This window comes from Pontibacter sp. SGAir0037 (assembly GCF_005491705.1).
Taxonomy (GTDB): Bacteria; Bacteroidota; Bacteroidia; order Cytophagales; family Hymenobacteraceae; genus Pontibacter.
The window spans coordinates 2537300-2594970 of sequence record NZ_CP028092.1 but is presented as its reverse complement, the minus strand read 5'-3'; the positions used below and the strand labels follow the sequence as shown (position 1 = coordinate 2594970).

Here is a 57671-nt window from a genome sequence, read left to right as displayed (position 1 = left end):
AGATTACGCGCACCTGCCTGGCCCACGGCTGGATAGAGCGCGACCCTTTCCTGCACTACAAGGCTAAGGTAAAGCCAGTAGAACGGGTGTTTCTTTCAGAGGAGGAGTTGGAGAAGATAGCAGCAAAAGAGTTAGTGACAGAGCGGCTTTCGCAGGTGCGGGACATCTTCCTCTTCAGTTGTTATACCGGCCTGGCTTACGCCGACGTACAGCAGCTGAAAAGAAGTGACATCGGCAAAGGCGTGGACGGAGAGCAATGGGTGTTCAAGCAGCGTCAGAAAACCGACACCCCCTCCCGCATTCCGCTGCTACCGGCGGCCCTGGCTATACTGGAGCGTTACCGGCAGCACCCGCAGTGCCTCTACAAGGACCGGCTCCTGCCCGTGCTCAGCAATCAGAAGATGAACGCCTACCTCAGGGAAATTATGGACGTGTGCGGTATTACCAAGCCTGTTACTTTCCACACCGCCCGCCACACCTTTGCCACCACCGTCACGCTGCTTAACGGTGTACCGATGGAGAGCGTCTCGAAGATGCTCGGCCACACCTCCATCAAGACTACCCAGCACTATGCTAAGGTGCTCGACCAGAAGGTGAGTGAGGACATGGGGATGCTGAAAAGTAAGTTTAGAAGTGTTCCGGCAGAAGAGAATATGTGCTGTACTAAATCCTTTGAGGTAAAGGGACTGACCTTTATTTCTACAACAAGAATTCATCAAAAATAGTATATTTGTATAGGGACTTTCTGAATAATGTCCCCTGCTATTAAAAAGAAAACATGCGTATACAGGCTGTAGTCCGAAAGGGTCCGATGAAAGAGATAGACGAGTACGAAGACCTGCTCTACTGGCTCAGTCGTGCGCCCAAAGAACGGATAGAAGCGGTTACTTTTATCATCTCTCAATACCTCAAGCCAGGCCAGCGGCTAGACCGCTCTGCTGTCGTTAAAAAAAGACTCTCCCGATGATATTGGCAAGGGATTTCGAGGAATTCATAGCCCTCTTGAACAAGCATGGGGTGGAATACCTGGTGGTGGGTGGCTATGCACTCGCCTTCCACGGGCGTCCGCGGCACACCGGTGACCTGGACATCTGGATCGGTGTATCGGAGGAGAACGCGCAGCGAATGCTCCAGGCGCTTCATGACTTTGGCTTGTCATCCCTTGGGTTTGAAGAGGAAGACTTCCTCAAGGAGGGCTATGTCACCCAGATAGGCTATCCTCCCCTGCGTATCGATATCCTCAACACCATTGATGGTGTCAGTTTCCAGGATGCCTACTCCAACAGAGAGCAGGTTGACCTGGATGGGCTGCAGGTACCTTATATCGGGTTACGCGAGTTTATTCAAAATAAGGAAGCAGTCGGCAGGGCGCGCGACCTGAGTGATATCAAGGAATTACAGCCAAAACCCAAACAAAAAAGAAACAGAGGGCGGAAAATTTAACCCAGACTTACTGATTTCAATTTTTTTAGTCATTTCAATTTCTTTCTTCATAAGCAAAAAGGAACTACAATAGGTATCCTTGATCTGCTAAGGAGAGGTAAAACTTTACCATCGCATTGCTACAGTCACTACCATTACTACCATGCTGTTGGAATGCGATGGTAGTAATGGTAGTGTTCTCCTGGATGAAAGATTCTGAAAATGTTTTAGATGTTTGATGGTATGGGTAACTTCTCCTGTTTGCTTTAATTGTGGAATGTTATGTTGCTTTTGAAAAAGAAAAGAAGCCGAGTTCCGAGGCGATCTTCAGGAGGCTCTGACCAGGGGGTGGAGCCTTTTTTGTTTACAAAAATACATCTTGCTTCTCGCTTCTCGCACCAAACCGCGAGATACCTCACTTATTAGAATCAGAAATCTATCTTACACTATGAACATTCAGGAGCAATCCAGGAAGAACATAATTGACTCTTAAAATCCATTGTGATATATTTGTTCTATAGCATTTGCAGCCAAACTGAAGCAAAGAAGTGGTGCGTAATTCGGTGAGTCGGGAAACAAAAACCACCTAAATAATTGATAATCAAAAGCTAATAAAGGAATTGCGATTCCCCTACGGACTACCAAGGGGGAAAAGTTAGTTTCACAGCTGCTTTTCCCCCTTTCCTTTTGCCTCATTTTCTGCGTTATCTCTGCGGCAAGGCCGAAAAAGGTGTTCACCCTGGTGGTTCGATAAGCCTCCTTTTCCCGGTCATATTGCACACCTTCGGGAAACACCAGTGCCTGCAGCCTTCTTCTCTGTGAAGAGTCCCCCTTAGCCCATTTGGATGAGAGACTTAGCATCATTTTTAGCCCGTTTCCCAGCAGCATCTTGTGGTTCGATAAAGGACCCGATAGTTTTTCCAGGTTCACTTCTATTTCCCGCATCTCTGCCTTCAGTTCAGCACCGAACTTTGCGTAGATTTCCTTTTCGATCTCCCCGTAGGCGTACCTTCTTTCGAGCGTGTCTTTTTTCTTCTGCAGCTCAGAGCACTGCAGCTGCAGCCGCTTCTCCTCCTGCTCGTGGTCCTGGCTCAGCTTCTTGAACACCTGCGACATCATCTCCTGCACCTGCGGCGGCGGCACGGGGTCGATCTGGTACTCTTTGAGCAGCCCCTGGTAGAGCTCGTGCATTTTGCCCACGTTCCTGTTGAGGCAGCAGCCCTTGGTGTTGCACTTGTAGTAGTGGATGCCCTTCTTCTTCATCTCGTAACCTGTCAGCGGCTTTGAGCAGGACCCGCACCGGATGTGGTGTCTCAAGGGCAGCTGTTTGTAGACTTCCCTGAAAGTTGGCCATTTAAAAGTTGAGTAAATGTTTAACTTTAGATGGAATGAAAAAGACACGCTTTACAGAATCACAGATCATCAAGGCCATCAAAGAGCACGAGAACGGCCGCAACGCCCAGGACCTTTGCCGGGAGCTGGGCATCACCTCCTCGGCCTTCTACAAGTGGCGCCAGCGCTACGGCGGCCTGGAGGTAAAGGAGCTCAAGCGAATGAAAGAGCTGGAGGAGGAGAACGCCCGACTCAAGAAAATGTTTGCAGAGCTCTCGCTGGTGCACCACGCCCTCAAGGACGCGGTAGAAAAAAAGCTTTAGAGCCTGACGAGAAGAAGGCGCTGGTGGGGTTTATGGTGGAGGAGCACGGGGTGAGCGTTCGTCAGGCTTGCAAGGCAGCAGGCCTTCCTAGAAGCAGCTATCAGTACAGTCCGGTGGAAAGAGACGACAACCTGGTGGAAGAAGAGCTACGGCTGCTGGTGGAGAAGCACCCTTCGATTGGCTTCTGGAAATGCTTCCACCGCATTAGGAGGAGAGGCCACGGGTGGAACCACAAACGCGTCTACAGGGTCTACAGCCAACTGAGATTAAACATCCGCAGAAGGCACAAAAAACGACTGCCGGCCCGTGTCAAGCAAGCTTTGTTCCAGCCCGAGAAGATCAACCAGGTCTGGTCGGTGGACTTTATGAGTGACAGCCTCTGGGACGGCCGCAAGTTCCGCCTGCTCAACATCGACGACGACTTTAACCGGGAGCTCCTCACCATGGAGGCGGACCTCTCCATACCAGCCCTACGCCTGATCAGGGTGCTGGAGTACCTCAAGGAGTTCAGGGGGCTGCCCGAGATGATCCGGGTGGACAACGGGCCGGAGTTCATCTCCCGCAAACTCGAAGACTGGTGCAAGGAGAACAAGGTGAGGCTGGTGTTTATTCAGCCAGGGAAACCGACCCAGAACGCCTACATCGAGCGCTGCAACGGCAGCATCAGGAGAGAGCTGCTCAACGCTTACGTGTTCCGGACCCTTTCGGAGGTGCGCCAGAAAGCGGAGGAATGGATGGAGGACTATAATCACCACCGCCCGCACCAGGCGCTAAATTTCAGAACACCTGCGGAATTGTTGGAGGAAATTGTAACTTGAAAAACCAACTTTACAATGGCCTAAAATCTGGGGAAGCTTACACATTGCCACCGTGTCCAAGAATCACTCTCTCGCTTGTTCTGTGGTAAATTGCAAAGCTTTTATTCTCGTTAATAAATGCAATTTCGTTTGCTGGGGCACAGCTTGTAAAAGCAATTATACTAGCTGCTATAAATACCAGTACTTCCTTTTTCATAATTATTAATCAACCACAACGTGTTCGTGCAGCTGATGAACGAGGCGAAGCCGAAGTATAAAAGCTGCACCTTGTGTGCGCCCAGTATGGGCACCTGGTACTGAAGGTATCAAATTATTCCAGAGGGTGCAAGTCCCTTACAGGCGAGTTGGTGAAGCCTGTTAGCAAGCCGCAAGCTGGTTCGTCGTGAGGCGTGCAGTGAAGAAAGCGGGACTGCAAAATCCGGTACTGACGGACAGAAACTGCATAAGAGGCAGGGAGTCGTGGGTAAGCAAGCACATCTTTGTAAAGCCCCTGACCAACAAGCGACTTTGTGTAGATGCAGCAGGAATCGGAGGAAGGAATGTGCTCTTACCTGGGGAGGTCTCCCTCTGTCGTGAACACAGGGAGAAGTCAGCAGAGGCCATAGTAGGTAGAGGTAACGAGCCGGGAAGCACCCGGAGGTCTCACAAGCTACCGAAGGGCCGAACGTTAAGTTGCTCTTAATTCGGCAAGGAGGCTCAGCCAGCCTTGCCTTAAGCGGGGCAGAGATTACAGTAAAAGTAGTAAAGATGATAGAGAAGGTACTCCACCGGGGCAACATGCTCAAGGCATACACGCACGTGCTGGCCAACAAAGGTTCGGCCGGTGTGGACGGTATGCCGGTAGAGAAGCTGGCTACGCACCTGAAACAAAACAGGGACGCCATCGCTACCGACATCTGCAACGGCAGGTACCTGCCTCCACCCATCCTAGGGGTAGCCATACCCAAGAGCAACGGTAAGAATCGCCTGCTGGGCATTCCCACCGTCACCGACCGCGTACTGCAACAGGCCGTTAATCAGGTGATAGCACCGCTCTTTGAGCTTGATTTTACCCAGCACAGCTACGGCTTCCGCCCCAACCGCAATGCCCACCAGGCCCTGCAGCAGGCACACAGGCACATCCACGAGGGCTATCAGCACATCGTGGACATCGACCTGCAGAACTTCTTCGATGAAGTGGATCATTGCCTGCTGCTGCAACTGCTTTACCGGAAGGTAAAATGCCCCCTCGCCCTACGCCTCATCCGCAAATGGCTCCGGGCCCCCATCCTTATCAACGGGAGACTGGTCAAACGTCGGAAGGGCGTGCCGCAGGGAAGCCCGCTCTCACCGCTGCTCTCCAATATCATGCTCCACGAGCTGGATAAGGAACTGGAGCGGCAGGGGCTGCGCTACGTGCGCTATGCCGACGACTTCAGCGTCTACACCAAAAGTGAAGATGAAGCTCGAAAAGTAGGCAACGCTGTATTCCTCTTCCTGCGGAACAGGCTCAAGCTGCCTATCAACAGGGAGAAGAGCGGCATCAGGCGGCCAGTAGACTTTCAGATTCTGGGTCACGGATTCGTGCCCACCTATAAGAAGGGAGATAAGGGCAAATACCAGCTGGTAGTGGCAAAGAAGGGATGGGAAAGGTTAAAGCAAAAGCTAAAGAGCATCACCCGCAAAACAACGCCCTGCTCTTTTGAGCAGCGTGTCCGGGAACTGAAAGAGGCGCAGCGAGGCTGGGTCCACTACTTCCGTTTGGCAAGTATACAGGGCAAACTCAAAGAGGTCGACAGCTGGATACGAAACAGGCTCAGGCACTGCATCTGGCATGACTGGAAACGACCGGACCGGAAAAGGAAGAACCTGATTCGGCTGGGCGTTCCCAAGTGGCAGGCGTATGCCTGGAGCAGGACCAGGAAAGGAGGATGGGCAGTAGCTCAAAGTCCAATCCTGATAACGACGGTAACGGTGAAACGGCTTGTCCGCAGGGGGTATGAATCAATGCTTGACTACTACAAGAAAGTAGCTCCACAGCTTAACGAACCGCTGTATGCGAGAACCGCTTGTACAGTGGTGGTGTGTCACGAACGAAGGACGCTTTTAGTGTCCTTTGGTGCTGTGCAAATGATGAGGGCAGGCCCCTCGGAGCCGGTAGTCAGGTGCAGGCTCCAAACCGCCTTGTGCGGCTTTGCTTAAAAGGCATGGTCGTGAGCGACAAGGAAAAGTTACCGGAAAGGTAGCAGGTAGGTGTTAAGGAGACGAACGCAAGTGAACTGCTGAAGAAGTGTCGTTAGCGAATAAGTGATGTCAAAACCGGGAGTCACCACTGTCCCGGGATAAGCATGAGGGCAACCTGGCTACTGCTCATGCGGCATCCGGCATTAAGGCAGCGTGACCTTAACACAGGCATTTGCACGGAACGTGAGAACGTGTCGTCCTGATGAGAAGGGAGAAGCTCAAGTGGCAGACCCACAAGAGTAAGAGTACCGAGGCAGGGCACGCGGGCGGAACATCCCGTAGTAGCGTGGAAGTCCCTGTAATGGGGATGGAGCCAAGGGGATGTATTATCCGGTTTTTATCACAAAGAAAACTGCAGGTAAGCCTGCAGGAGGTACTGACATGATTAAGACAAAACCATTTACCATCTCAAAGCACATCGTGCACCAGGCTTACCTGCGTGTAAAACAAAACGGAGGTAGCGCAGGTGTGGATGGGCTAAACCTCGAGGAGTTCGACCAGGACAGCAGAAATCACCTTTACCGGTTATGGAACCGAATGAGCTCGGGAAGCTATATGCCCGCACCCGTCTTACTGGTGGAAATTCCCAAGAGCGGCGGGGGCACCCGTCCACTAGGAATACCCACTGTTACGGATCGTATTGCCCAGATGGTAGTCACCATGACATTGGCACCAGTACTGGAGCCTGTGTTCCATGACGACTCCTATGGGTACAGGCCGGGCAAAAGCGCACTGGAAGCGGTGGGCAAAGCCAGGCAGCGGTGCTGGCGGCAGGACTGGGTTCTGGACCTGGACATCAAAGGCTTCTTCGACAGCATCCCGCACGAGTTGCTCCTAAAAGCAGTGCGCAGGCACACAGACTGCAAATGGGTGCTGCTCTACATCGAGCGGTGGCTCAAAACACCTGTGCAGCAAAGAAACGGCATAACCACAGAAAGGACAAAGGGCACTCCGCAGGGAGCAGTCATCAGTCCGCTGCTGGCCAACCTGTTTCTGCACTACTGCATGGACGAGTGGCTGCGGATAAAGTATCCCGGTTGCCCGTTCGAGCGCTACGCAGACGACTGTGTGATACACTGCAGCACCGAGCAGCAGGCGATAGCGCTTAAAGAAGCACTGGCAGAAAGGCTAAAGGCATGTGGCTTGGAGATGCACCCGGAGAAGACCAAAATTGTTTACTGCAGGGACGAGGACCGACGCAAAAGTTACCCGAACATGTCTTTTGAATTTCTGGGCTATACATTCAGAAGCAGGAAGTCACGGAATAAGCAGGGTAAATATTTTATCGGATTCTTACCGGCAGTTGGCGATAAAGCCAGGAAGGCAATCCGGGAAAGGATAAGGGCATGGAAGTTGACCAGCAGAAGCGGCAGCAGCCTGACAAGGCTGGCCGAGGAAATCAACCCAGTTCTGAAAGGCTGGATTAACTACTACGGACACTTCTACAAATCGGAACTCTATGAGGTATTGAGATATTTGAACCTTGTACTCAAGAGCTGGGCCAGGCAGAAGTATAAGAAACTGCAGGGCCATAAAATCAGAGCAAGCGATTGGCTGGGGAAGGTGGCTAAGGCCATTCCGAACCTGTTTGCGCACTGGCAGCTGGGAGTAAGGCCGTGAAGGTTGGATAATAGGAGCCGTGTAAGGCGAGAGTCTTACGCACGGTTCTGTGAGGGCGTAAGGGGGAGGTTCCCTTGCGCTACTCGACTGAGAGCCTCACCGTGAGTAATTTTGCTCACGGCGGGCTACTCGATTGGGCAATGGATTATTTAGTGCTTCAGCTATATTACATTTTAGCAGCCGCAGTAGCCGACAAATTTTTGTTCAAGTTTATACTTGCCTTTGATAATAGTGAGCACTCCTTTCACATCTGATGTTTCTTCCATTTCTGCGCTCTCAACAGTCTCTGTATTTTTCATTCTAATTTCTAATGAGTCATTAGCATAAATAGTAGAGCCATTACTCTCTCCCTTATAGTCTAATTTTTGCACTTCACCATTGAGCCTTATCATAGCTATATCGCCAGCATCTCTATAAATGTAAATTCCTGTTTTCTTATCTTGTTCAGATAAGTAGAGAGTACAGCCGCAACCAATAAATTCATCTGGGATTGTGTTAAATGTCTCCAACTTCAGACCGTTAATTGGAGAGTCTATTTATGCACTTACTTTTTAATTTCTACAGGAGGTACTTCTTCAGCTTCCATTTGAGTAGTTGTTAAGGAAACTGATTCCTTTTCAACTTTTACTTCCTTATTAGAGCAGGAGAATATAGCAAGGGTTAACAATAGGAGTATTGCCTGCTTCATAAATTTCTCTTTAAAAATTTTATTCTATACTTACATCTTTTGCCCAACTATAGTATAGACGTCATTATGACGGTTATCTGCATTATGTGCGTAAGTGGCAAAGCCTCAATAAAAGGGTTCTCTTTTTGGCTCTTCACTCCTCTTGCTGCATCCATAGTATATTCTTTAGCTAATATAGGTAGAATTTAAAGATTGTCAAGCGGACTCACAATACTTTCCATGCCGTGGCTGGTGATGTGGGTGTAGACCTCGGTGGTCTTGCTGCTTCTGTGACCTAGTAAGGACTGGATGTAACGCAGGTTGGTACCCTGCTCAAGCAAGTGTGTGGCAAAAGAATGGCGCAGCGTGTGCGGGGTGGCCTTTACCTGAACCCCTGACTTTTTCAGCGCAGCCCGGAACACGTTCCTGGTACTCTCCACTGAGTACTGCCCGCCCGTCTGCCCCTCAAACAGCCAAAGCTTCGGCCTGTATGCCTTGTAGTACGCCCTCAGGCTCTCCAGCAGCTTCCTGGAGAGCAGCGTGGTGCGGTCCTTCTTGCCCTTACCGCCACGGATCAGCAGCAGATTCCTGCCAGACTGCACATCGGTAACTTTCAAATTGATTATCTCCCCGATCCGTAGGCCGCCCGCATAGAGCAGCTGCAGCAGGCAGCGGTGCTTCAGGTTGTCGGTGGACGAGAGGATCTTCTGCACTTCCTGCTTGCTGAGGACCGTGGGCAGCCTGTCCGGCTTCTCGGGACGCTCCACCTGGCTCAGGTCCAGGGTGTGGCGCCCGAGCACCCGCTGGAAGTAGAACTTGATTGCATTGATGCTCTGGTTCACAAAGGAATAGGAGTAGGAGCCGCACTGCACCATCTGCCGGTGGTACTGGTTTATCTCCTCCGAGGCAAAGGCATTGATCACGTCCAGGCCCTGTACGCGGTGACCATTAAAGAAGCGCAGCAAAAGGGAGTGGTACGTGCGGATGGTGCTCATGGAGTAGTTGAGCAGTTGCAGCTTCTCCAGGTAGGGCATAGGGCAGGTGATGTAACCGGCACCCTTCCAGTATGTCTGTTCCCATAGCCTGCGCATCACTGACATGTCACTCACCTTCAGCGTGCTGCACAGCCATACCACGGCCAAGCCCTGCAGCTCGTCCAGCAGTTTGTGCATTTCCGCTGCCCGTGTACCCAGCGCGAAGCACTTCGCCTCCGCCAGCCACTCGCAGCTTCTCCCGACCTGCAATCTCCTGTAAATAACTTCGCTGTATTGAAAGGACACCTGAATCAGCTCCCTGTCTCCGCAGAGTAGGGGCTGCAGACGCACCACCGGCAACTCGGGCTGCTTCTGCAGGGGTTCCGACTGCTCGCCCCTCCCCCTTACCACGGCTCCAAATGCCGGACGCAGCCGCTTGGGCCGGTTCAGGTAGCGAGTATCTACCAGTGCCAGCCCCTGGAAGCTCTGATGCAGCTGCTCGATTGCCTGCGGCGTTTTGTGCGTCACGTAGCACTTATAGGTCTTACTGAACTTCACAAAGGCGCTCTCCTTCAGCCGCTTGCTGATGGCAGGATGGTGCTTGTGCCAGATGCGGATAAACTGCTTTCCCTCGTGCTCCAGGGAGTTGAGAAATAAAACAGGCGCAGAGGCGGATAAATGGTGCATAGGAATATGATTATTAGTCCAAATATACCCGCTTCCAAACCACTTGCCGTAAAATACGCGTATAGGTCCGTAACTAAACGGATGATCCGGATAGAATCGCATATAATCAGTTAAAGCCATGGGAACAACAACAAAAGCATGCGGGCACTGCGGGGGAAGCTTAAGCGGCCGGGCAGACAAGAAGTTCTGCTCCGACCAGTGCCGGGCAAGGGCCGGCAACCAGCGTAAGCTGGAAGATGAGGGAGAGCAGCTCATGCGGCAGATCAACCTCACACTGCGCAAGAATCGCCACATCCTGCACCGGGTGAGCCCTGAGGGTAAGACTACGCTGCGGCGCGAGGTACTGCTTCAGGCAGGCTTTGACTTTCGCCACTTCACCCACCTCTACCGCACCAAGAGCGGTAGCACTTACCACTTCTGCTACGACTATGGCTACCTGCTGCTCGATGAGGAGAAGGTGCTGATCGTCAACTGGCAACAGTATATGGAGAAAAGATAAAGCATTGTGAAGCGCAGAGACCGTTATTGTAATATAAGGCTAGAACAGCCTACTAACCGGCCCTCCCATTCACTTGCAAAATTCACTTAACAGGAGAAGATCTCTGTGGATAAGGTTCGATGATTCACTCCTATGGTCTACTACAGCAAAAAAACTGCTCCACGTTAAATGGAGCAGCTTTTTTGGTTCGACAAAAACAATGCAATTCCTCTTTGGTTAAATTTAAACTCATTAGGACTTCTTATTTTTAGAGTTAAGCTCTCCAAGTAGAAGACATTTATTATCCTTTAACTACTCTGATTAGTACCAGTTGCTAATTATTAAAACAGCAAACAAGTAGCAGCCACTTAAAGTCACCACAGTCATATACCCCCTCAGCAGTCTGCTCTTCAAGGTCCTCCAGCGCAACACCAGCAGAACAAGGGTGACGATGGAAAAGAAAATGAAGAGGTATCTGCCAAGCGTCCATAAAAGCGATAGCTCGTTAATAGGCACTCCTTTAGTGATATTATCTATAAATTGGGGAATAGTCCAAAGGCTCAGCAGTAGGGCAAGTGTGGCCAAAGCTGATGAAAATCTAAGAAGGTATGCGCTTAGCTCTTTATTCCCCCTTAGAAATAGTATTAAGGTTGAAACTAGGGCAAATACAAAAGAGCTAACCATGATGAGCAGGCTTAGGAGAAGCAAAGCAATCGGAGCCCATGCCTCAAATGCACTAATCTTTTCGTAGTACATGGAGTCCTCCACAATCACCGGCTGGTTCTTCTCATCAATTAGGAACATGATCCTTGGGTCCTTAGCCCATTCATTGGTAAATAGTAAGCGGCTGCTGTCTGCAGCTTTCCAGGTCACGGAGCCGCCAAGAAGAAAATTCACCTTCAACGCAGCCTGGTCCTTCTCCAGCTTGAACGTATTCTGCAGGCTCTGGAAGTAACCCAAGTATAGATCGGGACTGCTTTTAAGACGATAGTATCCAAGGAAGGGGTTAACAGCAGACAGCTGTAATGGATAGGTGACTTGAGCCACTGGCTTGTCAAGGCCCTGTGTCAGGAACTTAGCTATCAAGTCTGTTGCATTGCGGTGAAAATCTGGGTTGAAGGTGTTTATGCTGAAGGCAAAGCCGAGTCCCAACTCCCGATTATACAGGAAGTTTGAAAGGTAGCCCGCTATAGATCCAGCATGTCCTCTGAAAACCGTTCCGTTTACTTCCCTGCTCTCGTTTCCGTAGGCATAGGTGTTCTGAAGCCCATTTCTGGCAGAGAGGTAAGTGTGAGGCGTTTGTGAATCGTTCAGTAACTGCTCTGACAGGAACTGTCCTTTAGGTGTTTTCCAATCGTGCAGATAGGCTTGTAGCGCACGGGCAAAATCCGTAGCACTGGCATTGAGGGAGCCGTAGCCGGGATTATACTGCGGATGGTGCGGGACCACCTGAAAACGGTTGCCATCCCAGTTGTAGCCTTTGCTGTAGGTATCTGACGGATCAACCGCCAGACTTACGTTAGCACGAGGCATAGACAAAGGAGAGAATACCTTCTCCTGCATGTATTCCTGAAAAGATTTACCAGTGATCTTCTCAATTACATAAACGAGTATGGCGTAGTTAACGGCGGAATAGGAGTGCCTATTTCCTGGCTTCCATTTGGCCTCCATTTGATTTTGGAACACTTTAAGAGTTTCCAGACTGCTCATTTGTTTCCGCTCAAAGTTGGATTCTACCATAGGAGATTTGTCGCTAAAACCTGTGCTATGCTCCATGAGTTGCGCAATGGATATGGGGTGAGTTTCCTCCCACTTGTTTCTAAAGGGGATCTCAGGGGCAAGGTCCTTAAGGCGGGAATTAAGCTGTAGTTTGCCTTCTTCCACAAGGTTTAAAACACCGAGAGCGGTGAACACCTTGGTGATGGATGCTTGTCTAAAAAGATGCTGCTCTGTTGCGAATACTTTATTTTCTACATCAGCATAGCCCAGGCCACCTGCATAGAGAACGGAATCACGGGTAACTAGTGTCAGCGCCATTCCTGCCACATGCTGCCTTTTCATTTCTCCTTCCAGCAGAGACTTTAACTCGTTCAAGGTCTTAGGCATTGGCGCTTCCTGGCAGAAGGCGCTCGGGATGTAGAGGCAGTTAATCAGGTAAAAGAATAGGAGAATAGATTTTCTGCAGGTCGTCATATTTAGTCTTTTCAATGAGAAATATTTTGACCTGAAGATGCTGAACGCTTTCCATCTTTGCGTTCGGATGTATCCAAAAGAACATATTTCAGGCGTTTCGTGCCTGTTGCTGTTCGCGCGACTGTTTTACAAATTCTGTTGGAGACTGCCCCGTCTGTTTTTTGAAAGCTGTATTGAAAGTGGTTTTTGAGTTGAAGCCTGACTTAAAGGCTATCCCAAGCATGTTAAGCTGCTCTAGCTGCGCGGAAGACAGCAGGCGTTTTGCCTCCGCCACCCTGTGCCTATTTACGAAGGCGTAGAAGTTTTCCCCGTACGCCTCGTTTATCAGATAGGAGAGTTCATGTGCAGACACTCCTACCTGTTGGGCTAACATAGGCAAACTAAGTTCGTTTTCAAGGAAAGCCTTGTCATATATCATCACCTGTTCTAGCTTCACTTTAAGCGAGCTCACCATACTTTCGGAGAGCCTTTGCTGCTTCTGGTTCTTGTCGGAACTATTTAACCCAATGATAGGCTCCAACTCAGCAAGCTGCGCTGGAGCAAAAGCGAAAATCTCCTTTTGGCGAAGGGAGAAGTAGGCCAGGCAGTAGAGTCCTACTAGATATAATAAGGGAGTATACCTGTACAGTACCGTGATGTTGAAGAATGCCAAGTTAAACCAAACCAGTACCACGGCCACCAAGGCTAGGAGAAAATTTTTCATCCAAGAAAGATCAACTGCCTCGGTGGCGGAGGTTACCTTTTCAATATTACGCTGGTGTTGCCCTAATCTTCTGAAAGAGAGGAAAAGGTAAACTAGAGTCTGCAGAGGAAGGATGAGCAGAAGAGCCTGCAGGAAAAGACTTTGGATCAACTCATTTTCAAACTGAAAATTCTCTTCTTTCCCAATATTAATCAGCTGGAACAAAAACAAAACTGCAAAAGGCGTAAAGTGCCAAAGGTCCCTTGGCTTGAACCTTTTGGAGGGTGTGGTGAAGAAGAGTATGCTTAGGTATAGAATAGGGGCAGAAAAGAGCCGAACAACTTCAATGAAAGCAAAAGATACTGGGTACTGTATATGAAGGCTCAGGTTGAAGAGGAAAATCTCGAGCATAGCACATGCAAAGGTAGCAACGAAAAAGGCGAGCCATTTGTTAGCAACGGTGTTACTACCAACAGGATGGTTGAACAGCAGAAAGGCAAGCAGGAACGCGCCGCCGCAGGTTAAACCTATTAGTAAAGGGTTGTCCATGGTATACAGATATTGTTTCTTCAGGAGGAAGTATGGTGCCATACCCCGAGGTTCCGTACTTCCTACTGTTTCTCAATATACAACTATTTTCAAATCGCCAGTAGGGTAGAACATTTCGCCGCTTTAGAATAGTCAAAGCGCTTAATCTTCAAGATCTACTGCAAGAAAAAAATGGCAGCATTTCTAGAAGTTTCTCTAAGCTTCTAGAAATGCTGCCAAATAACTAAAATCTTTATGGATAAAGTTTGATAATTCGATCCTTTGGTCTACTTCAAAGCCTCTCAGTTCATTCTGAGGGGCTTTTTTCTTGCCCTTCGGGCACTATTCGGACACCGATATCCCAAGAGTCTGAACATGGATACCAGATTTCCGCCCTACTAGGCATTCTGGCAAGTAAAAGTAAAAATGCACTTACTTTAATTGCCGGTGTCCGTACACCCTTTGAGGAGGTAGAATACCTGCTTAATTTTATTGACCTTCAGCGTCTCCGTTTCCAGGAAAGTTTGGCAATTGATTTTGATATAACCGATGGCATTGAAGGCCTTAAGGATTATCTGGTTATCCAGTTACCGGACAAAAAGGTGCTGACTCTATCATCAATGGGCCGGCTGCTTTACAGGCTCCCTACTGCAGAATTTATCAGGCTTCACCAGTCTTAATATAATCCCTATTAGTAAAATTGAAAGCGTTGAGCGTAACAGGATCTATTTGAGGGACAATATCATAATACCGGAAAGACCTAGTTCGCCGCATGAATTAAAGCTTGTCAGCACATTATTTAAAGTAATTAGATCCTTACTAAGTATGCTAATGGCCCCAAGCCCTGCATATACTCATCTATTCGTTTTCTCTTCAAATTTATTGTGTCCAGCATCTAGGGTTTCATTCAGTACTTCAGCCAAATACACTTGGGTTTAAAGCCCAGAAGTCCTTTCTCGTGGCAATTCATCACATTTTCTAGGGTATTGATCACATTTTTTATTTTCCCTTTTTGCTTTCCCTTATCATTGTTTAAAATCTATTCCTGATGAAAGAATTATTTACAAGACCTTCATTCCTGCAAAAAGTAGAGTTCTGGGCGGCCACGGTCATCTTTGTTTTTTCCCTGTTTTACCTGAATACCGGCAACGCTAACAGCAACGTACATCTTTTCAAGAAAGAAGGCGTGCCGTTTGACTATTATCGCAACTTCATCTTCCCGGAGATAGTGCAATACGTGGTGCTGTACCTGACCTTTCTTTTCCTCAATTTCAAGGTGATTCCCCGGCTCATAGAGAAAGAGAACTTAGTTCTGAACATCTTTTGGGTGGTGCTGACCTTTTTGGCAACCGGGGTGGTGCTGGGTATTACCAATACCTACCTGCAACGCTACGTGCTCTCCCGATTTGAATTGGAAGAAGATGGCTATTACCTTATTTTCCAGAACAGTTTCAGCCGGGCCTTCGCGCTGCTGCTTATGTTGGGGCTGTATGTGTTTGTGAAGTTTGCCAGCCTCTATATTCTCGCTAACTCAGAAACCCTCCAGAACAGGTACAAAGTGCTCACCAGAGACACGCTCACGGCCATTATTGCCTGGATGGTGTCTATGTTCCTGCTGGTTATTATAGATGCAGACGGGGAGTTAATCTTGACTTGGGGCCTGATTGGCCCGTTTGGGATTCTGTTTTACAGCTTCTCCTTTTACCGATTGCTGCCAAATTCACTTGGCAAGAAAAGACCGTTTATTTCTTACGTGGGCAAGAGCTTTGTCTGGTTGGCGGTATCATTTTTCCCATTGACCATTTTCATGATAGTGGTGAGTGACTCTGAGGAAGATGCCCTTGGGTTTGCCGCGGGCAATGCCTTGTTTCAGCTGTTTGTGACGGTGCCGCTGTGCTGGATGTTGTACAAACGCCACATACAGGGCAATGAAGAGGTGCAGGTTCTGCAGAAAGAGCTGGGACGTTCCAATGCCAAACTTGATTTCCTGCGGTCACAGATCAACCCGCACTTTCTGTTCAACACGCTTAACACGCTCTACGGCACCGCCTTGCAGGAAAACAGCGAGCGCACCGCGCAGGGAATTCAGATGCTAGGCGATATAATGCGGTTCATGCTGCATGAAAATCACCAGCATAAAATCCTGCTCTCCAGGGAGATTGACTACATGCGGAATTACATTGCCTTGCAGTCGCTTCGCACTTCTTATTCACCTGAGATTTCTATTCACACCAACATTGAAAACGTGCTTTCTGAGCGGTTCATTGCGCCCATGTTGTTGATTCCTTTTGTGGAGAATGCGTTCAAGCACGGCATCAGTTTAAAGCAGAAGTCCTGGATTAAGGTGAGCCTGCACATGGAAGATACCAAATTATATTTTAATGTGTACAACAGCAAGCATCCCAAACCCGCCCTAGACCCTGAGGAAGGTAAATCTGGCGTGGGGTTGGAGAATGTGAAGCAGCGCTTGAGCCTTTTATACGACAACAAACATGAATTGGTGATTAGGGAAACTATAGAAGAATATTTTGTGCATCTCACGCTTCAGTTGTAATTCAGCTTTCACTGAAGCTATTTAGAATTTTAACTTCCAAATAATTAGGCAGGTAAAAGTGTTTACGAAATCATTTCTCGAACATGCAGCTGGACAGCACCCAGACGCTCTTCAAGAAGGGCGTGGAGCATGTCTAAACAGCCTCTTTGTTACCCTGTAATGGCTGCTCCTGTTGTGTTAATAATTAAACTTAGATTGTTTTAGCTGCAGAATGGCTTTTTAGGAGTTGTTACCCCGGCCATACATCTACATGTCAATCAGCTGTGTGTAACATATAGTCTATTTTTTAATATGTGTTTCTTCGTTCCTGAACATTCATAGGTTTCATCACATCTCTAGGGTATTTCATCACATTTAGTTGTTGTTATTTTATATCATCCATATTCTTACTTCTACAAACCCTTAGCTTAAGTATTAAGGGCTATTATTAATCGTTAACCAAAATTCAGTATCATGAAAAAAATTCTTTTTTGCGGTTTTTTCTTTATCGCTATCAGTTTAAAAGCTCAGGAATTCCAGACGAAAAAAATTGACAGCTTATTTTTCTTGTTAGATAAACATGACAAAGTGATGGGCAGCCTATCAATCTATCATAAAGGTAAAAGTGTCTATCAGACCTCTATTGGCTACACCGATGTAGATAAGAAAATAGAAAATTCGGGTCATACAAAATACAGGATTGGCTCTGTTTCCAAATTATTCACCGCAACTATTTTAATGCAGTTAATAGAAGAAGGGAAATTATCTTTAGAAACAAAGCTGTCTCAGTTTTACCCCGGATTACCGAACGCAGATCAGATAACTATACAGCATCTTCAGCAGCACAAAAGTGGTATTTTTGATATTATAAGATCTCCTAATTTTGAAGAGTGGATGCTGGAAAAAAGAAGTAAGGATGAACTGTTGTCCAAAATAAAAGAAATTGGAGTTACATTCTCTCCAGGTGAAAAACGTAGCTATTCCAATACAAATTATATACTATTGACTTTCATTATTGAAGATATTGAAAGTCAGGATTTCGCTGATATTCTGAAGAAGCGAATCCTTAAACCTCTTAAGTTAAAAAATACTTATTACGGGAAAAAAACTTACCCTGAAAATTTCGGAGCAAGCTCCTATAAAAAAGAAAATGGCGACTGGAAAAAAATACCGGGAATCCACATGAGCATTCCCAAAGGAGCGGGAGGGATAGTCTCAACTCCGGAAGATCTGAATAAGTTTATTTACAGCCTGATGGAAGGGAAGTTAGTATCTGAAAATTCCCTTGCAACAATAGCAAACCGCGAAACAGAAGAGGGAGAAGATATTGTTGGCCACGCCGGAGGTATGGACGGGTTTAAGTCTTTTTTAATTTACCATCCTGAAAAAAATATGTCTTTAGCATTAAGCTTAAACGGGGTTGACTATCGTTCAATGGATATTGTAAGGGGAATCTTAAAAGTTATGCTAAATAAGAAATATGATTTACCACAATTGGAACCTGTAAAGTAACGGGCGAAATGAAAGTAAAATAGTGAACCTGCACCCATATTTAGTTTGTTTTTCAAGGTTGATGCTAAACCATTCACAGGTGGCCGCACAACATGTGCAAGTAATAAGCCAGGTGATTGATGGCAAAACCCATGCTCCTGTTGCCTATGCCTCCATTGGGTTAATCAATAGTAACAGAGGCACTGTGACAGATGCGGAAGGTCGTTTCTATATAATGCTCCCTTCTTCAGGTACGTAGTTGCTAAAGATCTGGGCTATTGGGTATAAACCTTTTACACTGCGGGCAAAAGATGTACGGGATATGGTCTTCCTGGAACCTGCCTCGTACAACCTGCAAGAAGTAGTAGTTCAGGCAGCTTCGCTCAAGCCCAGAGAAATCGTTAAAAAAGCTTTCGGCGCTATTCCAAAAACCTATTTCAACGAGCCTATCCTGCTGGAAACGTTTTACAGGCACTTCTGTCAGAACGACAGCCTGTATGGTCGTATCATTGAGGCTGCCGTGGATATCTACAAGAAGGAAGGGGATGGCAAAAGATAAAGCTATGGAGCCAATAAAGACCTTTTACGGGTAAATGAGCTGAGAAGAAGTTTAGATAGCAACTAACTCCTCTTGACACTACATTCTTAATGGGTGGTATAAAATATATTAAATGACTATAAATGGGTTCATCAAAATAAGGTTCATGCAGTTCTATAGGGGCGCTACAGAAATTGGGTTGGCAAGAATGCTATTCCTGATTGGATTGTTGTGTTTCATCCTTTTTATGCTTTTGATGCAGGCTGCCAGTGAAGTAAGCATGCGCTATGCTGTGGGAGTTCTTTTACTGATTGTCACTCTCCTGCATGTAAAAAGAAAGGACAAATTGTTCCTGCAAACTCACTTCCATAGGTACAAGTGGATTTATTTGGTTGAGTACTTTCTCCTGTCTGTTCCATTTGTAGTTTTTCTGCTATATCACTCTCAATGGCTCTTAATCCTTATAGTGCTGTTGATGTTAGGAGTCCTAGTAAATCTGGAAATCAAGCTGAACCTGTTAAGCCTGAATACAAAGATTCCGCGCTTGATTCCGGAAGAGTGCTTTGAGTGGAAAGCTGGTTTAAGAAAATATCTGATTCTGATAGCCCTACTTTGGGTAGTGGGGCTGAGTACCTCTTTCTTTGTCGCGAGCGTGCCAATAGTAATTTTTATTTTGGGAATACTTCCTCTAAGTTTTTATGAGCAAAGTGAGCCCTATCAGATGATTACCGCTTTTGAAATCAGTGCCACCAAGCTTTTATTCAGAAAAATTAAGTATCAGGTTCTCCTCTTTTCAGGCTTAAGCATTCCTTTAATAGCCTCTTTTGTGGTCTTCCATTACGACAAGTGGTATATACCAACTGCAGAATACTTCATCTTTATATCGCTTCATGTATACTTGATACTGACAAAGTATGCCTTTTATGAACCAGACAGCAGGTCTTCAGCAGTGCAGGTATTTGGTACTCTTGGGGCTTTGGGGATAATCATTCCCGTATTCATACCTGTCGTTTGGCTGTTATCAATCCGGTTTTATTTTAAATCACGGCAAAACCTTAACTTCTATCTGAATGATTACGATTAAGAACCTGGTCATATCCTATGGCAAGGAGAAGAATGTCATTGACGCGCTAAATCTGGCTTTAGCTGAAGGTAGTATTCATGGTGTTGTTGGCTTAAACGGTGCAGGGAAAACCACCCTTTTGAATGCAATGTACGGGCTTGCAAGAATCCAGTCTGGAGAGATCAGCAATAATAGCACAAGGCTAACCAAGAAGCATCTGTCCTACCTTGTAACAGAGAATTTCTTCTATTCAAACATTACAGGAAGGGAATACCTCGGCCTATTTCAAAACAAGCTGTTCAACACTGACAAATGGAATGAGTTGTTCTGTCTTCCGCTCAACCAGGTTATTGATGGGTATTCAACTGGCATGAAAAAGAAGTTGGCGCTGCTCGGGGTTCTAAAACAAGATAAGCCTATCATGATACTGGATGAGCCATTTAACGGTCTGGACATGGAGACGTGTAGCGTTATTCGTGCTATTTTGCTGCAACTGAGGGATAAAGGCAAAACAGTGATTATTACATCACATATCATAGAGACTTTAACGAATCTTTGTGACTATATTCATTATCTTGAAAAGGGAAAAATCAAATATAGTATAGGGAAATCTGATTTTGCTGAATTTGAGCGGGAGGTGTTTAAGTCTTTAGAACATAAAAATGCGAAGTTAATAGCAGATTTACTTAAATAATACTATAAGTCATGCCTTGGCTTATAGTATTATAGAAATGACTTAACAACTTAAAACATTATGCTATAGGCATACATGAGGGCGTAATTAAAAGCAGTAGAGTCTTCTGGATTGTTATAGGTAACAAAAACCTTTGCTATTGTAAGCCTGGCTGATCCTGCCTCTGGAGGTTAATTTTCTGATTCCAGTCTCTGGAGATAGGCTTTCATTTTAGCAATTTCTTCCTCCTGTGCCTTTATAATTTCATCGGCCAGCTTCTTTACTTCAGGATCTTTTATAGTTGCCCTTTTGCTTGTAAGGATAGCAATCGAATGGTGTGGTATCATTGCCTTCATGTATAACTTATCATTAACAGGTGTTTGGGTACGGGCCAATGTTAAAGCACCAGCAAACAATGCCAGGCTTGCCAAAACAATAGCTATGTTTTTCTTCCTGTTCCTGTACATATTCCGCATAAATAGTAGCATTATAACTGCCATTGCGGCAATACCGAGACAAGTCATATAAAACCTGGTTAGGCTAAAATACACATGGTCGATTGAGTAAGTGTTTAAGTACATGGTGATGTACATGGCGATAAAGGAGCAAAGCAACATTAAGGTAAACTTTGTGTAGTTGTTGTGAGGCATATTGCCGTGGTTCATTCTGTGGTTGTCGTCCATAGGATAATGCTCTTAAAGTCATTGTACTGAATTATAAGCTTCTGATTAACTGCTGCCATAATTGCCTAAACCTACTGGGTTTTAGTACTATCGCAGGCGTAGGATGCAGAGGTCTTCGGCTTCAGGTACTTTATACAGCATTTTTCGCTATATGTTGTTTAACCGAAATAGAGGTATATGTCTATGGATTATCAAGCGAAGCCAGCGCTTGCTGACAGGCAAGTGAATATTAAAGTTCCTGCGGAAAGTTTGTGGTATCCCTTTTACTAGAGCATGAAGTTTATGTGTTGGATTAAAATGGCTGTAAATATGCCAGCGAAGTGGAGCTAAGGTGAAAGAACAAAATGAGGGGGACGCCCTATGCACCCAAATAGAAGCGTCCAACCCCATTATGACTTCACATCCGGGCTTATCAACCCATAAGCACATCTGCCGAAGGGAGGGTTTAAGATTCCAACCAACCAAAGCATCTTAAATACCACCTGAATGTTATATGAACACTATACGCGGCTATGTGTCCTGTGGCGTATGGGTGGGTTGCCTTTGGTGGTTTATTCAGTCCATTTACCGGAATAACGGTATCCTCTCAGCAGAAATACGCAAGGCTTTTACTAATGAAAATGAAGTGCTCCCATGCCAGTTATTTCTTATTTTAAGACACAACAAGAGCTGGCAGGACAGCTTAAAGGTGTATAAATAACTTGAACATTTTAGTTTCGAGGCTGTTTTACATTGCGTTGCACCAGGAAAGGAAACCTGGCACCATCCTTGACTAACTTATCGTGTATTAACTTGTTTGGTAACGCTATGGCTTTTATATATGATTACTTACGACATCTGGACGTGAGTAAACTGACGGCTGGTGAAGTAAGCCAATGCCTGCTCTACCTGCACCACATCTCGAAGCGTAATGCAGAAGTTGAGGGAGAAAGCGGAGCCATAATGGCGAAGCTTAACACAAGGCTTGCTGAGCTAAGAAAGGAAAAGAACGCACGCTGAAATAATTGCAAGCCTGCAGATGATAAAGCAGGCTTGCATGAGGGAAGCAGAAAATTACCTGCTGTTTATGCTTTGCAGCTATTAGCGAAAGCCAAAAATCAGCGGAAAGAGAAAGACTACGATAATTGCCCAGATACTATAGATGGGGAGAAACATGGCTATAGATTTTCCTGCTGCTGTAATATCTGCTTTCTTGGTTATTGATTTAAAGAGAGATATAGTCATAAAAAACAGGTTGAACAACATCAGTAAATTACTGCCGAATATGGCCAGCCTGTTTGGAGTGAGGCCCCATTCCGCAATACGGAACAGGATAGCCGACAAGGCAATGCCATTCACCACAATTGTTACTGTTGATAATAGGAAAAGCACCCAGCTAGCGGTGGTGCTTTGAGCTGTTTTAGAGCTTTCTGCCACTGAAAAGAAAATAATAGCCATCACTCCAATCAACAGTAAATTGAAAACGATAAGAAATTCCCGGTCGTTGTAAGGGTCTTTGCCAGAATAAATAATGGCAACTAGGTAGATAACAAGCATTAACAGCACCAGAGGACTGAATATTCTGGCAATAACCGGAGATACTTTATTTACCAGCTGCGGATTGGTTTGGGTAAGGTAGGTGCCTACTATAGGCGCAGCTGCCAGCCCGAAAACAGCTACATATTCAAAGTACAACTGCTCAATTTGAAATCCTATCAGTGAAAATAACCCTATTGTAAGACCAGTCATGATACCACTGGCTATAAGGATCAGGGTTGTCATAACAACTAAATCGCCGTTATATCTTAGATAGTTAAGCCGGATGGTATAATCGGAGAGTTGATTGCCTGCAAACGCAGCTCCTAACAGCACCCACAGCAGTAAGGGTAGATGTATACAAGCCAATACCAGGGTGTCGCTGCTGGTGGATATAGGCAAAAAGTTAATATAGAGAAGTGAGGCCAGCATAATGCTATAAATAAAGGCAACCTGTTTAAGCTGTACATTATTTTTCCAAACAAAGTAGGCCGTCAGGAGAGGAAGAAAGATGAATCCTATGTTTCTGGGGTAAAAGAAATCTTCGCTTACCTGGAACATAGCCGGTATTTTTGCAATACAACCTGCGACCAGCGAAGCCGTTATTACAAATACTAATTCCCTGCCTGTGCCCCAGTTGATCTCTTCGCTTTCGTAATGCAGTCTTTCGTTCCAGAAATCAGCAAGAGCGTTGCCTTTAAGCTCCGGGTACAGTGCGCTGAACTCCCGCTTAAACGGTACCTTATGGCTCCGGTACAGCCTCTCGAGTTGCCTTGGGTTGTTTAAATGGGTTAGAATTTCGTCTTTCATGGCTGATTTTTGCATCTTTGGTAAGTATACTTCTGAACTTCCGGTGTTTGTATAGAGGGCATGGTTCACGCTTACTTTGTATTCATTGCTTTCCCTGCAAGCTGTTTATCCAGCATGTCTCCCAGGTCACTCACGCCTAAGGTGAACATGATGATGATAACGCCCAGGATGATTTTGACAATAGACGGAATTGAGAAACCAAACCTTTTCTTGAGCAGACTATTTGCCGGAGGCAAGAAAAGGAAAGAAAGGAGCAGGTAGATTATTCCCGGAACGGGATGCACGAAGATCAGATTCGGAATGCCGATTGCAATAACAGTAATCCCAAACAACCAACTGATTATGTGTGATGTCATGATGTCGCCTTTCATATTGTTAAGTTCTAACTGCCGGCAAAAGGTGTTCCGAAGATGCCAACGGCAAGTTCTACCCAGATAAGAAAGAGAGCTACCAGAATAACTGCAATGATGCCGACACGGTAGTCCATGTTTTTGACTGTTCTTATAACGAGTTCACACAATAGGCCAGTGCCGAGTAGCAGGACACCTGCAACAATAAAATCGAGCAGCGTCCAGTTTACTTCATCTGTAAACTGCATAGCCAGTAATGGGATGAACAATAGAAGCGCTACAGTGAGCACTATGCCGATAAGTCTTTTGTTTTGCGTAATCATAAATGTTCTGTTTTATATGAATGGTTTGTATTTGTAGCTGGAAGGCATCATAGAGCCATCATCAGGTTTATTTATTCCATATCAAGTTGGCAGGCTAATCCCACATAGTTCCGTTCAGGCCCAAAACAGTACCGAGCCATAACACTATAATGAATACCAGTAGGCTGAGTATATAAGCCAAAACTTCTCTCCACCCGCCCTGGCAACGCAAATGATCCATGTTGTAATAAAACACACCGCCCAGTGCACCTGCCAAAGGCACTATAAGCAGTGGTTTCACCATCCAGAAGTCAGGCCAGTCTGGGGCAGGGTCTCCGGCTCCAAGCAGAAAAAACAGGATCAGGATTAAACCAATGGCGGCTCCCTGCAACATGCGCTTAGCCACCGAAGCCGGATGAACAGGCTGATTTTGAAATTCATCTTTCTGTGTCATAGTAATGCTGTATATGAGGTATAATGATATAGTTTAATTGAAGGTAAAGTACTTTGAGTTTCAAAGTTAATGTGCAAAAAAAATTTCAGGTCTCTTTCCTGTTATTTAAAATAAGCTGCTCCAGTGCATCTAGGTGGCTGTTAAAGGCTTCACGGCCCGCATTAGTAGCATGATAAGTTGTATTTGGTTTACGCCCTATAAACTGCTTTTCTACCCGTAGGTATTCGGCTTCTTCAAGCGCACGCAGATGGCTGGCAAGGTTTCCGTCTGTTAGTTGCAACGTATCTTTCAAGGTGCTAAAGTCTACCTTGTCATCCACCATCAGCACCGACATAATGCCAAGTCGTGCCTTGCTTTCGAAGGCTTTGTTTATATTGTCTAAGTAATCTCTCACAGGTCTGCTAGCGTTCGTACTTATAATACACCAGCGCACCATACACTATATGCAGTACACCAAATCCTACCGTCCAGGCTAGTAAGCCATAACCCACAAAAAAGCTGGCGATCAGCCCGAGTGCTATCTCTAGGAAACCCAGGTACCGAATATCACTCAAGGTGTACTTGCTGGCATTTAGTAAAGCACAACCATAAAATATCAGCATAACGGGCGCCACTAAATACAGCAGGTTGTGGTAAACCAGTATGGCACAAAAAATACCACCCGCTGCCAGCGGTATAAACAGGTTAACCAGCATCCGCTCTGTTTTACTGTCCCAAACCCGGTGATTAGACTTGCGGGCATTACGGGCTGTAAAATAGGTGGCCGAGCAAAGGGCAAGTATAAATACAAGTGCTGCTACCGAAAAGATAAACCACAAAGCTTCGGTTGTCAGTTGCAGGTCCAGGTTATGGGTGTAGTTAATGTTGTGCGTAACCAGGTACCATTTTACAGCAGCAGCACCTATAAGCGCCGAAACTCCGGCTGCTACCCCTGAAAGCCCGCTCAGGGAAATAAACCGGGAAGAGCGGTCCATGATGTTACGGATCTCCTGCAGAGTTGCTAACTGGTCTTGCTGCTGATTCATGTTAAAGTACTTTGTGTTTCAAAGTTAATAATGCTCTACGTAAAGTCAAGCATCCCGGGTTTATTTTTTTTTTAAGTTGGCAAACTTCAGCCAAAGCAGGGAGCAAGTTGTTGTGCGTTAATTGCCGTCTGAGATAAAGTTGTAAGCAGCATCCTGCACCTGTTGCAGTATGTTCCTCAGCACTGGGCTTTTATCATCTCTTCGCCAGGTCGCGTAAAGGTTTACCTGGTAAGGCAGCATGATAAACCTGACATTGGGGTTCGCGCTGAAAGAGTAGGAGTAAGGTAGTATAGATACGCCAAGCCCCTTTGAAACCAAGCCTAAAACCATGGCCCCGAAATCGGTTTCGATGTAGACATTGGGTGTAAAGCTGTGGTCTTCGAAAATCTGGCGAAGGCTGGAAGTGTAGAATGTTGTCTGTGCCAGGTTCGAGAGAATAAACCGCTCATCCTTCAAATCCTGCAGCCCTGTAAAGGTTTGCTCGGTTAAGTGATGGTTTGAAGGCACAACAAGGGCAAAGGGTTCGGAGTAGAGGGAGGTGGATTGCAGGGATGGGTTTACTGCCGGATCACGTCTGAATGCCAGATCCATCTGGTAATTTAGCAGCAGTTCCTCAAAGCTGATATCAGTGGGCTCTACCAACTCCACCTTTAGCTCTGGCAACGTATGGGAGATGCTCGTAATCAGTTTCGGCATAAAACTGTAGGCGATGGAGCCAGGGTAGCCTATTCTGAAATAGCCAAAAGCGCCATCGTGAATCTTTCTTGCCTGCAGGTGTATACGGTTAATTTCATCCAGCAATGGCCGCCACTGATCTCTTAAAAAAGTGCCGGCCTCAGTAAGTTTCACGCTTCGCTTGCTCCTTTCAAACAGCTGAATCCCCAGTTCGTCTTCCAGGGCTTTTATTTGCCTGCTGAGAGCCGACTGCGTAATGAACATGCGTTCGGCTGTGTTCCAGAAATGTAGTTCCTGCGCCAGTGCCAGAAAGTATTTTATTTGCTGAATCTCCATCAGTACTGATTCATTTTTTGCATTAGTCAAGCCAATATTAGCATTTTTATGCTCATTCGCATGCATGTACTTTGCAAAAACAAATAATGAGTTGCGCGATGGTGTTACTACGAAAATATGCCTGGGAAGGAGTAGGCTGGCTTGGAGCCTTCTTTTCGCTTCTGGCTTTTAGCCTGAACAGCTTTGGTTTTATCAGCAGTCAATCGGTAAATTACCTGGGGATGAACATTGTTGGTTGCTTTTTTCTGATACTTTATGCCGTTTCTAAAAAAGCGCACGCGAGCTGGGTGCTTAATTCGATCTTTCTGTTAATGGCTGTTATTGCTTTAGTTAGAGTTTATGTAATAAGCCAATAGTAGCCGGAGTTACCGGTATAAGTGTGGTGCTTGCTGCAGGTAACAGGTAACCTGAGGCTGGCCGGGCTGCCCATCGTTCATATTGATAACGAAGTTATTGTCGGCACGATGGGCAGCTCCGTTTACCTACAGTACTTATTGGAGCTTTTCACGGAAGAAGTCAATGGTGCGCTTCCAGGCAAGTTCTGCTGCGGCTTTATCGTAACGGGGAGTGGAATCGTTATGGAAACCGTGGTTAACATTCGCATACATGTAGGCCATGTATTTTTTATGATGCTCTTTTAAAGCAGCCTCATAGGCTGGCCAGCCTTCATTAACGCGCGTATCCAGTTCGGCATAATGTAGCAGGAGAGGAGCTTTTATCTTAGAAACATCCTCGCTTGCCGGCTGTCCTCCATAAAACGAAACAGAAGCCGACAGACCCGGAATGCGTACAGCCATCATGTTAGCAACCCAGCCCCCAAAGCAAAAGCCGACAACACCTACTTTGCCATTGCAGTTTTCGTGGCTCTTCAGGTAGTCGTAAGCGGCTATAAAATCTTCCAGCATCTCATCTCTGTTCCGTTTGCTTTGCATTTCACGCCCTGCATCGTCGGTGCCCGGATAGCCGCCTAATGGTGTTAATGCATCCGGTGCAATTGAAACAAAGCCTGCCAATGCGGCTCTTCTGGCCACATCTTCAATGTATGGGTTCAGGCCACGGTTCTCATGCACCACCACAATGCCTCCAAGTTTCTTGTTCGTATTGGCGGGCATCGATAGCAGTGCCTTCATCGTTCCGCCACCCTTGGCAGACTTGTAAGTTATATACTGCGACGTAAGGCGGGGATCATCTGCTGTTACCTGCACAGAACTCTTGTAATCGGGCATCAGAAAGCTCATGAGTGAGGCCACTGTAAGGCCGCCTACAGCATAAGCAGATAGATTCTGAATAAAATCGCGCCTGTTTAGCCGGTTGTGTGCATAGTCGTCATAAAGGTCAAACACTTCTTGCTTGATGTCTTCTTTCCTGATTTTGTCCATAGTAGTCTGTGTCCGTTTTTATCTTAAATATAAGAAATTTCAGATCATGGTTTTTCTTTTATACTCGTTCTTGCTTAAGCTTCTGCGGGGATAGCATGTTGTCTGTAAGAGCAGCACTTCCAATACAGTTTCTTTTATTAATCTGGCAAATTTTGCCGAATTTTAGGCTATGAAAAGATTACTGGTTTTGTTCATTCTTTTATGTAGTGTTAGTGCCAATGCCCAGGTATTGCGAAAAAGAGCCGTTAAGTTAATGGGCAGCCGGTTCGATATTACCATTGTGGCCGGCGATTCCCTGTCGGCCGAAAATAGCATTGATGCGGTAATTGCAGAAGTGACGCGAATTGAAAATCTGATCTCTGACTGGAAAGACGACACACAGGTTGCGGAGGTAAACCGGAAGGCTGGCATTGCGCCTGTTAAAGTCGATCCCGAAGTTTTTGCCCTGGCAGAGCGGGCGCTTTGTCTTTCAAAAATCACCAAAGGAGGCTTCGACATCAGCTTTGCAGCCATGGACAGGATCTGGAAATTTGATGGCTCCATGACGGAGATGCCGGGGCCGGAGGCTATAAAAAAATCGGTGGAGAAAGTAGGGTATAAGAACATTGTGCTGAATCGCAAAAACTCTACCATCTTCTTAAAGAAGAAAGGCATGAAGATAGGGTTTGGTGCACTGGGAGAAGGGTATGCCGCCGACAGGTGCCGGGATATGATGCTGGCCAGAGGCATAAAAGCCGGTATTGTTAATGGCTCCGGTGATATGAGCACCTGGGGCAAACAACCTGATGGGAGTAACTGGACAGTCGGTATAACTAATCCTTTACAAAAAAATACTTTGTTTGCTATTATTCCGCTACAACAAAGTGCTGTCGTAACATCCGGAAGCTATGAGAAGTTTGTGATGTTCAATGGCACCCGCTACTCCCATATCATCAACCCTGCAACAGGGTATCCTGCTTCCGGGCTTACCAGTGTTACTGTTTTCGGGCCCAGCGCAGAAAAGGCAAATGGTTTCAGTACTTCCATGATGGTGTTGGGTAAAGAAGCGGGGCTGAAACTATTAAAAAAATATCCGGAGTACAGTTGCATCCTGATTACCGATAACGGCGAGGTGATCTCTTCGCCGAATCTCGCAATAGAGGAGTACCGTTTATAGCATCGGAAAAACAGCCGTTGTTTAGTAACAGTCTGTTAGTAACTGGCTGCGAGACTGATAGTAACTGATGCTGTTTCCTGTTTTTTTCCGGCAGATGGTATCTAACAGCTCTGTTACGTCCTGCTGCATCGAGAGAGAACCGCAAATCATAACCACACCATCTGTTGCTAACACGTTGGCTATAAAGTCCGCGTCTTTGGCTATCAGATCGCTGACATACTGCTTTTCTCCTTCACGTGAAAAAGCCACCAGCAGCCGGGACAGCTTCTGAAGCGACTGGTTTTCTTCCAGAAAGCTTTGATAGATGTTGAAACTTGAAGCTTCCCTAAAGCCGCAATATAAATGACAAGGCCTTTGCCGGTCGTTTTGGCTGATCATGCCCAGGAAAGGCCCGATACCTGTTCCGTTAGAAACCATAACCACAACAGGTGCTTTGGCAGGAAAATAAAAATGCTTGTTGCTGTTAATTCGTGCACGAATTGTGTCTCCGGGCTTTAACCGGTGCAAAAAGCCGGAGCCTAAGCCATTGGGGTGCAGCCTTACGCTTACCTGAAGCTCCTTGCCTACCATACCAATAGAATAAAGTCGCTCCCGGTGATCATTTTCCGGATAAATGGCCAGCAAATCTCCTGATGTTACGCGCAACCTGCGCTTAGGCAGGAAACGAACTAAAAAAGTTCCTTCAGTATGTTGGGAGCTGCTGTTGCCTGTTACCGTAAGGGTTTCGAAGCGGTTTGCCTCTGCCTTCCGAAGTTCAGGCAAAACCGTAAGCGGTATGCCCGCCTGCTGAGACCAGGCTTCTGCCCATAAGCTAAACTCATCTGGCGACCTGTCATTTACCGTATGGATGTCCACTAAAGGAGAGGCCCATTCCTGCCGTGAGAGCAACTGATTCACCTCAAAAGCAAACTTACAGAAGTCGGCATACGCATGCGAACCAAAGCCAAGAACTGAATAGTGGACCGGTTGCTGTTGCGGATATTTTTCGAGCAGAGCGGCAAACCTGCCGGCATTGGTTGGTGCATCTCCCAGCCCGTAGGTAGCCGTTAGCACGATCAGGTGTTCGGCTTTAGGGAAAAAGGTAAAGTTATTCAGCTCCGATATAAAAGATTTTTCTCCCTGCTTCAACAACTGCTGGTGTATGGCCTGGGCAAACCGGAAGGTACTACCATTCTCAGATCCTACCAGAATAATAAAGCGGCTTTCATCTGCTGTATACTTATTTTTAACACGGTTTGCCCTGCGCTTGAAGGTAATTGCAAAGCCGGAATAAATAAAAAAGAGGATGTTACAAGAAGCTATGGCCAGTATAACAGCCCAAATGGCACTTGTCCGGCCTGTGTGCAGGTTCAGGCTCAGGTCGGTCAGTAACTGTGTGGTCGGGTACTGCGCCTCATCTAGAACATCGCCTGTTACCTGGTTAACAGCTATTTCTCTGTCTTTCAGTTTCAGCGTATAATAATCTTCAGGATCATCTGAAAAAGGAAATTTGATGCTTTGCACCTGTGAAAGCGGGGTATCTTTAAAAATGGCAAAGTCTGCAAGCTTTTTTTCCGGCTCTGATTCAATGGCATCAAAATCAACCTGAGGCGATACTTTTTCAGCTGTGATCAAGCCGAACCTGTTCAGGGAAAGATAGGTGCCGCTGAGCGAGATAATTATAATCGGGACCAGCGACAGGCGCCCCAGCACCACATGGTAGTACTGCGCAAAACTGTCCTTCACAATGCGGGTAAAGAATCGTTTCAGTCCCCGTTGGCGCTGCACAATGAGCGCTGTTCCTGAAACAGTAATCAGTAGCAGTAAAAAGGCTGTAAGTCCAATGAAAAAGCGGCCTGTTTCGTGTAAGAAAAGAGAGCGGTGCAGGTTGGTTACCCACTGAAAAAATTCCCCCTGTTTTTCCGGTGTGCCTAATATTTTACCGGTACGGGGATTTACATAGGCAGACAGGTTTTCCCCCTGTTCATCACTTCCCTTTATCTGCACAAACTGGTGGTTGTCAACAGTCAGTTCGCTAATGCCCGGATACATTTCTTTAAGCGTAGGCAGCGTCTGGGCCAGAGAGAGCTGGTTAAAATCGGTAACGCTGTAAGGCTGGATTTTGTCGGATACAGGCTCAAAGGCAAGAATTAGACCTGTAATGGAGGCAAGCGCAAGTAAAATAAAAGAAGATACAGCCAAAGCAAGATGGCTGTATCTCCAGATGGAAATGGTCATGTGGTTAAGGGAGATCAGTTGGGGCTGAAACGCACGTAACGGATAAATCCGGTACCTTCATTTTTGGCGGAAAGGCTTTCCTTTGTCAAGGGTATTTCCAGGTCTTTTACATAATACTCCTTGTCTTCGACTGCCGTTTCGAACCGCAATTTATAGTTGGCGTTTATTTTAGAGTTCTCAATTTCGAAAACAGTTACGCTACGGTCTCCACCGGCAACAGATGCACCTGTTATGGCGCTGATGTTGCCTGGCTTTTTAGAATAGAACTTGTGCCACTCTTTCAGGCTGCTGTACCATTGTTTATCGTCGCCCATCACATAGAGCGTTTTTTCATACTCGCCCTTCGGGTTGATAAGAGATACCACTATATAAGCTCCTTCACCCATGTAGTTAGACATCTGGAGCAGGCACTTGTATTTAGTGGTTTGCGCTGATGCCTGGAAAGAAAAGAGACTAAGCATGATGCCTGTTAAGCACACTCGGAGAATCAACTTCATTTTATCACTTTAAAAAATCGACAGAAATATTGTTTTTAGTTAGAAGCTCATTCTCTTTTGCAAGTGTATAAGCCGTTTCGTCAAACTCAGTGGCAATGTCTTTTCTGGCACCAACAGACAGCAGGTATTTCAGTATAGCATCGTCTTTGGATAGCATGGCTGCTTTGTGTAAGACAGTAATGCCTTCTTTGTTTTTGGTGTTTACATCAATGTTCAGGTTTGCTATTCGCTTCAGCAAGGCCATGTCATTTTTAGCAACCGCTAAGTGGTATAATGTGCTGCCGTCTTTCTGAGGTGCTGCAAAGTTTAGCCCTTTGCCTTGTAGTGCTGCCATTTTAGCGCTAAAGTCGTCTTGCTGGCCTCCGTTAGAAGCGCCGCCTTCTGGTCCACGGCCACCTTGAGGTGTGTAAGACTGTACCAGGTAGTAAGCCAGGTTATTACCATCTTTGTCTTTGATGTTTACATCTGCGCCGTTTTTCAAAAGAAGGGAAACAACATCTGCAGAACTGCTTTTTACTGCCATTGTTAAGGCAGATTCGCCCTTGGCATTTGTAGCATTAATATCTTTTACCTTGGGTAACAGTACTTCTATAAGGGCTGCATCCTTACCAGCGGCAGCATTGATGAAAGCAGTATTGCCATCTTTATCTGCTTTGTTTACATCAACACCTTTAGCCAGGAAGTACTTCACAATTTCAGACTGGTTAGGTTTACGTACCAGGGCATGCAGCACGGTTTCCCCGTTTTTATTAATGTAAGCAGGATTGATTTTCAGCTCATCTACCAGGTACTGGTATACATCAATGGTATTTGTGCTACGGCGTGTACCCTGTGCAGCAAAAATGAGTGCATTTTCGTTAAACTGCACACCTTTCTTAAGCAAGGTTTTTAGTTGGGCCACATTTCCTGTTCTGGCAGCGTAATTAAAGGCAGTGTTGCCATTGTTGTCAACGTCTTTCAACGATAAGCCTTTAGATATAAGATAATTGCTCAGCTTAAGATCGGCATCGTTTGCAATACCCAAAAGGAGGAGGTTAGCACCGTCTCTATATTTCTTCTTAACATCCAGGCCTGCTTTAAAGAAAGCTTCATATACAGCGGTGTTTGTCTGCCCGTTGCTTGCTGCAAAGGCGAGGGGAGTAGTACCGTGGCTGTCTTCCAGGTTGATGTCGGAGCCTTTGGCTATTAAATACTCTACTAATTCCACATTGCCTCTATTCGCAGCCCAATGCAGGTAAATACGCCCGTCGTGGGTGATTTTATTTATACTGTTCCCTTGCTGCTCCAGTAAGAACTTGATGGTAGCGTTTGGAGCATCGCTGTTAATAGCCATCACTGTAGCATCAAAGGTCATGGGGTTGAAGGCGGTGGCACTGTTCCCTTTAGCTATTTCGGCTTTCACAGCTGCCGCATCAGGGCTTGTTTTCCAGAAAGACTGGTCTAAAAGCGTGTTGTTCTGCTGCGCTTTAAGAGTGAAAGACGCAAAGAGAAAAGGTATTAGAAGTATTTTTTTCATGCAACGCTTGTTATAAGTTTACAAAATGCCAATGGCGTTCTACCTTGGCTTATCTCAACTGAACCACCTCTTTCACAGACTTTGCCGCGTGTAGCTAAGTGTGTGGAAAGATTATTTAGACTAATTCAAAATAATACACAAATATAATAGGAGTGACTATAATACAATAGCAACAGGAGGAAATTTTGATATTGGGGGAAGCTTTAAAACGAATTACACAATTCTGATGCCTTCCCTCAAAAATAGATTTGCATAGGTGCTGGCGAATTTACGTTATTTGTTGATTGGAAAAAGCTTTATTCGCTGGCGCAAGGCCTGATTCGGTAAATCAGCATCAGCCAGAAGTAAGCAATTAACGTTCCCTCTTTTACTAATGATATGTAAACCATGGCTACAGGACTCCTTGCCCTTTTAGATGACATTTCTGCTCTTGTGAAAGTAAGTGCGGCCAGCCTGGACGATGTTCCGGCTCAGGTGGCAAAAACAACAGGTAAAGTATCCGGAATTGTAATTGACGACACAGCAGTTACACCTAAGTATGTAGTAGGGCTTGATCCGTCGCGCGAGCTTTCGATCATTTTCCAGATCGCTAAAAAATCGCTGCTCAACAAGGTTATTCTGTTAAGTCCGGCAGCCCTGATTCTCGGATTTTATGCGCCATGGGCTATAACACCAATCCTGATGCTGGGAGGTGCTTTTTTATGTTTCGAAGGGTATGAGAAAGTGCATTCCATGTTTGCCCGGCATCACGCTGATGGCGGGCATAGCGCAGAGGAGGATGTGAAAATTATAACGCCTGCGGAGCTGGAAAAGGCAAGGGTGAAAAGCGCTGTTCGCACAGATTTAATTCTTTCCGCTGAGATTGTGGCTATTACCTATTCTACCGTATCCGAAAAAGCATTGCTTACACAAATTGCCGTTATGCTGGCTGTCGCTGTTTTTATAACGGTTGCTGTGTACGGATTTGTTGGCCTGGTAGTGAAAGCCGATGACATCGGGCTGCATATGGCAAAGGAAAACCATCATAAAACGGTGCGGTCAATCGGGTATAACATTGTAAAGTTTATGCCCCTTTTCTTAAACCTGTTAGGTTATGTTGGTACGGCAGCCATGCTGTGGGTAGGGGCCGAAATTATTGCGCACGGCATCCCCTTTACGAGCCATGCACTGCATGAACTAGAGCATGCACTGGCGCACCTGCCCGCTCTAGCCTGGCTAACAAAAGCTATTGCATGTGCCGTGGGCGGGCTCATATTAGGAGCTCTGATAGAAAGAATAGTGCATTTCGTTCGCAGATTCAGGTAGAACGTGCTGCTTTGCAAGCTATACAAAAATGCCGTTCTGCTTTAAGAACGGCATTTTTGTATGAAAAAAATTGACAGTACAATGTGGTTTGTCTACGCTGTTGGTGTTGCACTTAACTTTATAATAAGCTCATCCAGTATATCTTTGCTGTATCCGATCATGCGGGTATATTGCAGGCAAAGATTGTATTCCCTTTCTTCAACTTCCCCGTCCTGCAGTACCATTAGCACCAAAGTCTGAAGTTCCAGTGTTTTTTGCAGCCCTTCCTGCGGAATAATAAAACAAAGTGATGAGAGGTTATCTGTTATAGGAAAGGTATCTTCCTCTGTCAGGCCCAGCTGCTGCCCTATAGTTAGCAAGAAATTACTCTCAGCTTCATCTATATAATTATCGGCTATTGCCACCATCACAAGGTTTTGAAAAAAAGCCAGTTTTTTATCCTTGGTCTCAAAAAATCCATCTAACGAAATACCAGTTGCCATAGATAATAATAATTAAAATTGTAGGTGATTAAACCTGAAGCTTTAGGCGCTCCGGGTTCAGTAAAATGCAAACGAAAGCAGGTGTAAGCAAATACAACGGCTTTCGTTTGCGTGATGGTATTTACGTATAAAAGAGAGAAGTAAATAAGGAATTTAAAAATAGCAGACTTAAAAGTGGCTGATATGTTAGTTTTTATAGTGTAAGGGCTGGTTTCTCAGTTTTAGGGAAATAAATAAAAAAAGCGGTTCCGATGCCAACCTGGCTGCTTACCTCAATGTGCCCACCCATTGATTCTACATGTGCTTTTACCAGGTAAAGGCCTATCCCTCTGCCTTTTTTACCTTTGTGGAAGCGCTTGTAAAGCTTAAAGATACTATCCTTCACCTTTTCCATGTCGAAGCCCGAGCCGTTATCAGAAAAGGAAATAAGAGTGCCTCTGTTGGTGGAAGCGCATTTGATAAGTACTTCCAGGTGACGCTCATCTGATCTGTATTTAATTGCATTCGACATCAGGTTATGGCAGACACTGTAGAGGTAGGCTTTGTTTGCTTTAATGGTTGTACCTTCCTCCACATCAATCAGCACTTCACCAGAGCATTTCTGAAGCGGCTCCTGCAGAGAACTCAGCACCTGGTACAGCACATCGTTCAGGTCTACCTCCTCCAGCTCCATATTCCCTTTACTGTCTCTGACACTCAGGATGGTGTTCATGTCTTTTAAAACAGTATCGAGTTGCATAATGCTAACCTTTAAGTTAGAAAGAATGGTGTCGTACACATCAGTGCCTTGATCTGCTTTTTTCAGAAGGTTTAGAAGGCCCAGGGCATTTGCTACAGGTGCCCGGAGGTTATGAGAAACAATATAGGTGAATTGTTGCAGGTCGTTGTTCTGGTTGTAAAGATCTCTCGTAACATGCGCCAGCTCCTGCTCCGAATTTTTTAAAGCCGTAATGTCGGTTTGTACAGCGATATACCGTAGTACGTTACCTTTTTCATCCAGCACAGAGTTAATCTGTACATTAATCCACATGTCTTCTCCGCTCTTAGCAGAACACATAACTTCAAAAGAAACTGGTTCTCCGTTCAGCATTTTGTCTTTTACAGCCAGAAAAGAACTTTGGTCTGCTTTCGGGTTATATAGTAAATCGAAGGGATATTTGCCTAAAGCCTCTTCCAGCGTATAGCCTGTAAGCCTTGTGAAGCCTTCGTTAGCCCATTCGATCTCGTTGTTCTTATCAATAATAAGAACTCCATTATTTGTTCTGCTCGCCACCAGCGATAGCTTTTCAAGCTCCATCCTGAACCTGATCAGCTCAGTAACATCATCGAAATAAACTGATAAACCTTCGGCCGAAGGAAAAGCCTTTACCTGAAGCCACATATCATACTCCCTGAAATAAGAGGTAAAATGGACTGCTTTTCCAGTTTTTAAAGCTTCGCTATAATGGAGGTGAAATTCCCCGCCTACTTCCTCCGGAAAAGCATCTTTAATGCTTTTACCGATGTCCTTCTTCTTGTGCAGGCGCAGAAGCCTGGCTGCTTCTCTGTTGATGTAGGTGAACTTCCATTCCCTGTCCAGCATAAAAAAAGCATCGGTGATACTCTCAAAGATATTGCTGAGTTTCTGTGCCTGCTGTTGTATCGTGTCAAGAGACTGTACAATTGGTGTTATGTCTTTAGCAACTGTTTGCACCCCGATTACTTTTTCTCCCATTTTAATAGGGTACTTTGTTGCTTCAAAAGTCCTTAATGTTTTGGCCGTAGTATAAATATCCAGGTTAAACTTTCCGGTGCTGCCTTTCAGCGCCTTGCGGAAGTATTTTTTGCAGAGAGCAGCTACTTCGGCTGATAAAAAGTTGGAGGCGGGATAATTAATCACTTGCTCCTTGCTGAAACCAAGTACTTCTGTGAAGCTACGGTTAACTTCTGTGACTAAACCTTCTTTACTTTCAATAATGATGACATCTTTGTTGTTTTCGAATAAAGCTCTGTAGCGCTGTTCGCTCTCTTCTAATTTTTTTTGACTTAATTTTAGCTCTGTAATATCGCGGGCTACACAAAATATAGCATTGTCTTGTTCAGACCAGGCGCATGACCAGAGCATGCGCACCTTTTTTCCCTGTTTGTGAATCAGGCAATTTTCAAAATTCTTAATTTTTTTTGCTTGAAGTATGACTGCAGCAGTTTCTCTGGTACTTTCTAAGTCATCAGGATGAACAAAGTCTGTATAGTGCCTGCCAATTAATTCGTTTGCTGTATAGCCCAGAATACTGGTGCAGGCATCGCTTATATAAACATAATGCCCCTCCTGATCAAAAGTGCAGAATAAATCAGGAGAGAACTCAGCCATCTTCTCCCACATCGATGAACTAAGTTCATTCTCCATGATAAATTGCTGTTAAAAGCTTGGGTGTTAATTTAAGCACAATTTATATAAATAAATTTATGTTATGCAATACCCAGGTATAGGTATAAATGCCTATTTATTATTGTTTTAAATAATATGGCAGAATTAGGAAGGAAAGTGATGCGATTTTATTTTTCCGGACAGAAAATGTTTTAACATCCTTTGTTATAAAAGCCTGATGTAGTGAAACAAGCTGCAAAAGAATTAAGGGTGGCTATACGGAATTTGGTTAAAGAAAAAGCAGAACCTGAGATGTAAATATTTATACTTATCAGGTTCTGCTAAAGTTATAGTACGCTTTGTAATAGCCACTTGAGGCATTTCATAAGTTGGCAGGCTTTACTGCTTACAGGCATGGCAGGTACCTGAGCGTTGCGGGCAGATGCCTGCCAGATCTTTAATATCCCGGATTCTGACTGCCTAAATTAGGGTTTCTTTGTCTTTCGGCTTCAGGAATAGGAAAAAGTAAGTGCTTTGTTTCAATAACTTTGTTCCAGTGGTTTGCCTGCCCAACCAGTTCAACAAAATTAATTTCTCCATTCGCATTAGCTGCTGTTTGAGGAAATTTTCTTGTTCTGATCATGTCGAACCACAAACGGAATTCAAACACTAATTCACGAAAACTTTCTTCCCACACTTCTTCCACAAATTCGTTAGGCGACAAGGCGTTCAACTCAGAAACTATTTGGCTGTAATCCGTTTTCCAGTAGGCTCTTCCTCTTACCTGTGCCAGGTTTTCAACGGCATCAGCTGTTACACCCTGAGCTCTTGCCTTCGCCTCAGCAGCAATAAGCAATACATCTGAGTAGCTGTATATTACCACATCTTTACCAGAACTGGCAGTCTCAAACAATGCCTCATCATCGTGCCATATATATGGTGCGGTTTCAAAGTTCTTAACTTCACCATTTTCCAGGGTAAGAGAGCTGTGGAAATATTGCTTTTCCTGAACCCTCAGATCTCGTTGAGCATCGTACCCCCAAAGGAACTTGTTTACCGGTTGGTAAGCTCCGTTAGTAATGGCATAAGCTACATGTTGAGCCATAGAAACAGGGTATGCCCATTGGGGGTAATTATTGTTAGAGATATTAACAGCATATTCATGGTAAAAAATGTATTCATTTGCTGATGCATCGCCCCTCCGTATCTTGTTATAGGCGCTGTTCTCCTCAACTACCTGTCCGCTGGAGTTTTTGTCGTGCTGCGTTAAATTGTATGTGCCGCTATTGATGACACTCTCTGCCATGGCGGCAGCGTCTGCGTACCTGTTTTCCTGTAGCGGATATCCGCTCATAGTTAAATACACATCGGCTAATAAAGTTGCAGCAGCCCCTTTTGTTATTCTGCCTCCATTGTTTGCCATGGAATTGTTCGACAAATTACCTTGTTCGATGGCAAACTTGAGATCCTGTTCAATGAGTGTATAAACATCCTTAATGGAGTTACGGGAAACATACAGGTTTTCAAGAGATTCATACGGTTCAGTAACTAAAGGTACTTCTCCGAACATCCGAACCAGGTAAAAATAAGCGTACGCCCTAAAGAACCGGGCTTCGGCTTCTAATCTGCTTCTTTCTGTATCAGTTAGACCCGGTGTAGCAGGAATATACTTTATCGCATTGTTCGCTCTTGAAATGCCCCTGTACAAATCATCCCAGATTCCGCCAAGGTACCCGTTCAGATTATTGCCGTTTAGAGTTAACTGCTGTGCATGCTGTACGTGTACCTCCTGGCCTTTATACTCGTTGTCAAAAAAGCCAGACATGTAGTTGCCAAGCATAGCTTCTGCTCCGGAGTAAACTCCACCATCAAATAACTGTGGCGCACCTGTCCTATAAAGTGAATTCACAGCGCTGAACGCATGAGATGGTTCAGTGAAATTTTGCCTGGCGCCGAGCTCATCTTTTGGTACTTCTTCCAAAAAGTCTTCACAAGAGAAGCATATTAACCCAGCCAACAATAGAATAAGATTTATCTTTTTCATGATCTTCTGTCTTTTGTGAATTAGAATTTTACATTAAACCCTAAAGTATATGTTCTGGGCCGTGGGTATTGAAAAAAGAAGATATTCTGCCCCCATTGATCACCTCCCCAGGAAGTAGCCTCCGGATCATATCCCTGGAACTCATCCGAATGAACAACAAAAGCATTCTGGATGCTACCATATACCCGCAGCCCTTTCAAATTAAGACCAGGCATAAAATTGTTGCCGAAGTTATAGCCAAATGTAATCAGGTTGCCTCTCAGGTAAGAGCCATTGGCTACCCATCTGCTGTCTATTTCGCTGTTCTGGCCCGCATAAGCCTGATTTCTGATTTCCTGCACCATTGTATTCTGGTTCTGTGGCGTCCAGCCTTCGGTTAAAATAGTGCGTAAACCGTTTGCTATACCAGAGCGGTCTTCAGTGGAGTGGTAAAACTGCTGTAAAATATCCACGCCGTATACAAACTGCAGGTCTACACTTAAATCAAAGTTTTTGTAGCTGAAGTTGTTGATAAAGCTGCCCGACCAATCTGGTAAGCCTTTCCCCAAGATTGTTTTCTGAGTTGCACGCTTCGCCTCACCAGGAACGGCACCCACTCTGGCGGCGGCCTCTACTTCATCAGTTCCCCAGATACCCAGGCGTTCGTAGCCCCAGAAAGAACTGAGCGATTCTCCGACACGCAGAATAGTCTGGCTGCCTGATACCCACCAGGGACCAGGTTCGATATCTTCATTGTTTTCACCCAGTTTTTCTATTCTGTTTTTGTTGTAGTTAAAATTGAGGGTTGAACGCCAGTTAAAATTGCTGTTCTCAATGTTGACTGTAGAAATTAATGCCTCAATACCACGGTTAGACACTGAACCTATATTGTCGCGCACAGCCGTAAAACCTGTTGTGTGTGGTACCGGCCTGTCGAGTAGCAAATCAGTCGTAAGCTTGTAGTAGTAATCGAATTCTAATTCAAGTCTATGGTTAAAGAGCATGGCGTTAAAGCCCACGTCAAACTGCTTCGTGCGTTCCCATTTCAGATCTTGGTTTGGCAGCCTGTTTACATAGCTTTCAGGTGCCCGGCCGCCGCCAATCAAAACAGTGCCTGATGAAACCGTTGCCAAAGACTGATATGTCGGAATTTCTGTATTTCCGGTTATACCATAGCTGGTTCTCAGTTTAAATTGATTTAGCACATCGATATTCTGAAGAAATGGCTCGTTAGATATAACCCATCCCAAACCTAAAGAAGGGAAGAAGCCGTATTTGTTGCTTTCTCCAAACCTGGATGAGCCGTCGATGCGGCCTGTAAATGTAACCAGGTACTTATCATTGTAAGTATAGCCGCTACGCAGGAAGTATGAGTTCATTGTCCACTCATCGTAATCTGACTGGGGAGCACCTGGCTGGCTGGCTGCCTGTATGCGGTTATACTTGAAAAAATCATCTCCAAAGCCCCGGGCTTCTACCGAGTTAGATTCATACGTTCTTTGTTGCCAGCTTAAACCTAATACTGAATTAATCCGGTGCTTACCAAGCTCTTTATTATAGGATAAAAAAGTTTCTTCCTGCCAGTAGTTAACTATTTGATCCTGCAGATAAGCCCTGCCAAGAGGAGAAGAAATGTTAAGCAGATCCGTTGGATAATACTCTTGAAACTTTCTGTCGTGCCGATCAAAGCCAAATTGTGTTCTTAAATCCAGTCCTGGCAAAATATGAAATGTCAGATAGGTGTTGCCAAAAAGCTGAGTACGGTTTCTGAGCCTTTCCTGTGTTTCGAGTACATGAACAGGGTTGGCCATACCTTCCAGGTTATAAGCATCACTTATCATACTGCTGTTACTCCAGGTGCCATCCGGAAACTTGACCGGAAAAATAGGAGGCATCTCTATCATAGTCCGGCGCGGCATCTGGTGTCCACCACCTTCCTCTGCTTCATTCTCGCGGGTGTAGTTTACTAATATGTTAGCGCCTATAGACAGCCATTTCTTCGGAGTAGCATCGTAAGCTAGTTTTCCATTTATTCGCTCCAGCCAGCTGTTCAACATAATACCTTCCAGTTTAGCATAGTTCAGAAATGTGCCAAAAGAAGATTTCTCACTTTTAGACTGCAAGGATAACTGGTGGTTATGCGAAATAGCAGTGCGGGTCGCTTCGTCCTGCCAGTCGGTATCATACAATGGATTACCGTTGGCATCAAATAAGCGCGGATCGTTTCTTGTAAAAACCGGATCAGATTCCGGCCTGTACTTTGGAGTATTAGCCATGCCTGTTCCAACTACCTGCAGCCATTCCTGAGCGTTTAACAGATCCATTTTTTTTCTTAACTGGCCTACGCTTAACCACCCGTCATACCCAATCACTACCCCTTCTGTTGTGGCTCCTCTTCTGGTTGTTACTAGTATAACACCATTAGCGCCTCGTGCCCCATAAATAGCCGTAGAAGAAGCATCTTTCAGGACCTCCATACTTTGTATATCATTAGGGTTTAGAAACTGGATATCTTCCATTACAACTCCATCCACTACATAAAGTGGTCCTGAAGAAGCATTTATTGTTCCCACACCTCTGATGATTACGCGAGGGCTACTGGTAGGGGAGCCGGAATTCAGTTTCACGTTTACTCCTGCTATTCTGCCTTGTAAGCCTTGCAGGGCATTTGTAACAGGGGCCCTTAATAGCTCTTCAGAACTTACAACACCCACTGAACCAGTAACGTCAGACCTTTTCTGAGTACCATAGCCAACTACTACAACCTCTTCCAGCGCTCTACTGTCTTCTTCTAAGGTTACATTAATGCTTGTTCTGTTGTTAATAGGAACTTCCTGGCTTTGGTAGCCTATATAAGAATATACAAGCGTGCCGCTTCCGTTGGGAACAGTTATGGTATAGTTACCGTCAGTATTAGTGGGCACGGCATCCGATGTGCCTTTTAAAAGTACAGTTACGCCAGGAAGAGCTGCACCGGTTTTGTCAGTTACACGACCTGTAACTGTAACCTGGTTCTGAAGATTGTGATTGCTTGAAGCCTTAGGTGATAGCTGTGTTTCTGTAGCCCTGGAGTGCCTGATATGAATGTTGCTGTTGATAAGTTTAAACTCAAGCCCAGTTTCTGCAGCAATATGATCCAGTACTTTGTTCAGGGGCTCCTCTTTTACATTGATAGTTATTTCTTTATTGGTTGGTAGTTCTTTTTCATCGTAAGTAAAGCGGAAGGGAGTTTGAATTTCAATTTTATGTATAAAATCCTGCAGAGATGCACGAGAGAGGGAGAGTATTACTTTGGTTTTTTTCATATCAACTTCCAGCAGTTCCTTGTCTGCTGCGAACGCCGAAAGAACTGACGCAAAGAGCAAAAACACACTAACAGATAATGTTCTTCTTGCTCTACCTATTAATAGGTAGTAAAATCTGTTTTTCATAAATTTGTGATGTTTAGTTTGATTCAATTCATTTAAACAACAGCCTCCTCCATTTAATATGCGCCAACAGATTGTGTGGGGAGGTATTCAACAGCCAGTCCTCACCAGGGCTGGCTGTTTATTCATTCTTTTTCCTCTTGCATAGGTATAGAGTTAGTTAAATTTAATAATCACTTTTCCATTCGTTTCTTGGTGGGTAAAGTCCTTCACAAATCCGATTCCTTCCAGTACTTTGTCAAGGGTTTCATTATGATATTCACCTGTATAATTCCATGAAGTATCTTTTTCTCCATAAGTATCTACTTCTATAGTCACACCGTACCAGTTTTCCAGTTTTCGAACGATTTGTTTCATGTCAGCTTTCTTAAAATAAAGGATGCCTTGCTGCCAGCCAAGTACTTCTGTGCGATTATAGCTTGCTACCTGGTATTTATCTGAATGGTGGTCATAGTATAATTGCTGCCCAGGTATCAGAAGGGACATTCTTTTGTTCAGTTCGGGCTTTTCTTTGGTTATTTCTACCAAACCAGTGGCAAGAGCTATCGCTAAATTGTTTTCTTGACTATAGTTGATGTTAAAAGAAGTACCTAATGCCTTTGTCGAAATATTTCCGGTATGTACTATAAAAGGACGAAGGCTATCTTTTGCAACTTCAAAAAAGGCTTCCCCCCATAATTTTATCTCACGAGTATGGGGCGTAAAATCTTTCGGATAAGTAATTTTGCTGCCGGCGTTCAGTATAATTGTTGAGCCGTCGGCCAGTTTAATTGTTTTTCGAATGCCTGGCTTGGTTGTTACTGAAACAATTGTCGGGCTTTTGGTTTTTAAAGTGGACGTATAAGCTATAAATGCCCAGACAAGACAAAGAGGAAGTAAAACTGCCGCTACAGCTTTCAACCAAAAGAGAGGCTGGTGCAGTTTTATTACCAGCGCCTGATGCTCATCAGGTGCACAATCATCTGAATCTGTTGTTTCCTTAAGTTGCTCTTTTAGTTTAAGAAACAACTTCTTTGGATCATGCGAGTGATTAATAGGTATATCTGTTTGTTCGGCTTCCTGCCATACAAAGTTTAAATCAAGTTCCTGCTCCGGGGTTATTTCATTTGATTGAAACCACGTAAGTACTTGTTGTAGCTCCTCTGGTGAGCATTTACCTTCATAAAACCTATCCAAAAGATGCTTGTTCATGAGATTAAACAGGTGTATCTATCACATATACACTTTATGCTGCTTCTGCACCACCTTCTTTTAAAAAAAATAATTAAGTACTCACTTTTGTTAATGATTATTTCATTTTCTACTTTTAGATATAAGTTTATTCAACACCACAGCAATTAAACTTATCATGAATCGAAAAGGCAGTGAATGTTTGGCTGGTATTCTTGAGGCTGTCAAAGCAGATAACATAGCTGCTTTTGAACAACTCTATCAGCTATGTGAACCTAAGCTGTATTCATTTGCCATGCACCTCACCAGGCAGAAAGAAGATGCCGAAGAAGTAGTGCAGGAAGTATTTCTGAAAATATGGGAGGGTAGAAAAAGCCTTGATCAGGAGCTGAATTTTGATGGCTATTTATTAAGTATTGCCAAGCATTTAGTGTATAACAAAGCAAGGCGCAGAGGTTATGAGTTTGCCTTTAAGCAGTATTTAACTAAATCAAGAATAAACATAGATAGGTCAACTGAAGAGGCTGTTGCCTACAGGGACCTGGAAAAGTTGCTCGAAGAGTTTTATACAAATCTGCCGCCGGTAAGAAAACAGGTTTTTCTATTGAGTCGTGTAGAGGGCAAAAGTAACTCTGAAATAGCCAAATTGCTTAATACCAGTACCAGCAATATAGAAAACCATCTTAACAAGGCCCTGAAAGTAATCAAAAACAGGTTTAAAGGCTATGAACTTTACTAGCTATTAAATGAGTGCTTCCTATTATAAGGTGTTGTCAATCAAGATTTAAAACGAACTCTAAACTCAGTTCCTTCGCCTTCCACAGAGTTTACTTCTATAGAACCTCCTGCATTGTCTACTATTCGTTTTACAATATACATACCTATACCGCTCCCATCTACATGAGAATGAAATCTTTTAAACATAGTATAAAGCTGACGTTGATTTTCTTCACTCATGCCAAGGCCATTGTCTTTTACCCGCAGCACCACATCCCCGTCCTCCTCTTTCGTTGAGATCCAAATATTACAGGCTTTTTTATCTGACCTGTATTTCATGGCATTACTTAAGAGGTTGTACAAAATGCTGCGAAAGTTCTTTCGGGAGAAGTTGAGCGTTTTAACTTGAAAGTCAGTTATGATGTGGCAAGGGAACTGCGACTCTTCAAATAAAAAATGCATGTCGCTCCGAATGCTTTCAAAGATGTTGTTTACATCTACTTTTTCATCATTGCAATCCTCCTCCAGGCTTTTTTGCAGCTTGCTTATAGTTGTAAGATCATCTACTGTATTTTTAAAACGAGTAATAGACGCCTGGATATAGCTATTTAGCTGGTGAACTTCCCGGATATCAACACTCGGGTTGTCCAGAGAGTCCATCAATAGTTGCATCAGGGCCTCAATATTGAGTATGGGAGCTCTCAGGTCGTGAGAGGCAATATAGATGAACTGGTCCAGGTCGCGGTTGATTTTTGCCAGCTCTTCATTTTTGTGAGCTAATGCATCCTCTTCCAGTTTTTTAGAAGTCAGGTCTTTCGTTACTTTAGTAAAACCAATCAACTCACCTTGGTGATTGTAAACAGCTGTAAGCACAATGCTGGCCCAAAATGCTGAACCATCTTTCTTTCTTCGCCACCAATCAGTTTCATGCTTTCCATGTTTTTTAGTTAGCATAAGCTCTTCTTCGGGCTTACCAGCATGTTGATCTTCTTTGCAGAATAATATACCAAAGTATTGGCCAATAATTTCCTCTTCTTTATATCCTTTGATACGTTCCGCTCCAATATTCCAGGTCATGATGTTACCTTCTGTATCCATCGCAAAAATGGCACAGTCTTTTACCTGTTCTATAAAATGGGATGATATATGGGTATCAAAATCTTTTATCATAATTATAAATGAAATAGAATAAGTAAAAAAGGCATAGAAGTTTTACACTTTAAATGATGTAAGGTTACACTAATCATGTAAGCGCGCATTATCAGTAATAACTGACTAGATAGTTAATAATTGTTTTCTAAATCTACCGGTTAAGGGACAAGAAATTTTTATTTGAAATCTGGAGCTATTCCTATATTTTGTATTGCAATAGCAGTGCAGGCTCTGGAACCTGTAAAAGTGAGATTGCTGCCTTTACAAAATAAAACGACTATGGAATACAGACAATTAGGTGCATCAGGATTAGAAGTGCCTGTATTATGCTTTGGAACGGCTACCTTTGGCGGTGGCAACGCATTTTTTAAAGCATGGGGAAGTACACAGGTAGAAGAAGCCACCCGGCTGATAAACCTGTGTATGGATGCCGGTGTCAATTTTTTTGATACGGCAGATATTTATTCTGATGGTCTTTCAGAAGAAATTTTAGGCAAAGCACTGAAAGGGCTGCGCGATAAGGTGCTGATCTCGACGAAAGGTACATTTCCTTTCGGAGAAGGTCCTAACAACCAGGGCTCCTCCCGCTTTCACTTAACCCGGCAAGTAGAAGGAAGCCTGAAAAGGTTGAACACAGATTATATAGATATCTACCACATGCATGGCTTCGACGGAAACACGCCGGTAGAGGAAACGCTGCGCACCCTCGACGATTTGGTGCAAAGTGGAAAAGTACGGTATATCGCCGCATCAAACTTCTCCGGCTGGCACCTGATGAAATCCTTGGCTGTGTCTGAAAAGTATGGCTGGAGCCGCTATGTCGCTCATCAGGTTTATTACTCGCTGGCAAACCGGGAGTATGAGTGGGAACTGATGCCTCTGGGCCTGGATCAGAAAGTAGGGGGCATTATCTGGTCGCCGCTGGCTGCCGGCAGACTGGGAGGGAAGTACAGACGCAATCAGCCTTTGCCTCCCGAAAGCAGGGTGGCACAGGGCGGTAGCCCTGTACCGGAAGCAGTGGTTAATGAAGCGGTTTTTTATGACACCATTGATGCGCTGGACGAGGTTGCCGCTGAAACAGGAAAAACAGTTGCACAGGTGGCCTTAAACTGGCTGTTGCAACGCCCGACAGTATCAAGTATTATCTTCGGTGCCCGAAACGAAGAGCAGTTAAAACAAAACCTCGATGCCGTAGGCTGGAACCTGACGATCGAACAGGTGAAAAAGCTGGATCAGGCCAGTGAAGTACCACCCATTTATCCTTATTGGCACCAAAGGCAAAATACGAAGCTCAACCCTCTACCAGAATTTTATAAATAAGTGGCAGGTGCTGCTGCTACATGCATACATAAACAGATCCAATATACATGAGAAAAACTGTTCTTGATACCCTGTTTCCCCGCAAACACTTTTTAAAAGCCGCCCTGTTACCTACACTGCTCTTTGCCGGATGTAAGGGTGAAGAACCAGTAGACAGGAGAATACATAGTGTCGTGCCCGAAAAGGCTGCCCAAATCGCTGCCTCTATTGAATCTCTGGTAACCCCTGAACTGGCCGATGGCCTCACGCTGCGCCTGTGGGGCATCGATTCACTGGTGGCCGACCCTATTTCTATTGATATAGACGATCAGGGACGCTTGTATTATACCCGAACCAACAGGCAAAAGCATTCGGAGTTTGACATCCGGAGCCACCAGGACTGGGAAATACAGTCTATACAGCTGCAGACGATCGAAGATAAACGCAACTTCCTGCGCAAAGTCTTGTCACCGGAAAACAGCAGTAAGAATACCTGGCTGGCCGATCTGAACCAGGATGGCTCCCACGACTGGAAAGACATGACCGTTGAAAAGGAGCATGTATACAGGCTGGAGGATACTTCAGGAGATGGTGTAGCCGATCAGTCGCAGCTGATGGTGGATGATTTTAACGATGAGGTTACAGATGTGGCCGGTGCCATATTATCGCATGGCGATGACCTTTTTGTTGGCGTTGCTCCGGACCTGTGGCGCATGAAAGACAAAAATGGTGACGGCATAGCAGATGAAAAAACATCGCTTTCGCACGGCTACGGCATTCATGTTGGCTTTGGAGGGCATGGCATGTCGGGACTGGAAATGGGGCCTGACGGAAAGATATACTGGGGTATAGGCGATATTGGGTTTAATGGAGAAGGGAAAGACGGCCAGAAGTATGAGCATCCGAACAGTGGTGTCATTGTCAGGTGCAATCCCGATGGCAGCGATTTTGAGGTTTTTGCACATGGCCTGCGTAACACCCACGAATTTGTGTTTGACGAATACGGAAACCTGATCAGTGAAGACAATGATGGCGACCATCCCGGCGAGAACGAGCGCCTGGTGTATGTGGTAAACGGCTCCGATACTGGCTGGCGCATTAACTGGCAGTTCGGCAAGTATATGGATCCGGACAACAACACCTATAAAGTATGGATGGATGAGAAAATGTATAAGCCGCGTTTCGAAGGACAGGCTGCCTATATAACACCAGCCATTGCTAACTTTGTAAGTGGCCCTACCGGTATGCTATACAACCCGGGCACGGCGCTAAGCCCTAAGTATAAAAATACGTTCTTTATAGTAGAGTTTGTGGGAAATCCGGCACAGTCGGGTATCCATGCATTCAAACTCAAGCCTAAAGGCGCTACGTTCGAGCTTGGGGAAAGTAAAAAGATTATGAGTGGCGTACTGGCTACGGGCATTGATTTCGGGCCTGATGGGGCCATGTATGTGGCTGACTGGATAGATGGATGGGGCACAAAAGACACTGGCCGCATCTGGAAACTGGATGATAAGGAAGGATCAGCCTGGCCGGAGCGACAGCTCACCAAGAAACTTTTGGCAGAAGATTTCAGTAAGCGCAAAGAAAGCGAGTTAGGAGAACTTCTGAAAAACCCGGATATGCGGGTACGGCAAAAAGCACAGTTCGAACTGGCTAAACGAGGAGACAAGGGTGCCGAAGTGTTTAAACAAAGCATCCGGCAGAGAGAGCAACAGCTGGCGCGCGTGCATGCGATCTGGGGCATCAGCCAACTGGCCCGCCAGGATCAGAAATATGGCGAGGTGTTACTACCGTTGCTGAAAGACGCTGACCCTGAAATAAGAGCACAGGCCGCTAAATGGCTGGGTGATGTGCGCTATAAAAAGGCTGGAGCGGCCCTGGTGCCTCTTCTGAAAGATACTAACAGCCGGGCACGTTTCTTTGCAGCCGAAGCTTTAGGACGCATAGCATACGAACCAGCAGTAAACCCTCTTATTGAACTACTGCAGGCAAATAACGATGAAGATGCCTACATACGCCACGCCGGGAGCCTGGCTTTGGCACGCATCGGAAAAGCCGAGCCTGTTATTGCGCTGGCTGAAAATTCATCCTGGGCTTTACGTATTGCAGCTGTTGTGGCACTTCGCCGGATGCAGCACCCGGCAGTAGCTCGATTTTTAAAAGATCAGGATGAGTATATTGTAACGGAAGCTGCCCGTGCCATCAACGACGACCTCTCTATTAAAGAAGCCTTGCCTGCGTTGGGAAATGTGTTGCAGGATACACGATTTACCAACGAAGCTCTACTCAGGCGTGCCATCAATGCTAACCTTCGGGTAGGCACTCCGCAGGCTATGCAAAATCTCATTACGTATTCTCTAAAAGAAGGAGCTCCGGCGGCCATGCGATCTGAAGCAGTGGCAGCACTCAGTACCTGGGGCAAACCTTCCGTTCTGGATCGGGTAGACGGGCGGTACAGAGGTGTAATTACCCGCGATCCGGAGCTGGTACGAAATAACGCCACAGATGGACTTATTCAGTTGACGGCTCATAATGATGCTGCTTTGCGACTTAGTGCTGTAAAGGCAATTGGCAGGCTAAAAGCTGAAAAAGCATCTCCTCAATTATTTACCCGGTTGAAAAGTGATAAACAGCCGGAGGTGCGGGTAGAGGCTTTAAAATCGCTGGCTGCTCTGGATGATCCGCAAATGGGCAAAGCAATTGAACAGGCCTTGTCAGATCAGGAGAAAACGGTGCGGGTAGCCGGGTTGGATATGTTGGACAAGCTCGATATTTCCAAGGAACTGAAGGTTTCGCTGCTTTCTGATGTTATTCAGAAAAGAACGCCTGAAGAAAAACAGGCGGCTTTGCTCTCTCTCGGAACCCTGCCTGCAGAGCAAACGCAACCTGTCTTTAACACATTGCTTACACAGCTTGAGAGTGGTAAGCTGCCCTCCGAAATACACCTGGAACTTGCTGATGCGATAGACAGCACGAAATCGCAGGCTTTGATTGCCAGGTATAAAGAAATAACTGCCAGGCTTTCACCGGATAACCTGACTGCTTCTTTTGAAGGTAGCTTGTTCGGAGGAGATGCCCTGCGCGGCAGGAAGATTTTCTTCAGCCACCAGACAGCGCAATGTATCCGCTGCCATTCGTACGATGATATGGGAGGAAATGCAGGTCCCAGGCTAAATGGCGTCTCGCAAAGGTTGGAACGAACTCAATTGCTGGAAGCGCTCATTAATCCGAGTGCCCGCCTTGCTCCAGGGTATGGTGTAGTAACACTGGAACTGAAGAACGGACGATCAGTAAGTGGTGTGCTGCAGGGGGAAAAAGAAAATAGCTTGTCTCTTAAAATTGGTGGCCAGCCAGACACCTTGATCCGGAAAAATGATATTGCCAAAAGGGTAAATGCGGCCTCCAGTATGCCAAACATGCAGTACCTGCTTACTAAGCGGGAAATACGCGATGTTGTCAGTTTCCTGGCAACGCTTAAGGAAGAACATCCATAAAGATTAATCTTGTGCTTCGCCTGGTCTACCTAAAAGGCCAGGCGACCGGCACAGGTTACTATGCAGATCGTAAACTCAATACAGCAAGGTGAAGTGCTCTTTAGGTTGTGATGTTCGAAAGAAAACGAGGCCGATAAAAAATAAATCTACTGTTTGTAGTACCTGTGGATGTTTCTTAATGTCATTCCAAGCTTTTTTCATTTCGGCAGACCAGTATAGGTCATCTACAACAAACACGCTGCATTCGTGCGCTTTTGTGAGGCAGGCATTGAAATAACGCATCGTGGGTTCGTAACGATGGTTTCCGTCGAAGAATACAAAATCCAGTTGCTCTACCTGCTGCAACTGTTGCTCCAGTGTATCGTCCAGGTTGCCTTCAACAAGCTGCACATGTTTTAGGCCCAGATTCTTAAAGTTTTCGCGTGCCACACGCGCTACGGCAGGGCAGCCTTCAAATGTGTAAAAGCAGCTGTTTTTAGCGGCTTCGGCCAGGTAGGAACTGGTTATACCCAAAGAAGTTCCCAGGTCGAAAACAGTGCGGGGTTTGAAGTGATTTGCCAGCCTGAAGAGCAGCTGACTGTATTTGGCTGGTTTAGCCGATGAGGCAGCGATCCGCTTTACTTTGCGTGCCAGCTTTTTACCGCTTTTGGGGCCCGCGCCGAAATCTGTTACCTGCAGCGTCCGGTGATCATGGAGCAGCTTATCCCGAAGTGCCTCTACTCTAAGATAAGCATAGTAGTTTCCTTTATGCCTGATGACATTGTTGTAAAGATTAAATATAAAAGGAGAATGGACGCCATGAAGTTTAATAGAACGCAGTCTGTACTGCAGGTAATCGGCGGCAAAGCGGAACGGGAGCACTTATAATTTCTTAGGGTTAATAAAGTTTGCTTCAGGTTGTAATAAGCAGAATAAATTCTGTTGCCTGGCAAAAATAGCATTTGTGCTTGGAAAAAATAGTATAATATTAAAATTAGCTAATAATATAGTATGCTCACCCTTAGTTCAGCTTGTAAGGCACTATCAGCACAAATTCAGGAATAGTTACCTTAAACTGCCTGCCGTCAACCAGGCGCTCCATCAGGTAGGTGCCGCGCATTTTACCAATTCCTGTTTTCAGGTTGCAGCCCGAAACATACTCGTGCGACTCTCCCGATTCCAGCACAGGCTGCTGGCCTACTACACCTTCTCCCTCCACTTCACGCACTGTGCCGGTCGCATCGTGTATAAACCAGTGGCGGCGAAGAAGCTTCACCGTAAATTCGCTGGTATTCTCTATATGAATCTTATAAGCAAATACATAGTGCTGCTGTACCGGACTGGAATAATCTGGAAGGTAGTTGGCCGTAACCGTAACTTTTACTCCTTCTGTAGTTTTTGTATCCATGTTACAGAGTTTTTTGTATAATTAGCAATTGTTTCTGGGTCAGGTATAGTTTGCTAACACCGAAACAACCTGTTTTATTCCAAAGTTAAAACTTCTCCTTCAATGACTGTAAAGATAGAAGAAAGCTGGCAAAATGTATTACAAGATGAATTTGAAAAACCGTATTTCAAAAACCTTGTAGCCTTTGTTAAAGACGAATACGCCAGCCAAAAAGTTTACCCGCCCGGCAACCAGATTTTTAATGCTTTTGCCATGTGTCCCTTCGATGAGGTAAAAGTAGTTATACTGGGGCAGGACCCTTACCACGGGCCAAACCAGGCAAACGGGCTTGCTTTTTCTGTGAGCGATAAAGTGCGTACACCGCCTTCTCTTATTAATATTTTCAAAGAAATTAAGTCTGACCTGGGAAAAGACCTACCGCCAACGGGTAACCTGGAGCGCTGGGCAAAACAGGGGGTGCTGTTACTAAATGCCACACTTACAGTAAGGGCCGGAGCAGCGGGTTCTCATCAGAAAAAAGGATGGGAAGATTTTACCGATGCCGTTATAAAGCAGGTAAACGACCGAAAGGAAGGAGTAGTGTTTATGTTGTGGGGTGCCTATGCTCAAAAGAAAGGAGCCTTTATTGATGCCGGTAAGCACCTGGTATTACAGGCTGCCCATCCATCCCCTTTTGCAGCCGATAGAGGTTTCTTTGGTAGCCGCCATTTCAGTAAGGCGAACGCCTATCTGGAGTCGCAGGGAAAGGAGCCGATTGTTTGGTAGTATAAATTTTTGATTTCATTCCGGGTTACGAACTGAAAGAAACGCGACAATGTTGCAGGAAAAAGCCCTTGCTGCATGCTGATAAAGTAGTACATGTTACATAGTGTATTGTCGTAGCAGATAAGCGGCCTTTCAACCTGACCTGGTAATGAATCAAACATGTAAACAAAATAGCTTTAGGTATAAGATTACCCAGCTGCTGGCTTTTCTGCCGAAACAAGTAGGGTTGTGGCTTTGTGCCATAGTGGCCATGTTGCTCTGCTGGGCAGCCGGACAGCCGTTAAATCAGCTGGAGCCAATTGCGCTGGTGGCAGAGCCAATGCCTTTCACACCGAAAGAGTTTTACATAGCAGATGTTGTAGATGAGCGCAAAGACCGGAAAGCTGTTGCCTATCTTTTCCCTGAGACTGTAGGCACGGATAAACCCGGTGCTACGCAAGCCATTGATCTGAAAGGCGGGACTATAGCCGGGCTTAAGCAGTATCTTAACAAAAGTCTGCCTCAGAATACAAAGCTGCGGCCTGTCATTATCAGGCTAAAGGAGTTAAAGGTTACAGAGAGCGCAGGTGCAACTGGTACAGTAGAAGGAAAGGTATCTGTTGTGATGGAATTTGATTTAAAGCGTGATGGAGAGACCGTTCAGTTGCTGCAGTACAAAGGCGGGGCTAAGTATGGCAGATCCCCCAGAAAACAAACAGCGGTAGAACCTGCACTGCGCCAATCACTGGTTAACGCGCTCAAATACCTGAATACCTGGATGGACAAGGAAGCCGATGTGAATGAGAAGCTGGCCAGGGAGGTTAGGGTGTTCATCTCAGATCATGTAGCGCAAAACGCCGATACAGTTTTTTATAATGCCAGCCGTCCGTTAACTTGGAACGACTTCAGAGGCAGCCCTTCCAAACCCAGTTCGTTTGCAGCGTCAGTTTTCCCGAGCTTTGGATACGAGAGCCGTTTTGAAGTTGAAAAGGGGATTATTAATATTTATCTGACGATGCGCGTGTTTATGGTGAAGGACTACTCGTGGGTGAGAGCCGGGAAAGACCCTTACGGGCTGAACCATGAGCAGCGCCATTTTGATATTGTAAAGCTGGTGTCCGAGCGGTACAAGCAAAAGGTGCAGCCCGAAAACCTGACAGTGGCCGACTATAACAGCATTATGCAGTACCAGTATATTGAGTCTTTCAGGGAGATGAACCGTATGCAGGAACAATATGATATGGAGACACGGCATGGGCTTGATCGGCTGGCCCAGGAACGCTGGAACCAGAAAATTGATGAGGAACTACGTGCCTTTGATAAGAAAGCGAGTAAGTAAGCGTGGCAGTGCACTAAAGCAAAAGAGCCGGAACACAATGTATGCCGGCTCTTTTCTTTTTATTGTTTAAAAATCCTGGCTACGTAGCCTCCTCCTGGCGCCATAGCAATTTTCAGCTTCCTGTTCTGCGGAATTTCTATGGTTTCATGTTTATAGTCGGAGCCGGTACGGTTCGCATTCACACCGTCTCTGAAAACCTCTGCTCTGTAGTTGCCATCCCCTAAAAAAGACAGGTCCAGCTCCATTTCTCTGGCATCCCAGTTGGTAAGTGCACCAACATACCATACATCTCCTTTGCGGCGGGCCAGTGCCACGTGCTCAGCAATTTTTCCTTCCAGGGCTATTGTATTGTCCCAGACTTCCGGTACCGAAGCAATGAATTTTGTGCTTTCGGGTTCTTTCATATAAACGGATGGATTATCGGCCAGCATGTTGAGCGGAGATTCAAAAATTACATATTCTGCCAGTTGCCGGCAACGTGTGCCCTGGCTCATCGGCTCGGAGTTGATCGGGCGATAGTTTCCTTTGGAGGCATTGCGCATGGCACCTTGTGTATAATCCATTGGGCCAGCCAGCATGCGTATAAAGGGTATGGTTACATCGTATGTTACCTGGTCTACCTCGGGGGCCGACCACTTCATTTGCTCCAAACCGTGTACACCTTCAAAATTGATCACGTTCGGATAAGTTCTCTGCAAACCGGTTGGTTTGTAGGCACCATGAAAATCGATCAGTAATTTATGGCGGGCTCCTGTCTCGGCGGCTCTGTAGTAAAAATCCACGGCCATCTGGTCGTCCCGATCCATAAAGTCAACTTTAAATCCTTTTACGCCCATGGCTGCATAATGCTTGGCCACCTTTTCCATGTCGCGGTCAAAAGCGTGGTAGCCGGCCCAAAGAATAATACCGACATTCTTTTGCTTAGCATAGCTAAGTAATTCTTCCAGGTTTATTTCCGGTACCACCTGCATCAGATCAGCCTGCAGATTTACAGCCCAGCCTTCATCCAGGATCACGTACTCGATGTTGTTGGCAGATGCAAAATCAATGTAATATTTATAAGTCGGGTTGTTTACCCCCGATTTAAAGTCTACACCCGCTATGTTCCAGTCGTTCCACCAGTCCCAGGCTACTTTGCCCGGGTTTATCCAGGACGCATCTTTTACACGGGAGGCAGAAGCCAGTTTGTACACCATATCATTGTTAGCAAGTTCTTTGTCCTGCGCCGCTATTATAATTGCACGCCAGGGGAAGTTGCGGGTACCTTTGGCTTTGGCGATGTAGTTTTCACGCTCTTTCACGAGTAACTGCAACTGGTTATGGCCGCCTTGCTCTATGGTTTTCGGGTAAGGTGCAAATACACCTGTTAAACTGTTTTGGCCGTTCCTGTTGATCAGGTACATGCCAGGATAACTTTCCAGGTCAGATTCAGTGATACAGACTTTCTTGCCATTGGCTACTTCCACTACCAAAGGTAAAAAAGCCAGCCTTTCCGGATCCAGCCCGGAAAGTGGTGCGTGGGTATAGGTGTTTTCATACGAATTCCAGAACTGTTGCTCAATTGAGTTTTTCTCATACTGCTTTACATAAGGCACAATGGCTTTATAATCGGCATTAAAGTTAAAAGTTGCTTCTTCGCCCTCTACTGTAAAGTCTTTTTTTCTGGAGGTGGCAAAGCGGTAGGCAACCCCATCGTTGTACGCCCTGAATATCACACTGTAATCACCGTTAAAGTTTAATACCAGCTCGTTGTAATGATCGGTAACCTGGGCTTTTTTATAAATCGGGGCCTGGATGGTTTGGTTTACAGTATTACGCTTTGTGTTGCGTACCCTGGGTTTTGCCCCGAGCGTTTCTCCGGTAGTAAGTTTCAAGGAAATTGGAGAGGGAGCAATTACCTGATCTGCTTCATGCGTAACAGCGTATGTAATTTTATCTTTTACATCTACTGTTGCCTTTATCTTGCCATCGGGAGATTGTACGGTATAGTCTTGGGCAAATACACCGCCGCTATAGCCTATCAGAAAGACTAACAGAAATAACCTGTGCTTCATATATAGTTGAATTAGTGCTTATTTGGAAGCCTTAACTTACAAATAATAAAGCATAGGAAAAAGAAGAAGTATATTTCTATAATGTATAAGATATCTAATAATATATAAGCTGAATATGATGCCGTTAAATTAGATGATTAAGTAGGGCACAAGTTAAAACCTAAAGGTTTGCGGTTTTCAGGACTTACTTGTTACCAGATAAGTAAGCGTTGCAAGTATAAGGCCATGCTGCTTTTTCATTTTGTCCAGCACATACTCCATCACCAGGTAATCTACCAGGTCCTGGTCATAATCGTCGAGCAGGAGTGCATATTTAAACTCGATAATATCAATGTAGCATAACTCGTGTTTTTCCATCAGGAAGGCACAGATGCTATAGTAAAGTTCCTGAGAATGCTGTTCCTCCAACTCAATCTTCAGCACATCCTTCACAGCCTGCTTGGCACTCTTTTTAACCATTTTGTTTAATCTAAGTAGTATTCGGGAATCTGCTATAAATACGTAAAGGCATACTTATGTTTCTGTTTATTAAACAAAACGATGAATTATGTTAGTAAATCTGAATAAATTTCCTGTAAAACTGGCTGCCTGTGCCTCTAAAGGTTTGCTATATCCTGCACCGAAATATTTTAAGACGCAGCTAACTCAATCGAACAAGCCAGCTCTGGGAGGGCTTTGCGACTAAGTGTCGTTTCAGATGTGCCATAAGGCAGAAGAAATTTAGTAACTTTGAGGCCAAAGCTTATCAACTTAACCCCAACGCTATGTCATTTGCTTCTCTTGGTTTGTCTGCTCCTCTTCTAAAAGCCATAGAAGACCTCGGTTATACACAGCCTTACCCGATTCAGTCAGAGGCCATTCCTGCCATTTTAAAAGGAAAGGATGTAACTGGAATAGCCAAGACAGGCTCCGGGAAAACAGCAGGCTATGTATTACCGGTGCTCGAGTTGCTTAAAAACAAGAAGATTTCCCGTAACAGGTACATTAAAGCATTGGTGCTGGTGCCAACCCGGGAACTGGCGGTGCAGGTAGGGGAGGTGTTTCAGGCTTTCAGCAGGCACCTGTTGCGCCGGGTAAAGTCGCTGGCGGTATTCGGAGGGGTTTCCATTAATCCGCAGATGATGCAGCTGAGTGGTGTGGAGGTACTGGTAGCTACTCCCGGAAGGTTACTTGATCTCATTTCTTCCAACGCGGTACACCTTTCCGAGGTAGAGGTGCTGGTGCTGGATGAGGCCGATAAAATGCTGAACCTGGGCTTTCAGGAAGAGGTGAACAAGGTGCTGGCGCTGCTGCCGGCAAAAAGACAGAATATTCTATTTTCCGCTACCAAAGGCGAAGAAGTAGAGGCTTACCTGAGCGACTTACTGCAGGATCCATTCAGAATCGAAATTGAGGAAGAGGCTGTTGTTCCCGATTTGATCGATCAGGTAGCTTACCAGACTCCGGCTGAGCGCAAAGGGCCTTTACTGCGTTACCTGATTCAGCAGGAGAATATGGAGCAGGTGCTGGTATTCACTTCCTCTATCAGGGCGGCAGACAATGTGGTCGGGAAGCTTATGAAAAACGG

The 57671-nt window shown here is 45.3% G+C and carries 53 protein-coding genes (2 of these 53 running past the window's edge); 24 read left to right on the top strand and 29 right to left on the bottom strand.

Annotated elements, in window-relative coordinates:
- The 3 genes in view from C1N53_RS10575 to C1N53_RS10565 are tightly spaced (at most 53 nt apart) and all read left to right on the top strand, a layout consistent with a single transcriptional unit that may run on beyond the window.
- Nucleotides 1-725, top strand: partial view of a site-specific integrase gene (locus tag C1N53_RS10575; RefSeq protein WP_137759279.1) — the 3' portion only. 577 nt of this gene lie to the left of the window's left edge; 725 of the gene's 1302 nt are visible here — the last part of the coding sequence; the start codon falls outside the window, past its left edge; it ends in the stop codon at nt 723-725.
- 53 nt (nt 726-778) lie between these two features.
- The gene (locus C1N53_RS10570) at nt 779-967 is read left to right on the top strand and encodes a hypothetical protein (RefSeq protein ID WP_137759278.1); all 189 of its coding nucleotides are present in this window, start codon (nt 779-781) and stop codon (nt 965-967) included.
- On the top strand, nt 964-1443 hold the full coding sequence (locus C1N53_RS10565; RefSeq protein WP_206077638.1) for a hypothetical protein: 480 nt from the start codon (nt 964-966) through the stop codon (nt 1441-1443). Before C1N53_RS10570 ends, C1N53_RS10565 begins: the two co-directional genes overlap by 4 nt.
- Nucleotides 1444-1911: 468 nt before the next feature.
- Here the strand turns inward: C1N53_RS10565 and C1N53_RS10560 are convergent, their stop codons facing one another.
- Nucleotides 1912-2685 (bottom strand): hypothetical protein, encoded by a 774-nt coding sequence (locus C1N53_RS10560; protein ID WP_137759277.1) that lies wholly within the window; start codon nt 2683-2685, stop codon nt 1912-1914.
- 125 nt (nt 2686-2810) lie between these two features.
- On the opposite strand from C1N53_RS10560, the gene C1N53_RS10555 reads away from it, so the two are divergent.
- Nucleotides 2811-3895, top strand: a protein-coding gene (locus tag C1N53_RS10555) for an IS3 family transposase (RefSeq protein ID WP_240773456.1) whose coding sequence is annotated in 2 segments (ribosomal slippage) — nt 2811-3072 and nt 3072-3895 — 1086 coding nt in all. Because the reading frame shifts where the segments join, the coding sequence is not laid out codon by codon here.
- Between the two features lie 37 nt (nt 3896-3932).
- Here the strand turns inward: C1N53_RS10555 and C1N53_RS22545 are convergent.
- The gene (locus C1N53_RS22545; protein ID WP_168194011.1) at nt 3933-4091 is read right to left on the bottom strand and encodes a hypothetical protein; all 159 of its coding nucleotides are present in this window, start codon (nt 4089-4091) and stop codon (nt 3933-3935) included.
- Between the two features lie 551 nt (nt 4092-4642).
- On the opposite strand from C1N53_RS22545, the gene ltrA (C1N53_RS10550) reads away from it, so the two are divergent.
- Nucleotides 4643-6076 (top strand): group II intron reverse transcriptase/maturase, encoded by a 1434-nt coding sequence (gene ltrA / locus C1N53_RS10550; protein WP_137757599.1) that lies wholly within the window; start codon nt 4643-4645, stop codon nt 6074-6076.
- A gap of 423 nt (nt 6077-6499) precedes the next feature.
- Nucleotides 6500-7738: a group II intron reverse transcriptase/maturase gene (gene ltrA, locus C1N53_RS10545; protein WP_137757598.1), complete on the top strand. Its 1239-nt coding sequence runs from the start codon at nt 6500-6502 to the stop codon at nt 7736-7738.
- Nucleotides 7739-7911: 173 nt separating this feature from the next.
- Here ltrA (C1N53_RS10545) and C1N53_RS10540 read toward each other — a convergent pair whose 3' ends face one another.
- From C1N53_RS10540 to C1N53_RS10535, 3 genes are all read right to left on the bottom strand, one after another.
- Nucleotides 7912-8247: a hypothetical protein gene (locus C1N53_RS10540; RefSeq protein ID WP_137759275.1), complete on the bottom strand. Its 336-nt coding sequence runs from the start codon at nt 8245-8247 to the stop codon at nt 7912-7914.
- Nucleotides 8248-8282: 35 nt separating this feature from the next.
- Nucleotides 8283-8426 carry a hypothetical protein gene (locus C1N53_RS22540; RefSeq protein ID WP_168194010.1) on the bottom strand — a complete coding sequence of 48 codons (144 nt, stop codon included), beginning with the start codon at nt 8424-8426 and terminating at the stop codon, nt 8283-8285.
- A gap of 185 nt (nt 8427-8611) precedes the next feature.
- A complete protein-coding gene (locus tag C1N53_RS10535) occupies nt 8612-10066 on the bottom strand; it encodes a tyrosine-type recombinase/integrase (RefSeq protein ID WP_137759274.1) in 1455 nt (484 codons plus the stop codon).
- 118 nt (nt 10067-10184) lie between these two features.
- On the opposite strand from C1N53_RS10535, the gene C1N53_RS10530 reads away from it, so the two are divergent.
- A complete protein-coding gene (locus tag C1N53_RS10530) occupies nt 10185-10565 on the top strand; it encodes a hypothetical protein (protein WP_137759273.1) in 381 nt (126 codons plus the stop codon).
- A 300-nt stretch (nt 10566-10865) separates the two neighbouring features.
- On the opposite strand, the gene C1N53_RS10525 is transcribed toward C1N53_RS10530, so the two are convergent.
- Together C1N53_RS10525 and C1N53_RS10520 are read right to left on the bottom strand one after the other, a co-directional pair.
- A complete protein-coding gene (locus C1N53_RS10525; protein ID WP_137759272.1) occupies nt 10866-12737 on the bottom strand; it encodes a serine hydrolase in 1872 nt (623 codons plus the stop codon).
- 88 nt (nt 12738-12825) lie between these two features.
- A complete protein-coding gene (locus C1N53_RS10520; protein WP_137759271.1) occupies nt 12826-14010 on the bottom strand; it encodes an AraC family transcriptional regulator in 1185 nt (394 codons plus the stop codon).
- Nucleotides 14011-14213: 203 nt separating this feature from the next.
- On the opposite strand from C1N53_RS10520, the gene C1N53_RS10515 reads away from it, so the two are divergent.
- The 7 genes from C1N53_RS10515 (at nt 14214) to C1N53_RS10485 (ending at nt 20266) form a co-directional block, all read left to right on the top strand.
- Nucleotides 14214-14627 carry a LytTR family transcriptional regulator gene (locus C1N53_RS10515; protein WP_137759270.1) on the top strand — a complete coding sequence of 138 codons (414 nt, stop codon included), beginning with the start codon at nt 14214-14216 and terminating at the stop codon, nt 14625-14627.
- Nucleotides 14628-14995: 368 nt separating this feature from the next.
- Nucleotides 14996-16501, top strand: a complete 1506-nt coding sequence (locus C1N53_RS10510; protein ID WP_137759269.1) for a sensor histidine kinase — start codon at nt 14996-14998, stop codon at nt 16499-16501.
- Nucleotides 16502-16954: 453 nt separating this feature from the next.
- On the top strand, nt 16955-17992 hold the full coding sequence (locus C1N53_RS10505) for a serine hydrolase (RefSeq protein WP_137759268.1): 1038 nt from the start codon (nt 16955-16957) through the stop codon (nt 17990-17992).
- Nucleotides 17993-18053: 61 nt separating this feature from the next.
- On the top strand, nt 18054-18230 hold the full coding sequence (locus C1N53_RS10500; protein WP_137759267.1) for a carboxypeptidase-like regulatory domain-containing protein: 177 nt from the start codon (nt 18054-18056) through the stop codon (nt 18228-18230).
- On the top strand, nt 18231-18530 hold the full coding sequence (locus tag C1N53_RS10495; RefSeq protein WP_137759266.1) for a hypothetical protein: 300 nt from the start codon (nt 18231-18233) through the stop codon (nt 18528-18530).
- Nucleotides 18531-18984: 454 nt separating this feature from the next.
- Entirely contained in the window at nt 18985-19593 is a 609-nt protein-coding gene (locus C1N53_RS10490) for a hypothetical protein (protein WP_137759265.1), read from the top strand.
- The gene (locus C1N53_RS10485; protein WP_137759264.1) at nt 19580-20266 is read left to right on the top strand and encodes an ATP-binding cassette domain-containing protein; all 687 of its coding nucleotides are present in this window, start codon (nt 19580-19582) and stop codon (nt 20264-20266) included. Before C1N53_RS10490 ends, C1N53_RS10485 begins: the two co-directional genes overlap by 14 nt.
- 170 nt (nt 20267-20436) lie before the next feature.
- Here C1N53_RS10485 and C1N53_RS10480 read toward each other — a convergent pair whose 3' ends face one another.
- Nucleotides 20437-20928: a DUF305 domain-containing protein gene (locus tag C1N53_RS10480; RefSeq protein ID WP_137759263.1), complete on the bottom strand. Its 492-nt coding sequence runs from the start codon at nt 20926-20928 to the stop codon at nt 20437-20439.
- Between the two features lie 807 nt (nt 20929-21735).
- Between C1N53_RS10480 and C1N53_RS10475 the strand changes: the two genes are divergently transcribed.
- Nucleotides 21736-21927 (top strand): hypothetical protein, encoded by a 192-nt coding sequence (locus C1N53_RS10475; RefSeq protein WP_137759262.1) that lies wholly within the window; start codon nt 21736-21738, stop codon nt 21925-21927.
- Nucleotides 21928-22008: 81 nt separating this feature from the next.
- On the opposite strand, the gene C1N53_RS10470 is transcribed toward C1N53_RS10475, so the two are convergent.
- From C1N53_RS10470 to C1N53_RS10440, 7 genes are all read right to left on the bottom strand, one after another.
- The gene (locus C1N53_RS10470; protein ID WP_137759261.1) at nt 22009-23253 is read right to left on the bottom strand and encodes a DUF4153 domain-containing protein; all 1245 of its coding nucleotides are present in this window, start codon (nt 23251-23253) and stop codon (nt 22009-22011) included.
- 71 nt (nt 23254-23324) lie between these two features.
- The gene (locus C1N53_RS10465) at nt 23325-23609 is read right to left on the bottom strand and encodes a hypothetical protein (RefSeq protein WP_240773455.1); all 285 of its coding nucleotides are present in this window, start codon (nt 23607-23609) and stop codon (nt 23325-23327) included.
- A gap of 26 nt (nt 23610-23635) precedes the next feature.
- On the bottom strand, nt 23636-23926 hold the full coding sequence (locus C1N53_RS10460) for a hypothetical protein (RefSeq protein ID WP_137759259.1): 291 nt from the start codon (nt 23924-23926) through the stop codon (nt 23636-23638).
- 94 nt (nt 23927-24020) lie between these two features.
- The gene (locus C1N53_RS10455) at nt 24021-24359 is read right to left on the bottom strand and encodes a potassium transporter KefB (RefSeq protein ID WP_137759258.1); all 339 of its coding nucleotides are present in this window, start codon (nt 24357-24359) and stop codon (nt 24021-24023) included.
- Between the two features lie 85 nt (nt 24360-24444).
- Entirely contained in the window at nt 24445-24753 is a 309-nt protein-coding gene (locus C1N53_RS10450; protein ID WP_240773454.1) for a transcriptional regulator, read from the bottom strand.
- A gap of 7 nt (nt 24754-24760) precedes the next feature.
- Nucleotides 24761-25384 carry a hypothetical protein gene (locus tag C1N53_RS10445; protein ID WP_137759256.1) on the bottom strand — a complete coding sequence of 208 codons (624 nt, stop codon included), beginning with the start codon at nt 25382-25384 and terminating at the stop codon, nt 24761-24763.
- Nucleotides 25385-25501: 117 nt separating this feature from the next.
- Entirely contained in the window at nt 25502-26425 is a 924-nt protein-coding gene (locus C1N53_RS10440) for a LysR family transcriptional regulator (RefSeq protein WP_240773453.1), read from the bottom strand.
- Nucleotides 26426-26493: 68 nt separating this feature from the next.
- Between C1N53_RS10440 and C1N53_RS10435 the strand changes: the two genes are divergently transcribed.
- On the top strand, nt 26494-26751 hold the full coding sequence (locus C1N53_RS10435; protein WP_137759255.1) for a hypothetical protein: 258 nt from the start codon (nt 26494-26496) through the stop codon (nt 26749-26751).
- Nucleotides 26752-26886: 135 nt separating this feature from the next.
- On the opposite strand, the gene C1N53_RS10430 is transcribed toward C1N53_RS10435, so the two are convergent.
- The gene (locus C1N53_RS10430) at nt 26887-27774 is read right to left on the bottom strand and encodes a dienelactone hydrolase family protein (RefSeq protein ID WP_137759254.1); all 888 of its coding nucleotides are present in this window, start codon (nt 27772-27774) and stop codon (nt 26887-26889) included.
- Nucleotides 27775-27943: 169 nt separating this feature from the next.
- Between C1N53_RS10430 and C1N53_RS10425 the strand changes: the two genes are divergently transcribed.
- A complete protein-coding gene (locus C1N53_RS10425; RefSeq protein ID WP_168194009.1) occupies nt 27944-28930 on the top strand; it encodes an FAD:protein FMN transferase in 987 nt (328 codons plus the stop codon).
- A 21-nt stretch (nt 28931-28951) separates the two neighbouring features.
- Here C1N53_RS10425 and C1N53_RS10420 read toward each other — a convergent pair whose 3' ends face one another.
- From C1N53_RS10420 to C1N53_RS10410, 3 genes are read right to left on the bottom strand one after another with little or no spacing between them, the layout of a single operon-like run.
- The gene (locus C1N53_RS10420) at nt 28952-31147 is read right to left on the bottom strand and encodes a PepSY domain-containing protein (protein WP_137759253.1); all 2196 of its coding nucleotides are present in this window, start codon (nt 31145-31147) and stop codon (nt 28952-28954) included.
- 14 nt (nt 31148-31161) lie between these two features.
- The gene (locus tag C1N53_RS10415; RefSeq protein WP_240773452.1) at nt 31162-31608 is read right to left on the bottom strand and encodes a DUF2271 domain-containing protein; all 447 of its coding nucleotides are present in this window, start codon (nt 31606-31608) and stop codon (nt 31162-31164) included.
- Nucleotides 31609-31648: 40 nt separating this feature from the next.
- Nucleotides 31649-33160, bottom strand: a complete 1512-nt coding sequence (locus tag C1N53_RS10410) for an ankyrin repeat domain-containing protein (protein WP_137759251.1) — start codon at nt 33158-33160, stop codon at nt 31649-31651.
- A gap of 387 nt (nt 33161-33547) precedes the next feature.
- On the opposite strand from C1N53_RS10410, the gene C1N53_RS10405 reads away from it, so the two are divergent.
- Entirely contained in the window at nt 33548-34465 is a 918-nt protein-coding gene (locus C1N53_RS10405) for a DUF808 domain-containing protein (RefSeq protein ID WP_137759250.1), read from the top strand.
- Nucleotides 34466-34557: 92 nt separating this feature from the next.
- On the opposite strand, the gene C1N53_RS10400 is transcribed toward C1N53_RS10405, so the two are convergent.
- The 5 genes from C1N53_RS10400 to C1N53_RS10380 all read right to left on the bottom strand — a co-directional run bounded on the left by C1N53_RS10400 (nt 34558) and on the right by C1N53_RS10380 (nt 43936).
- Nucleotides 34558-34947, bottom strand: a complete 390-nt coding sequence (locus C1N53_RS10400; RefSeq protein WP_137759249.1) for a hypothetical protein — start codon at nt 34945-34947, stop codon at nt 34558-34560.
- A gap of 193 nt (nt 34948-35140) precedes the next feature.
- Nucleotides 35141-37333 (bottom strand): PAS domain S-box protein, encoded by a 2193-nt coding sequence (locus C1N53_RS10395; protein WP_137759248.1) that lies wholly within the window; start codon nt 37331-37333, stop codon nt 35141-35143.
- 418 nt (nt 37334-37751) lie between these two features.
- Complete coding sequence (locus C1N53_RS10390) at nt 37752-39203, bottom strand: RagB/SusD family nutrient uptake outer membrane protein (protein WP_371415964.1); 1452 nt, start codon at nt 39201-39203, stop codon at nt 37752-37754.
- A gap of 155 nt (nt 39204-39358) precedes the next feature.
- The gene (locus C1N53_RS10385; RefSeq protein WP_240773451.1) at nt 39359-42748 is read right to left on the bottom strand and encodes a TonB-dependent receptor; all 3390 of its coding nucleotides are present in this window, start codon (nt 42746-42748) and stop codon (nt 39359-39361) included.
- 153 nt (nt 42749-42901) lie between these two features.
- Nucleotides 42902-43936: a FecR family protein gene (locus tag C1N53_RS10380; RefSeq protein ID WP_137759246.1), complete on the bottom strand. Its 1035-nt coding sequence runs from the start codon at nt 43934-43936 to the stop codon at nt 42902-42904.
- A 157-nt stretch (nt 43937-44093) separates the two neighbouring features.
- On the opposite strand from C1N53_RS10380, the gene C1N53_RS10375 reads away from it, so the two are divergent.
- Nucleotides 44094-44654: an RNA polymerase sigma factor gene (locus C1N53_RS10375; RefSeq protein WP_137759245.1), complete on the top strand. Its 561-nt coding sequence runs from the start codon at nt 44094-44096 to the stop codon at nt 44652-44654.
- Nucleotides 44655-44692: 38 nt separating this feature from the next.
- On the opposite strand, the gene C1N53_RS10370 is transcribed toward C1N53_RS10375, so the two are convergent.
- The gene (locus C1N53_RS10370; protein ID WP_137759244.1) at nt 44693-45802 is read right to left on the bottom strand and encodes an ATP-binding protein; all 1110 of its coding nucleotides are present in this window, start codon (nt 45800-45802) and stop codon (nt 44693-44695) included.
- Between the two features lie 261 nt (nt 45803-46063).
- Between C1N53_RS10370 and C1N53_RS10365 the strand changes: the two genes are divergently transcribed.
- Nucleotides 46064-47104 carry an aldo/keto reductase gene (locus C1N53_RS10365; RefSeq protein WP_137759243.1) on the top strand — a complete coding sequence of 347 codons (1041 nt, stop codon included), beginning with the start codon at nt 46064-46066 and terminating at the stop codon, nt 47102-47104.
- Between the two features lie 47 nt (nt 47105-47151).
- Nucleotides 47152-50580 carry a HEAT repeat domain-containing protein gene (locus C1N53_RS10360; protein WP_137759242.1) on the top strand — a complete coding sequence of 1143 codons (3429 nt, stop codon included), beginning with the start codon at nt 47152-47154 and terminating at the stop codon, nt 50578-50580.
- 75 nt (nt 50581-50655) lie between these two features.
- Here the strand turns inward: C1N53_RS10360 and C1N53_RS10355 are convergent, their stop codons facing one another.
- Together C1N53_RS10355 and apaG are read right to left on the bottom strand one after the other, a co-directional pair.
- Nucleotides 50656-51441 carry an O-methyltransferase gene (locus C1N53_RS10355; protein WP_137759241.1) on the bottom strand — a complete coding sequence of 262 codons (786 nt, stop codon included), beginning with the start codon at nt 51439-51441 and terminating at the stop codon, nt 50656-50658.
- Between the two features lie 139 nt (nt 51442-51580).
- Entirely contained in the window at nt 51581-51967 is a 387-nt protein-coding gene (apaG, locus tag C1N53_RS10350; RefSeq protein WP_137759240.1) for a Co2+/Mg2+ efflux protein ApaG, read from the bottom strand.
- 102 nt (nt 51968-52069) lie between these two features.
- Here apaG and ung point away from each other — a divergent pair, with 102 nt between their 5' ends.
- Both ung and C1N53_RS10340 read left to right on the top strand, forming a co-directional pair.
- The gene (gene ung / locus C1N53_RS10345) at nt 52070-52732 is read left to right on the top strand and encodes a uracil-DNA glycosylase (RefSeq protein ID WP_137759239.1); all 663 of its coding nucleotides are present in this window, start codon (nt 52070-52072) and stop codon (nt 52730-52732) included.
- 148 nt (nt 52733-52880) lie between these two features.
- Nucleotides 52881-54050, top strand: coding sequence for a hypothetical protein (locus tag C1N53_RS10340; protein WP_137759238.1), 1170 nt, complete (start codon nt 52881-52883; stop codon nt 54048-54050).
- Between the two features lie 59 nt (nt 54051-54109).
- On the opposite strand, the gene C1N53_RS10335 is transcribed toward C1N53_RS10340, so the two are convergent.
- Nucleotides 54110-56104, bottom strand: a complete 1995-nt coding sequence (locus tag C1N53_RS10335) for a glycoside hydrolase family 97 protein (protein ID WP_137759237.1) — start codon at nt 56102-56104, stop codon at nt 54110-54112.
- Nucleotides 56105-56281: 177 nt separating this feature from the next.
- Nucleotides 56282-56563, bottom strand: a complete 282-nt coding sequence (locus tag C1N53_RS10330; RefSeq protein ID WP_137759236.1) for a hypothetical protein — start codon at nt 56561-56563, stop codon at nt 56282-56284.
- Between the two features lie 305 nt (nt 56564-56868).
- Between C1N53_RS10330 and C1N53_RS10325 the strand changes: the two genes are divergently transcribed.
- Nucleotides 56869-57671, top strand: partial view of a DEAD/DEAH box helicase gene (locus C1N53_RS10325; RefSeq protein ID WP_137759235.1) — the 5' portion only. Its footprint extends 340 nt past the window's final position; the window shows 803 of its 1143 coding nt (coding positions 1-803); the start codon lies at nt 56869-56871; its stop codon lies off the right edge, out of view.

Coding starts and splice junctions, on each gene's coding strand:
- C1N53_RS10570 (WP_137759278.1), top strand. CDS start 779: ATGCGTATACAGGCTGTAGTCCGAAAGGGTCCGATGAAAGAGATAGAC.
- C1N53_RS10565 (WP_206077638.1), top strand. CDS start 964: ATGATATTGGCAAGGGATTTCGAGGAATTCATAGCCCTCTTGAACAAG.
- C1N53_RS10560 (WP_137759277.1), bottom strand. CDS start 2,685: ATGAAGAAGAAGGGCATCCACTACTACAAGTGCAACACCAAGGGCTGC.
- C1N53_RS22545 (WP_168194011.1), bottom strand. CDS start 4,091: ATGAAAAAGGAAGTACTGGTATTTATAGCAGCTAGTATAATTGCTTTT.
- ltrA (WP_137757599.1), top strand. CDS start 4,643: ATGATAGAGAAGGTACTCCACCGGGGCAACATGCTCAAGGCATACACG.
- ltrA (WP_137757598.1), top strand. CDS start 6,500: ATGATTAAGACAAAACCATTTACCATCTCAAAGCACATCGTGCACCAG.
- C1N53_RS22540 (WP_168194010.1), bottom strand. CDS start 8,426: ATGAAGCAGGCAATACTCCTATTGTTAACCCTTGCTATATTCTCCTGC.
- C1N53_RS10535 (WP_137759274.1), bottom strand. CDS start 10,066: ATGCACCATTTATCCGCCTCTGCGCCTGTTTTATTTCTCAACTCCCTG.
- C1N53_RS10530 (WP_137759273.1), top strand. CDS start 10,185: ATGGGAACAACAACAAAAGCATGCGGGCACTGCGGGGGAAGCTTAAGC.
- C1N53_RS10525 (WP_137759272.1), bottom strand. CDS start 12,737: ATGACGACCTGCAGAAAATCTATTCTCCTATTCTTTTACCTGATTAAC.
- C1N53_RS10520 (WP_137759271.1), bottom strand. CDS start 14,010: ATGGCACCATACTTCCTCCTGAAGAAACAATATCTGTATACCATGGAC.
- C1N53_RS10510 (WP_137759269.1), top strand. CDS start 14,996: ATGAAAGAATTATTTACAAGACCTTCATTCCTGCAAAAAGTAGAGTTC.
- C1N53_RS10505 (WP_137759268.1), top strand. CDS start 16,955: ATGAAAAAAATTCTTTTTTGCGGTTTTTTCTTTATCGCTATCAGTTTA.
- C1N53_RS10500 (WP_137759267.1), top strand. CDS start 18,054: ATGCTAAACCATTCACAGGTGGCCGCACAACATGTGCAAGTAATAAGC.
- C1N53_RS10490 (WP_137759265.1), top strand. CDS start 18,985: ATGTTAGGAGTCCTAGTAAATCTGGAAATCAAGCTGAACCTGTTAAGC.
- C1N53_RS10485 (WP_137759264.1), top strand. CDS start 19,580: ATGATTACGATTAAGAACCTGGTCATATCCTATGGCAAGGAGAAGAAT.
- C1N53_RS10480 (WP_137759263.1), bottom strand. CDS start 20,928: ATGGACGACAACCACAGAATGAACCACGGCAATATGCCTCACAACAAC.
- C1N53_RS10475 (WP_137759262.1), top strand. CDS start 21,736: ATGGCTTTTATATATGATTACTTACGACATCTGGACGTGAGTAAACTG.
- C1N53_RS10470 (WP_137759261.1), bottom strand. CDS start 23,253: ATGAAAGACGAAATTCTAACCCATTTAAACAACCCAAGGCAACTCGAG.
- C1N53_RS10465 (WP_240773455.1), bottom strand. CDS start 23,609: ATGACATCACACATAATCAGTTGGTTGTTTGGGATTACTGTTATTGCA.
- C1N53_RS10460 (WP_137759259.1), bottom strand. CDS start 23,926: ATGATTACGCAAAACAAAAGACTTATCGGCATAGTGCTCACTGTAGCG.
- C1N53_RS10455 (WP_137759258.1), bottom strand. CDS start 24,359: ATGACACAGAAAGATGAATTTCAAAATCAGCCTGTTCATCCGGCTTCG.
- C1N53_RS10445 (WP_137759256.1), bottom strand. CDS start 25,384: ATGAATCAGCAGCAAGACCAGTTAGCAACTCTGCAGGAGATCCGTAAC.
- C1N53_RS10435 (WP_137759255.1), top strand. CDS start 26,494: ATGGTGTTACTACGAAAATATGCCTGGGAAGGAGTAGGCTGGCTTGGA.
- C1N53_RS10430 (WP_137759254.1), bottom strand. CDS start 27,774: ATGGACAAAATCAGGAAAGAAGACATCAAGCAAGAAGTGTTTGACCTT.
- C1N53_RS10425 (WP_168194009.1), top strand. CDS start 27,944: ATGAAAAGATTACTGGTTTTGTTCATTCTTTTATGTAGTGTTAGTGCC.
- C1N53_RS10420 (WP_137759253.1), bottom strand. CDS start 31,147: ATGACCATTTCCATCTGGAGATACAGCCATCTTGCTTTGGCTGTATCT.
- C1N53_RS10415 (WP_240773452.1), bottom strand. CDS start 31,608: ATGCTTAGTCTCTTTTCTTTCCAGGCATCAGCGCAAACCACTAAATAC.
- C1N53_RS10410 (WP_137759251.1), bottom strand. CDS start 33,160: ATGAAAAAAATACTTCTAATACCTTTTCTCTTTGCGTCTTTCACTCTT.
- C1N53_RS10405 (WP_137759250.1), top strand. CDS start 33,548: ATGGCTACAGGACTCCTTGCCCTTTTAGATGACATTTCTGCTCTTGTG.
- C1N53_RS10400 (WP_137759249.1), bottom strand. CDS start 34,947: ATGGCAACTGGTATTTCGTTAGATGGATTTTTTGAGACCAAGGATAAA.
- C1N53_RS10395 (WP_137759248.1), bottom strand. CDS start 37,333: ATGGAGAATGAACTTAGTTCATCGATGTGGGAGAAGATGGCTGAGTTC.
- C1N53_RS10385 (WP_240773451.1), bottom strand. CDS start 42,748: ATGAAAAACAGATTTTACTACCTATTAATAGGTAGAGCAAGAAGAACA.
- C1N53_RS10380 (WP_137759246.1), bottom strand. CDS start 43,936: ATGAACAAGCATCTTTTGGATAGGTTTTATGAAGGTAAATGCTCACCA.
- C1N53_RS10375 (WP_137759245.1), top strand. CDS start 44,094: ATGAATCGAAAAGGCAGTGAATGTTTGGCTGGTATTCTTGAGGCTGTC.
- C1N53_RS10370 (WP_137759244.1), bottom strand. CDS start 45,802: ATGATAAAAGATTTTGATACCCATATATCATCCCATTTTATAGAACAG.
- C1N53_RS10365 (WP_137759243.1), top strand. CDS start 46,064: ATGGAATACAGACAATTAGGTGCATCAGGATTAGAAGTGCCTGTATTA.
- C1N53_RS10360 (WP_137759242.1), top strand. CDS start 47,152: ATGAGAAAAACTGTTCTTGATACCCTGTTTCCCCGCAAACACTTTTTA.
- apaG (WP_137759240.1), bottom strand. CDS start 51,967: ATGGATACAAAAACTACAGAAGGAGTAAAAGTTACGGTTACGGCCAAC.
- ung (WP_137759239.1), top strand. CDS start 52,070: ATGACTGTAAAGATAGAAGAAAGCTGGCAAAATGTATTACAAGATGAA.
- C1N53_RS10340 (WP_137759238.1), top strand. CDS start 52,881: ATGAATCAAACATGTAAACAAAATAGCTTTAGGTATAAGATTACCCAG.
- C1N53_RS10335 (WP_137759237.1), bottom strand. CDS start 56,104: ATGAAGCACAGGTTATTTCTGTTAGTCTTTCTGATAGGCTATAGCGGC.
- C1N53_RS10330 (WP_137759236.1), bottom strand. CDS start 56,563: ATGGTTAAAAAGAGTGCCAAGCAGGCTGTGAAGGATGTGCTGAAGATT.